At 70.0% G+C, this 44,741-nt stretch carries 35 protein-coding genes; 22 read left to right on the top strand and 13 right to left on the bottom strand.

Annotated elements, in window-relative coordinates; genetic code table 11:
* Window positions 1-2,317: Pls/PosA family non-ribosomal peptide synthetase (locus tag ACFV6V_RS00520; RefSeq protein ID WP_385556877.1), on the top strand; the 2,317-nt coding region annotated here is incomplete at its 5' end.
* 228 nt (window positions 2,318-2,545) lie between these two features.
* Window positions 2,546-2,722: a hypothetical protein gene (locus tag ACFV6V_RS00515; protein WP_385556874.1), complete on the top strand. Its 177-nt coding sequence runs from the start codon at window positions 2,546-2,548 to the stop codon at window positions 2,720-2,722.
* A 64-nt stretch (window positions 2,723-2,786) separates the two neighbouring features.
* On the opposite strand, the gene ACFV6V_RS00510 is transcribed toward ACFV6V_RS00515, so the two are convergent.
* From ACFV6V_RS00510 to ACFV6V_RS00500, 3 genes are all read right to left on the bottom strand, one after another.
* Complete coding sequence (locus tag ACFV6V_RS00510) at window positions 2,787-4,310, bottom strand: aldehyde dehydrogenase family protein (RefSeq protein ID WP_385556871.1); 1,524 nt, start codon at window positions 4,308-4,310, stop codon at window positions 2,787-2,789.
* 119 nt (window positions 4,311-4,429) lie between these two features.
* Window positions 4,430-5,683 (bottom strand): GAF domain-containing protein, encoded by a 1,254-nt coding sequence (locus tag ACFV6V_RS00505; protein ID WP_385556868.1) that lies wholly within the window; start codon window positions 5,681-5,683, stop codon window positions 4,430-4,432.
* A gap of 131 nt (window positions 5,684-5,814) precedes the next feature.
* Window positions 5,815-6,318: a metallophosphoesterase family protein gene (locus ACFV6V_RS00500; RefSeq protein ID WP_385556865.1), complete on the bottom strand. Its 504-nt coding sequence runs from the start codon at window positions 6,316-6,318 to the stop codon at window positions 5,815-5,817.
* 225 nt (window positions 6,319-6,543) lie between these two features.
* Here ACFV6V_RS00500 and ACFV6V_RS00495 point away from each other — a divergent pair, with 225 nt between their 5' ends.
* A complete protein-coding gene (locus ACFV6V_RS00495; RefSeq protein WP_385556862.1) occupies window positions 6,544-7,635 on the top strand; it encodes a fatty acid desaturase family protein in 1,092 nt (363 codons plus the stop codon).
* A gap of 105 nt (window positions 7,636-7,740) precedes the next feature.
* Window positions 7,741-7,923: a hypothetical protein gene (locus ACFV6V_RS00490; protein ID WP_385556859.1), complete on the top strand. Its 183-nt coding sequence runs from the start codon at window positions 7,741-7,743 to the stop codon at window positions 7,921-7,923.
* Window positions 7,924-7,973: 50 nt separating this feature from the next.
* Here ACFV6V_RS00490 and ACFV6V_RS00485 read toward each other — a convergent pair whose 3' ends face one another.
* The 3 genes from ACFV6V_RS00485 to ACFV6V_RS00475 all read right to left on the bottom strand — a co-directional run bounded on the left by ACFV6V_RS00485 (window position 7,974) and on the right by ACFV6V_RS00475 (window position 9,982).
* Window positions 7,974-8,834, bottom strand: a complete 861-nt coding sequence (locus tag ACFV6V_RS00485; RefSeq protein ID WP_385556856.1) for a hypothetical protein — start codon at window positions 8,832-8,834, stop codon at window positions 7,974-7,976.
* Window positions 8,835-8,936: 102 nt separating this feature from the next.
* Window positions 8,937-9,248, bottom strand: coding sequence for a hypothetical protein (locus ACFV6V_RS00480; RefSeq protein ID WP_385556853.1), 312 nt, complete (start codon window positions 9,246-9,248; stop codon window positions 8,937-8,939).
* A gap of 134 nt (window positions 9,249-9,382) precedes the next feature.
* Window positions 9,383-9,982 carry a class I SAM-dependent methyltransferase gene (locus ACFV6V_RS00475; protein ID WP_385556850.1) on the bottom strand — a complete coding sequence of 200 codons (600 nt, stop codon included), beginning with the start codon at window positions 9,980-9,982 and terminating at the stop codon, window positions 9,383-9,385.
* A 216-nt stretch (window positions 9,983-10,198) separates the two neighbouring features.
* Between ACFV6V_RS00475 and ACFV6V_RS00470 the strand changes: the two genes are divergently transcribed.
* The 7 genes from ACFV6V_RS00470 (at window position 10,199) to ACFV6V_RS00440 (ending at window position 17,727) form a co-directional block, all read left to right on the top strand.
* Complete coding sequence (locus ACFV6V_RS00470; RefSeq protein ID WP_385556847.1) at window positions 10,199-10,978, top strand: MHYT domain-containing protein; 780 nt, start codon at window positions 10,199-10,201, stop codon at window positions 10,976-10,978.
* Between the two features lie 67 nt (window positions 10,979-11,045).
* Complete coding sequence (locus tag ACFV6V_RS00465; RefSeq protein ID WP_385556845.1) at window positions 11,046-13,712, top strand: nitrate- and nitrite sensing domain-containing protein; 2,667 nt, start codon at window positions 11,046-11,048, stop codon at window positions 13,710-13,712.
* On the top strand, window positions 13,709-14,152 hold the full coding sequence (locus ACFV6V_RS00460) for a roadblock/LC7 domain-containing protein (RefSeq protein ID WP_385556842.1): 444 nt from the start codon (window positions 13,709-13,711) through the stop codon (window positions 14,150-14,152). Before ACFV6V_RS00465 ends, ACFV6V_RS00460 begins: the two co-directional genes overlap by 4 nt.
* 20 nt (window positions 14,153-14,172) lie before the next feature.
* Window positions 14,173-14,586: a DUF742 domain-containing protein gene (locus ACFV6V_RS00455; protein WP_385556840.1), complete on the top strand. Its 414-nt coding sequence runs from the start codon at window positions 14,173-14,175 to the stop codon at window positions 14,584-14,586.
* Window positions 14,587-14,686: 100 nt separating this feature from the next.
* Window positions 14,687-15,661, top strand: coding sequence for a nucleoside hydrolase (locus ACFV6V_RS00450; RefSeq protein ID WP_385556837.1), 975 nt, complete (start codon window positions 14,687-14,689; stop codon window positions 15,659-15,661).
* A 322-nt stretch (window positions 15,662-15,983) separates the two neighbouring features.
* Window positions 15,984-16,862, top strand: a complete 879-nt coding sequence (locus ACFV6V_RS00445; protein ID WP_385556834.1) for a pentapeptide repeat-containing protein — start codon at window positions 15,984-15,986, stop codon at window positions 16,860-16,862.
* 304 nt (window positions 16,863-17,166) lie between these two features.
* The gene (locus ACFV6V_RS00440; RefSeq protein WP_385556832.1) at window positions 17,167-17,727 is read left to right on the top strand and encodes a type 1 glutamine amidotransferase domain-containing protein; all 561 of its coding nucleotides are present in this window, start codon (window positions 17,167-17,169) and stop codon (window positions 17,725-17,727) included.
* A 61-nt stretch (window positions 17,728-17,788) separates the two neighbouring features.
* Here the strand turns inward: ACFV6V_RS00440 and ACFV6V_RS00435 are convergent, their stop codons facing one another.
* Together ACFV6V_RS00435 and ACFV6V_RS00430 are read right to left on the bottom strand one after the other, a co-directional pair.
* Window positions 17,789-19,642: a transketolase gene (locus ACFV6V_RS00435; RefSeq protein ID WP_385556829.1), complete on the bottom strand. Its 1,854-nt coding sequence runs from the start codon at window positions 19,640-19,642 to the stop codon at window positions 17,789-17,791.
* Window position 19,643: 1 nt separating this feature from the next.
* On the bottom strand, window positions 19,644-21,071 hold the full coding sequence (locus ACFV6V_RS00430; protein WP_385556826.1) for an NAD(P)/FAD-dependent oxidoreductase: 1,428 nt from the start codon (window positions 21,069-21,071) through the stop codon (window positions 19,644-19,646).
* A 332-nt stretch (window positions 21,072-21,403) separates the two neighbouring features.
* On the opposite strand from ACFV6V_RS00430, the gene ACFV6V_RS00425 reads away from it, so the two are divergent.
* The 3 genes from ACFV6V_RS00425 to ACFV6V_RS00415 all read left to right on the top strand — a co-directional run bounded on the left by ACFV6V_RS00425 (window position 21,404) and on the right by ACFV6V_RS00415 (window position 23,700).
* Window positions 21,404-22,012: an ATP/GTP-binding protein gene (locus tag ACFV6V_RS00425; protein WP_385556823.1), complete on the top strand. Its 609-nt coding sequence runs from the start codon at window positions 21,404-21,406 to the stop codon at window positions 22,010-22,012.
* Window positions 22,013-22,192: 180 nt separating this feature from the next.
* The gene (locus ACFV6V_RS00420) at window positions 22,193-22,606 is read left to right on the top strand and encodes a roadblock/LC7 domain-containing protein (RefSeq protein ID WP_385556820.1); all 414 of its coding nucleotides are present in this window, start codon (window positions 22,193-22,195) and stop codon (window positions 22,604-22,606) included.
* Between the two features lie 104 nt (window positions 22,607-22,710).
* The gene (locus ACFV6V_RS00415) at window positions 22,711-23,700 is read left to right on the top strand and encodes a DUF6397 family protein (protein WP_385556817.1); all 990 of its coding nucleotides are present in this window, start codon (window positions 22,711-22,713) and stop codon (window positions 23,698-23,700) included.
* Between the two features lie 248 nt (window positions 23,701-23,948).
* Here ACFV6V_RS00415 and ACFV6V_RS00410 read toward each other — a convergent pair whose 3' ends face one another.
* Window positions 23,949-25,031 carry a phosphatidylinositol-specific phospholipase C domain-containing protein gene (locus ACFV6V_RS00410; protein WP_385556814.1) on the bottom strand — a complete coding sequence of 361 codons (1,083 nt, stop codon included), beginning with the start codon at window positions 25,029-25,031 and terminating at the stop codon, window positions 23,949-23,951.
* A 261-nt stretch (window positions 25,032-25,292) separates the two neighbouring features.
* On the opposite strand from ACFV6V_RS00410, the gene ACFV6V_RS00405 reads away from it, so the two are divergent.
* The gene (locus ACFV6V_RS00405; protein WP_385556811.1) at window positions 25,293-26,858 is read left to right on the top strand and encodes an ATP-dependent DNA ligase; all 1,566 of its coding nucleotides are present in this window, start codon (window positions 25,293-25,295) and stop codon (window positions 26,856-26,858) included.
* Window positions 26,859-27,081: 223 nt separating this feature from the next.
* On the opposite strand, the gene ACFV6V_RS00400 is transcribed toward ACFV6V_RS00405, so the two are convergent.
* Window positions 27,082-27,606 carry an AAA family ATPase gene (locus ACFV6V_RS00400; protein WP_385557128.1) on the bottom strand — a complete coding sequence of 175 codons (525 nt, stop codon included), beginning with the start codon at window positions 27,604-27,606 and terminating at the stop codon, window positions 27,082-27,084.
* A 96-nt stretch (window positions 27,607-27,702) separates the two neighbouring features.
* Window positions 27,703-28,635 carry a lytic polysaccharide monooxygenase gene (locus ACFV6V_RS00395; RefSeq protein ID WP_385556808.1) on the bottom strand — a complete coding sequence of 311 codons (933 nt, stop codon included), beginning with the start codon at window positions 28,633-28,635 and terminating at the stop codon, window positions 27,703-27,705.
* 289 nt (window positions 28,636-28,924) lie between these two features.
* On the opposite strand from ACFV6V_RS00395, the gene ACFV6V_RS00390 reads away from it, so the two are divergent.
* On the top strand, window positions 28,925-30,835 hold the full coding sequence (locus ACFV6V_RS00390) for a VanW family protein (RefSeq protein WP_385556805.1): 1,911 nt from the start codon (window positions 28,925-28,927) through the stop codon (window positions 30,833-30,835).
* A 33-nt stretch (window positions 30,836-30,868) separates the two neighbouring features.
* Here the strand turns inward: ACFV6V_RS00390 and ACFV6V_RS00385 are convergent, their stop codons facing one another.
* On the bottom strand, window positions 30,869-31,570 hold the full coding sequence (locus ACFV6V_RS00385; protein WP_385556803.1) for a TetR/AcrR family transcriptional regulator: 702 nt from the start codon (window positions 31,568-31,570) through the stop codon (window positions 30,869-30,871).
* 126 nt (window positions 31,571-31,696) lie between these two features.
* On the opposite strand from ACFV6V_RS00385, the gene ACFV6V_RS00380 reads away from it, so the two are divergent.
* Window positions 31,697-32,935 (top strand): saccharopine dehydrogenase family protein, encoded by a 1,239-nt coding sequence (locus ACFV6V_RS00380; protein ID WP_385556800.1) that lies wholly within the window; start codon window positions 31,697-31,699, stop codon window positions 32,933-32,935.
* Window positions 32,936-33,054: 119 nt separating this feature from the next.
* The gene (locus ACFV6V_RS00375) at window positions 33,055-34,677 is read left to right on the top strand and encodes an FAD-binding oxidoreductase (RefSeq protein ID WP_385556797.1); all 1,623 of its coding nucleotides are present in this window, start codon (window positions 33,055-33,057) and stop codon (window positions 34,675-34,677) included.
* 26 nt (window positions 34,678-34,703) lie between these two features.
* Here ACFV6V_RS00375 and ACFV6V_RS00370 read toward each other — a convergent pair whose 3' ends face one another.
* A complete protein-coding gene (locus ACFV6V_RS00370; protein ID WP_385556795.1) occupies window positions 34,704-36,716 on the bottom strand; it encodes a transglycosylase domain-containing protein in 2,013 nt (670 codons plus the stop codon).
* A gap of 313 nt (window positions 36,717-37,029) precedes the next feature.
* Between ACFV6V_RS00370 and ACFV6V_RS00365 the strand changes: the two genes are divergently transcribed.
* The 4 genes from ACFV6V_RS00365 to ACFV6V_RS00350 all read left to right on the top strand — a co-directional run bounded on the left by ACFV6V_RS00365 (window position 37,030) and on the right by ACFV6V_RS00350 (window position 44,659).
* Window positions 37,030-38,253: a PP2C family protein-serine/threonine phosphatase gene (locus tag ACFV6V_RS00365; RefSeq protein WP_385556792.1), complete on the top strand. Its 1,224-nt coding sequence runs from the start codon at window positions 37,030-37,032 to the stop codon at window positions 38,251-38,253.
* Window positions 38,254-38,329: 76 nt separating this feature from the next.
* Window positions 38,330-40,792 (top strand): SpoIIE family protein phosphatase, encoded by a 2,463-nt coding sequence (locus ACFV6V_RS00360; protein ID WP_385556790.1) that lies wholly within the window; start codon window positions 38,330-38,332, stop codon window positions 40,790-40,792.
* Window positions 40,793-41,022: 230 nt separating this feature from the next.
* The gene (locus ACFV6V_RS00355; RefSeq protein WP_385556787.1) at window positions 41,023-42,684 is read left to right on the top strand and encodes a ricin-type beta-trefoil lectin domain protein; all 1,662 of its coding nucleotides are present in this window, start codon (window positions 41,023-41,025) and stop codon (window positions 42,682-42,684) included.
* 202 nt (window positions 42,685-42,886) lie between these two features.
* Window positions 42,887-44,659 (top strand): S8 family serine peptidase, encoded by a 1,773-nt coding sequence (locus ACFV6V_RS00350; protein ID WP_385556784.1) that lies wholly within the window; start codon window positions 42,887-42,889, stop codon window positions 44,657-44,659.
* Window positions 44,660-44,741 lie beyond the last annotated feature (82 nt).

Raw genomic sequence — 44,741 nt, 5'->3', positions numbered from 1 at the left:
GGACATCTACGCGCACTCGACGATCCAGGACCTGGCCGCTGCGTTCCCGGCCGCTGAGGCTTCTCCGGGCCGGCAGCACGCACCTGCGCAGAGTGCATCGACCGCCCCGTCCCAGTTCAGCCGGACACCGGATGAGCCGTTGACCAGCACACCGGAGGAGTCGCGGCTCGGGGCGCTGCCGTATGTGCTCTGCGGGGCGGCGCAGCTCTTCTTCTTCCTGCTCTTCTCGAGTGCGGGCGCTCTGGTCGCGATCGAGGGCTACACGTGGGTCACGGCCGGTTCCGGGACTGCCGGACTCTACGTCCGCGCGGTCCTGTTCAGCGTCGCGGTCTTCTTCGGCCTGTGCGCCGTTCCCGTCGTCGCCAAGTGGCTGCTCATCGGCCGCTTCACCCGCCGCCGGTTCCGGGTGTGGGGTCTTGGCTATCTGCGCTTCTGGTGCGTGAAGACCCTCATCCGCACCAGCCCGGCGCGACTGCTCGCCGGTTCACCTCTTTATGTGCTCTATCTGAGGGCCCTTGGCGCGCACATCGGGAAGGGCGTCACCGTTCTTTCGCGTGCCGTTCCGGTCTGCACCGACCTGCTCTCCATCGGTGACGGCACGGTCATCCGCAAGGATGTCTTCCTGTCCTGCTATCGGGCGCACGACGGCTGGATCGAGACGGGCCCGGTCACCCTCGGGGGAGGGGTGATCGTCCACGAGCAGACCGTGCTCGACATCGATACGTCGATGGGGGACTGCTCCCGGCTCGGCCATGCCTCCTCCCTCCACTCCGGGCAGGTGGTCCCGGCCGCCGAATCCTGGCACGGTTCCCCGGCGCAGCCGGCGACGACGGACTTCCCGACCGCGGAGCCTTCCCCGTGCGGCTTGCTGCGCAAGGCCCTCTACAGTCTGGGGCAGTTGGCGGCGATGCTGTTGGTGTACCTGCCGCTCACCGTGGCCGGTGTGAGCATCGCGCTGGCCCTGCTCCCGCAGTGGGGTGCGGTATTCAGTCCCGATACGCCAGCGGTCACGAACCCCGTGTTCTTCGTCGACGCGCTGCTCGCCTCCCTCGTGGCCTTCTTCGGTGCTCTGCTTGTGGGCCTTCTCCTGGTAGGCACTCTGCCCCGGCTGCTCAGCCTCACCATCAAGCCGAACAGAACCTATCCGCTGTACGGATTCCACTACGGAATCCAGCGGGCGATCCTGCGGCTGACCAACATCAGGTTCTTCACCACACTCTTCGGCGATAGTTCGGCGATCGTGCACTATCTGCGGCGCCTCGGATACGACCTGAGCCGTATCGAGCAGACCGGATCGAACTTCGGCACACTCGTCAAACACGACACCCCCTACCTCAGCACGGTCGGCAGCGGGACGTCGGTCGCCGACGGCCTGTCGATCATCAACGCGGACTTCTCCAGCACGTCCTTCCGCCTGTCCACGACGTCCATCGGCCCGCACAACTTCCTCGGCAACAACATCGCCTATCCCGCGGGCGGGCGCACGGGTGACAACTGCCTGCTCGCGACCAAGGTCATGGTCCCCGTCGACGGTCCCGTACGAGAAGGCGTGGGGCTGCTGGGCTCCCCCAGCTTCGAGATTCCACGCACCGTGCTGCGCGACACCCAGTTCGACCATCTGGCGACGGGCGAAGAGCTGCGGCGGCGTCTGGCGGCCAAGAACCGGCACAATGTGGTCACCGCGAGCCTGCACCTGCTGGCGCGTTGGTTCCACTTCTTCGTACTCTCCGTGATCGCCATGGCAGCCATCGACTTCTACCACTTCCACGGCCTGCCGGTACTCGCACTGGCGAGCCTGCTCACCATGGCGTTCACCATCGTCTTCTTCACCCTGATTGAGCGGGCCGTCACCCGTTTCCGCCCGCTGAAACCGCTGTACTGCTCGATCTACGACCCGTCCTTCTGGCGGCACGAACGCTTCTGGAAGCTGACGTCGCACCGCTACATGCAGGCATTCAACGGCACCCCGTTCAAAGCCGTGGTCTGGCGGCTGCTGGGCACCAAGGTCGGACGGCGGGTCTTCGACGACGGCTGCACGCTGATCGAGCGGACCCTCGTGTCCATTGGAGACGAGTGCACACTCAACGCCGCAAGCGTCATCCAGTCGCACTCCCAGGAAGACGGCGCCTTCAAGTCCGACCACGCCACGATCGGGCAGGGCGTGACCCTTGGCGTGGGTGCATTCGTCCACTACGGAACCGTTGTCGGCGACCGGGCCCAACTCGCCGCCGACACCTTCCTGATGAAGGGCGAGGAAGTACCAGCCCGAGCGCGGTGGGGCGGCAATCCGGCCACCGAACTGGCGCCCTCCTCGTGAATGACGAACGTGGAAATCGCGGCCTGGGCCTGGGAACACGGCATCGTCTCTTGAATCCAGTGGGTTCTGCGCCGTCAGGCCCACATCACTGAGGATTTCCCGTCAGCGCCGGTGGCGCGGTCCGGTCATCCGTGACGACAAGGTCGGCACCGGGGTGGCTTCGCTGCCCCAGTGACTCAGGTCGCGCTTCAGCGGCGCCGCCCCTGGACGCCTGGAGCAACGTCCACCGTGGTTCCCCTCAGGCCCTCCGCAGCCGCTGGTCCCTGCGCGACACCCGACACGATCCTGACCCTGACCCCCGACGAGGAGTACGGCGCCTATGACCGCTTCGCGGACCGCCTGGCGGCGGCCGCCATGACCGGCGACTTCATCGGCGAACGCGCCCTCTTCCGCAGCCAGTACTGAGACGAGGGCGCGATTCACCTTCGGCACCGGCATCCGACGTGGTCGGGTGCCCTCTGCTCACGGCCTAGAAGAAGCCCAGCTTCCTCGGTGAGTACGACACCAACAGGTTCTTCGTCTGCTGGTAGTGATCGAGCATCATCTTGTGCGTCTCACGCCCGATGCCCGACTGCTTGTAGCCGCCGAAGGCGGCATGGGCCGGATAGGCGTGGTAGCAGTTCGTCCAGACCCGGCCCGCCTGAATGGCACGTCCCGCCCGGTAGGCCTGGTTGATGTCCCGGGTCCATACGCCGGCGCCCAGCCCGTACCGCGTGTCGTTCGCCGCCGCGATGGCGTCGTCGAAGTCCGTGAAGGAGGCCACAGCGACCACCGGTCCGAAGATCTCCTCCTGGAAGACACGCATCCGGTTGTCACCCTCGAAGATCGTGGGCTGCACGTAGTAGCCGCCCGCGAGCTCCCCGTCGTACTCGATGCGCTGACCACCCGTCAGGATCTTCGCGCCTTCCTGCTGGCCGATGTCCAGATACGAAAGGATCTTCTGGAGCTGGTCGCCGGACGCCTGGGCGCCGATCATGGTGTCCGTGTCCAGGGGGTGGCCCGGCAGTATCGCCTCCGTACGGGCGATCGCCGCGTCGAGGAACTCGCCGTAGTGGCCCTGCTGGATCAGCGCCCGTGACGGGCAGGTGCACACTTCGCCCTGGTTGAGGGCGAACATGGTGAAACCCTCGAGCGCCTTGTCGCGCAACTCGTCGTCGGCGGCCCAGATGTCGTCGAAGAAGATGTTGGGCGACTTTCCGCCCAGCTCGAGCGTCACCGGCTTGATGTTCTCCGCGGCGTACTGCATGATCTGCCGCCCCGTCGTGGTCTCGCCGGTGAAGGCGACCTTGGCGATGCGCGGGCTGGACGCCAGGGGCTTTCCCGCCTCGACGCCGAAGCCGTTGACGATGTTGACGACTCCGGGTGGCAGCAGATCGGCGATCAGACCCATCAGGATGTGCACGGACGCCGGGGTCTGTTCCGCCGGCTTCAGCACGACGGTGTTGCCCGCGGCCAGCGCCGGGGCCAGTTTCCAGACCGCCATCAGGATCGGGAAGTTCCAGGGGATTATCTGCGCCACGACACCAAGCGGCTCGTGGAAGTGGTACGCGACCGTCGTGTCGTCGAGCTCGCTGAGTGAACCCTCCTGGGCGCGCAGCGCCCCCGCGAAATAGCGGAAGTGGTCGATGGCCAGCGGAATGTCGGCGGCCAGTGTTTCGCGTACCGGCTTTCCGTTCTCCCAGCTCTCCGCGACGGCGAGTTCCTCCAGATGGGCCTCCATCCGGTCGGCGATCCTCAGCAGGACGTTGGCCCTGGCCGTGGGCTCGGTGCGGCCCCAGGCCGGGGCGGCGGCGTGCGCCGCGTCCAGAGCACACTCGACGTCCTCCGCAGTGCCGCGGGCGATCTCGGTGAACGTCTGCCCGTTGACGGGGCTCGGGTTCTCGAAGTACTGGCCGCGTACCGGAGGCACGTACGCGCCGCCGATCCAGTGGTCGTAGCGGGCGGCGTAGCGGACGACGGAGCCCTGCGTGCCGGGTACCGCGAATCGAGTCATGAGTCCTCCCGGAGTCCACGCCGCCCGCCATCGAGCGGCGCTCGCGCCGAACCTAGGCGGCACCACGTTGCCGTCACGTTGCGACCACCGTGGAGGCCGGGGATGAGTCCGCTGATGCGTCAGGCGCCGTACTCCGCGTCCAGTGCCCGCGCCCGTGCCTGTGCCACCGGGCGCTGCGATGGTGGCAGCGCCGCCGCGAGCGCCCGCCAGACAGGGAGGTCGCCCTCACCCCAGGTGCTGTGTGCCCAGTCGGACAGCAGCCGGGGATCGGCCCGTGCGATCAGCGCCGTGCGTAGCTCGTCCACGAGGCAGCGGCGCAACCTTGCTATGCCGGGGGCGCTGGACCCCGGCAGCACGTGCCCCGCGTACACGCTCAATGCGGCGGCGACAGCGCCCGAGGCGAGATGCCGGGCCACCGTGCCGAAGTCCGATTCCGTCGCCATGGCGAGCCGGTAGGGCCGCGAGAGCAGCAGCCGCGGTCCGAGCAGTCCGCGCAGCCGCGAGAGTTCGGCACGCAGCGTCACCGGGCTGATGTGCTCGTCCTCGTACAGCTCGAGCAGCAGCTCGTCCCCGCTCAGGCCTTCGGGGTGGCGGGACAGGACGACGAGGATCTCGCTGTGGCGGCGGCTCAGCCGGAGCGTCCGGCCCTCCGCCACCAGCAGCGCCTCGTCCCGGCCCAAAGCAGTCAGCCGTATCTCATCGCCCACGGGCCGCGGTGCCACCAGAGCCAGGTGGGACTCCATGGCCCGCGCCACGGCACCCACGAAGGCCAGGCTGTGCGGATGGGCGAGCCGGTCACCGCCCGTGATGTCCACCGCGCCCAGCAGCTGTCCACTGCGCGGGTCGTGCACGGGCGCCGCAGCACAGGTCCAGTCGTGCACCGGTCTGCGGAAGTGCTCCGCGGCGAAGACCTGGACGGGACGGTCCACGGCGATCGCCGTCCCCGGTGCGTTCGTCCCGGCGATGGACTCGGACCACCGTGCGCCCTCCACGAAGTTCATCCCGCCGGCGAGGCGCCGAGCCCTGGGATGTCCCTCGACCCACAGCAGCCGTGCCTGGGCGTCGCACACCGCGACGAGGTGCTCGCCGTCCAGGGCGTAGCCCCCCATGAGTTCGCGGACGACCGGCATCACCCTCGACAGCGGATGTCCGTCGCGGTAGGCACCGAGCTCGTCATCGCCGAGCTCCACGCAGGCAGTGCCCTCCGGGGCCACCTGAGCCCGGGCGCACCGCCGCCATGACTCCGCCACCACCGGCCTCACGGTGCGCTCCACCCGGCCGGCGCTCGCGAAGCGTTCGTAGGCACGGCGGAGCTCGCCGAGTCGCCGCACGGGGTCCTTCCCCGCCGCCAGGGCCACCCAGGCATCGGACAACTCAGCCTCCCGGTAGGTGACTTCCTCCCGTGGCCATCGTGGCCCCCGGCCACGGAGCCGACAAGCATCGGAACCGGTCGTGCAACCGGCGGGACGTTGCCCGGACGGTCGTCCGGGCAACCACCCCACGGTCACGCACGGGGCGGCAGCCGGTGCAGCGTCACATCCGTCAGCGCCCCACCGGCGACCTCGACCGTCATGTACGTGCAGTACGGCTGCCGCCGGCGGTCCGTCGGAGAGCCCGGGTTCAGCAGCCGCAGCCCGTCTGCCGCGGTGGTGTCCCATGGGATGTGGCTGTGCCCGAAGACGAGTACGTCCAGATCCGGGAACCGCTCGGCGCACCGCCGCTCGCGTCCCTGCGCGGCACCCGTCTCGTGTACGACTCCGAAGCGCAGACCACCGAGGTCGGCGCGGGCTACCTCGGGCAACCGGGCACGTAGCGCAGGTCCGTCGTTGTTGCCGAACACCCCGATGACCCGATGCGCGTGCGCTTCGAACGCATCAAGGGTGGCCTCGTCCACCCAGTCACCCGCATGCACGACCGCATCGGCTCGCGCGATCTCCGCCAGCAAGAGTTCCGGCAGCACCCGGGCGCGCCGGGGCACATGGGTGTCAGATGTCAGCAGCAGCCGCATGGGTGTCCACTACCCCGCGTAGCCGTCCCCCCAGACATCTCCGGCCGAGGGCGAACACGCACGGCGCCTTCCCCGGCAGGCGCCAGGGTGGTGCTGGCCCCACCACGGGCCACCGGGCCATCCCCCGTTGCCTTCCGGATGGTCACCCCATGGTGGCGAAGGTCCTTGGATCCGTACGTTTCTCCAGGTCAGAGAAGTTTCATCGTCAAAAGACCGGAGAGCGAGATGTCCCAGGCCACCGTCATCGCAGACGTCGGCGCGCCGCACCCGGAGCCGGGCGGCAGGGCCACCGCCCGGGCGTCCGGCAGCGACTTCGCGCCGCTCCTGAGGGCCACGAAACAGCACGGCCTCCTTGATCGCCGCGCCGGCTGGTACGCGCGCACGATGGCATCGAACGGACTGGCGCTGGCCGTGGTCCTGACAGGCGTCGTTCTGATGGGCCCGTCCTGGTGGACGCTGCTGCTGGCCGTGCCGCTCGCGCTGTTCTCCGCGCGTGCCGCCTTCATCGCCCATGACGCCGGTCACGCACAGATATCTCCTCACCGGCGGACCAGCCGCATCATCCAGCTGATCCACGGAAACCTGCTGCTCGGCATGAGCCAGGACTGGTGGAACGACAAGCACAACCGCCACCACGCCAACCCCAACCATCTCGACAAGGACCCCGATGTCGCGCCGGACATCCTGGTCTTCAGCGAAGAACACGCAGGAGGACGCAGAGGGCTGCGGGGCTGGCTCACCCGCCACCAGGCAGCGCTGTTCTTCCCCCTGACCACCCTTGAGGGACTGGCTCTCAAGGTCTACGGCTTCCGGCACGTCTTCGGACGGTCGCCGGGGCGCCGGGCGTCCGCCCGGGGCCTGCTGGTCGAAGGCGGACTCCTCGTGGCACACGTCGCCGGGTACGCCGCCCTGCTGCTGACGGCCCTCACCCCACTCCAGGCCCTCGCCTTCGCTCTCCTGCACCAGATGCTGCTGGGCCTCCACCTGGGCATGGCCTTCGCACCCAACCACAAGGGCATGGAGATGCCCGACGGGACCCACGGCAGTGACTGGGGCCATGTACAGCGGCAGGTCCTGACCTCCCGCAACATACGGGGCGGCATCCTCACCGACTGGTTCCTGGGCGGGCTCAACTACCAGATCGAGCACCACCTCTTCCCGAGCATGCCGCGCCCCCATCTGAAACGCGTCCAGCCGCTGGTCCGGGCACACTGCCGCAGGCTCGGGCTGCCCTACACGGAAACGGGGCTGATCGACTCGTATCGCCAGGCCCTCGGCCATATGCATGCGGTGGGTGAGGAACTGCGCGCCGGTTAGCGCAGCCGCCGCCGCGGGAAGAACAGTCCTCCACAGGGGAACCGAGGACCGTGCGAAGGCGTTCTCTCAGCAGGTGCGGCCTCGGGGCCGCAAAGGAGGCATGACATGTCCACAGGTGCGAAGGTCGCCATCGGGGGAGTGGCCGTGGGCCTGCTCCTGATCCCGTTGATCGGGTTCTGGATGTCACTGCTGGTGATCGTCGGGGTGCCCGCCGTGGCCTACTTCGCGCTCGATCCCTCGCAGCGTCGCCGGCTCAGGAGGCTCAACCGCAGACAGATCGGCCGCTGACGCGCGGGGCGATTCAGGAAGAGCGTGTACGGCTCAGTGGGTGCGTGGGCTCACGAGGGGCGCACGGCCATCTTGTCCAGCGCCTCCAGCAGGCCGGGTAGCTCGGGGCCCCGGCCCACAGGCAGCACCTCGCCCGGCTCGTCGTCGAGGAGTACGAAGGCGATGTCGTCGGTGCGGGCCACGAGGGACCAGCCCGGTCCGTCGGCGCGGAGCATACGTGCGCCGTCCGGAGCGAAGGAGGACCGCACCCGTCCGATCGGCGGTGCCTCGTCCACATAGCTGTGCAGTTCCTTGAGCACCCGGCGAATGCCCTGGTGGGAAGGACCGGTCCCAGCGGTGCCCTTGCCGCCCGTGCCGGCCTCGCTGGTCGCCTCGGCGTTCTCGGTGTCCTTCTTCGGCTCGCCCGGCTGGACGAAGGTCACCTTCTCCGCCACCCGCTGGCGCCAGGTCGCCCACTGGACGGCGATCTCGTCCGCACCCATGCGGCGCTGGACAGATCCCCAGGTGTCCGTCGGGGGAGGAGTGAGACACGGCCGGCCCGCGTCCGCCTCAGCCGGGTCATGGGGAGCGGGGACACCCGGCGCGACAGTCACGACGGCCAGCGGCCAACCGGGCAGGACCTCGACCACGGTCCGGTCGCTGGGAGACAGGTCGTAGTCCATGCCGCAGTCCCAGGACGCGATGGCGACCGCCACCAGCGAGACATCGTCGACCACGACCGTCCAGCGAGCGCCCTCGGAGTCCTGGCCGAGGACAAGCCCGTACCCGTCGTCGTAGGGCTCGAGACCCAGCGACGCGCACGCCTCGGGGAAGTCGTCACCGAGCACACTCGGGAACTGCGCGGGCGTGAGCAGCAGGGCCGTGAGCACGTAGAGCGTGTCGTCGTCGGCGACCTCTTCCGTCGCGGCCACAGCACCCTCCCCTATCCGATCGTTCGTCGGCGCACCTTAACTAGGGGGTGGCCCTTCCGTCGAGTGTCTGAGGCAGGGAAACTGGCCGAACGAATGATCAGGTCAGGCCACGGGCAGCCCGAGCAGACTGCGAGCCACGGTCTGCGGTGACTCGTTCCGCTCGCGTGCGAGTGCGATGACCGCCCGGCAGGCCAGCTCGTTCACCCCGAAGGACAGGGCCTCGGGCGACACCCAGCCCGATGCCTCGTCGACCACCTGCTGATCGTCTTCGGCGCACGCAGACACGTAGGTCGCCGCCGCCTCGAATATGTTGTGCTGTCGCGCCCGTGCGGCGGGAGCCGGGGCTGCTTTCCGCCCGCCGCCCCGTTCGCCTGCGAGCACACTGCGGATCTTCTCCATCACCCTGGCGAACACCCCTGCCCCCTTCCCGACTCATTCACCCGTCTGTCCGATGGACACCGGTGCGAGGAGTCTGCCCAGATCCGGGCCTGAAGCCACATGATCCAGGCTTCGAGCCGCGCATGATCCGGGCTCGTGCGGGCATCGCTTCAGTCCTGGCGCACGGCCAGTGCCAAGAACCGCGCGTCCTCGTCGAGGTAGGAGCGCAGCCGCCAGCCCGCCCCGGCCAGCAGCCCGGCGAGCCGGGGCTCGGCCCGCAGATCGTCATCGGAGAGCTCCCTGCCCTGCCGCGCGGCCAGCGCGGCACGCCCCAGAGGATGGAACAGCGCCAGCCGTCCGCCCGGACGCACCACCCGCGCCAGTTCGCGCAGATCGGCCTCCGGCCGGGGCAGGTGGGCGATCAGCCCCGCGGCGAAGACCGCGTCGAGCGACTGCGCGCGCAGCGGCAGCCGGGCCACGTCGGTGAGCAGCAGCGCACCCGCCCTGCCCCGGCCCGCGTCGCTTGCCGCGGCCAGCATCTCCGGGGTGAGATCGGCCCCGATCACCGTGCCGTCGGGCCCGACCGCCTCCCGCAGCAGGGGCATGGCCCGCCCGGTACCGCAGCCCGCGTCCAGTACGGCGTCCCCCGGGCGCAGTTCGAGAGCGGCGACACCGACCGCGATAGCCGGACCGTCATCGGGGAAACGGGTGTCCCAGCGCGCTGCTCGCGTGCCGAAGAACTCCCGGACGTGTGTGTGGTCGTCGGCCATGGGGACATGATCCCGCACCGTGCGTTTCGCCGGCACGGCCGGCTGCGACAAGTCCGCCACCCCTCGGCCGCGGGGCTGGTCGGTCCGCCGACGGGGCGTTCTGTGCACCCGTTCGAGCTCGGTGCGATCGTTCAGAAACATCTCTCTGTCATATTCCAGCAGCTTTCGAAATGCGCCCCCGGACCGCGGCCCCACCCGGACTAGCGTCCCTGAGTCATGGGACACCTGGACCACGCCACCTTCGGCTGGCTTACACCGGTGCTGTCGTACCTCATGGCCTGCATCGGAGCGGCGCTCGGCCTGCGCTGCACGCTCCGGGCTCTCGAGACGACCGGCGGTTCCCGGCGCAACTGGCTCATCACCTCCGCGTCCGCCATCGGCAGCGGCATCTGGACCATGCACTTCGTCGCCATGCTCGGTTTCGGCGTGGTCGGCACCGACATCCGCTACGACGTGCCGCTGACCATCCTCGGCCTGGTGGTCGCCATGGCCGTGGTCGGCGCCGGGGTGTTCGCCGTCGCTCACGGCCGTGACCGTGTGCGTGCCCTGCTGCTCGGCGGCCTCACCACGGGACTTGGCATCGCCAGCATGCACTACCTCGGCATGGCCGCCCTGCGGCTGCACGGGACGGTGCGATACGACCCACTTCTGGTCGCCCTCTCCATCGCCGTCGCGGTGGTCGCAGCGACGGTCGCGCTCTGGGCCGCCCTCAACGTCACGGCACCCATCCCGGTCGCCGCCGCCTCCCTCGTGCTGGGCGCGGCCGTGACCAGCATGCACTACACCGGCATGCTCGCGGTCAGCGTGCACGTCGAACCCTCCCGCGAGGCCCTGCCCGGGGCCACGACGATGCAGTTCATCTTCCCCCTCGCCGTCGGCCTCGGGTCCTTTCTCTTCCTCACGGCTGCCTTCGTGGCCCTCTCTCCCACGGCACGCGAACGCGCCGCGTACGCCTCGGCGGGGCGTACCGCCGAACCAGCCGCCGCACCCCGCTGACTCCACAGACCCGTTGCTCTCCCGCCAGACACGCCGCACCCACCGTCCCCTCCGGAACGAGGAGGCCATGCGCACATCCCGCAGCACCCCCGGCGCAGGCACGCCACCACACACCGGCGCCGTCCACGGCGGGGCCGCCGTACCGCCCGTGCGCGGGCGCCGCGCCCACGCAGGACCGCCCGCGGACGAACCGTTCGAAGCGGCCATGGACCGGGAATCGGCCTGGGCGGCGCAGGGCGGCCGGCGCCATCGCGAGCGATGGCGCCCGCGCCCCCGGACCGTGCGTGCCAAGATCGTGTCCCTGCTGATGGTGCCGGTGGTCTCGCTCCTCGCCCTCTGGGGCTTCGCCACCGTCACCACCGCCCAGGACGTGGCCCGGCTCCGCCAGCTCCAGGACATCGAGGACCACGTCCGCCACCCCGTCGACCAGGTCGTGTCAGCGCTGCAGAACGAACGCCGCACCGCACTCCGCCAGATCGCGGCGCCCTCCCCGGAACGTGCCGCCGCCTTCCGGCAGCAGACCGGCACCACCGACACCTCCCTCGCGCTCCTCGCACTCGGCGACGACCACACCGTCGCCGACGCGGGTGACCTGCCGCCCGTCGTCGCCGAACGCCTTGACCTGCTCACCACCTCGAGCGCCGCCCTGCCCGGACTGCGCACCGCCGTACTCGGCCGCAAGGCCGACTGGGACCGTGCATTCGAGCAGTACACAGCGGTGATCAGCGCCGCCTTCGGCGTCCATGGCGCGCTCGCGGGCGGCGCCCGGAGCACGGCAGCGGGCGCGGAGGACCGCGTACTCAACGAGTTCGGCCGTGCCGCCGAAATGCTTGCCCGCGAAGACGCCCTGCTCTCCGCGGCCCAGGCACAGGGGACCTTCAGGGCCGAGCGCCGAAAGCTCTTCACCGGCGCCGTCGGGACGCGCCGTGCCCTCATCGAGTCCTCTGTCGGCGACCTGCCGGCTCCCGAGCGTGCCGCATGGGGCGCTCTCACCGCCCAGGGCGCGTATCAGGCGCTCCAATCGACCGAAGACACCACCGTCAACGCGCCATCGGACCGGCGCGCCGCCCAGACGGTGTCCGTCGAGGCTTGGGAATCGGCCAACAGCACCGTGCGCACGGCCATGCGCCAGATCGAGGAGCGAGCCAGGAGTGCCGCAGGCCCGGCCGACCCCATCGGCGACGCACTGCTCACCCCAGCCGGCGCAGCCGTGTTCTTCGGCCTCGCGGCAGTCGCCGCCGCGCTCGTCGTCTCGGCGCGCATCGGACGCGCCCTGGTCGTCGAGCTCGTCAGCCTCCGCAACACCGCCCTGGAGATCGCCAGGTACAGGCTGCCCCGTGCCATGCGCGTACTCCGCGCCGGCGAGAAGCTCGATGTCCGGGCGGAGGCTCCCGAGGGGCCACCTCCGCGTGACGAGGTCGCCGAGGTCGGCCAGGCGCTCTGGACCGTGCACCGGGCCGCGCTGGAAGCGGCCGTCGAACGGGCCGAGCTCAGCCGGGGCATCTCGGGTGTCTTCGTCAACCTCGCCCGTCGCAGCCAGGTCCTGGTCCACCGTCAGCTCAATCTGCTCGACAGTATGGAACGCCGCGCCGAGGATCCCGACGAGCTCAGCGACCTGTTCCGGCTCGACCACCTCACCACGCGCATGCGCCGTCATGCGGAGAGCCTGATCATCCTCTCCGGTTCCGCACCCGGACGTGCCTGGCGCACGCCTGTGCTCCTGACCAATGTCGTCCGCGCCGCCGTCTCGGAGGTGGAGGACTACGCACGCGTTGACGTGCGCCCGCTGCCGGAAGCCGCGGTCATCGGTACCGCCGTCGCGGACCTCACGCACCTCCTGGCCGAACTGGTCGAGAACGCGACACAGTTCTCACCGCCTCACACGCGGGTCCGCGTCAACGGCGAACCCGTCCCCAACGGCTACGCGATCGAAATCGAAGACCGCGGTCTCGGCATGGGAAAGGAGGCGCTCGCCGAGGCGAACCGGCGCGTCGAGGAGACCGAGGCACTGGACATCTTCGACAGCGACCGCCTGGGACTCTTCGTGGTCAGCAAGCTTTCGGTCCGCCACGACGTCAAGGTGCGACTACGGACCTCGCCCTTCGGGGGGACCACCGCCGTCGTGCTGGTCCCGAACGCGCTGCTCCAGAGCACGTCCCCGTCGGATGCGGATGGATCGGATGAAGGGGCTGCCGGTTCCGCGTACACGTTCGAAGCCGAAGCCCAAGCCGAAGCCGAAGCAGGAACCGGAGTCGGAGCCGAAGCGGGACCCGGGACCGAGGCGCCACCGCCCCCTGGCGTCATAGCGTTGCGGTCGCACAGCCGCACCCGCCCCGGACACGAGGCTGACGGGCCTCAGGCTCCGCCTTCGCCGGAACCGCGGCGGCCCGCGCCCTCTCCGGACACGGTGGCCGACGCGGCGGCTTCAGGCAGCCTCCCGCGACGTGTGAGGCAGTCCCATCTGGTCCCGCAGCTGCGGCCGGCCGGCGATCCGGACGCCACTGGCGCGGAAGCGACCCGGCCGGACGACCGCGCCGCGACCGCCGTACCCGAGTGCACTCCTGAGCAGGCCAGGGAGCGCATGTCCGCCTTCCGCGCAGGCTGGACCCGCGGTGGCGGCACCACCCAAAGCCGTGCTCACCGCCGCGACACCCGCGATACCACGCACCTCAGCGAACTCGGCGAACGTAAACGCAGCCAACTCAGTGAACTCAGCGAAGGAGACGACGCATGATCGACCACAGGAGGATCGCCCCGGAGCACACCTCCGGGGAACTCGACTGGCTGCTGGACGACCTGACGGCGCGGGTCAACGGGGTCCGGCACGCGGTCGTCCTGTCCGGAGACGGACTTGCCGTGGGTGCCTCCGACGGTCTCACGCGTGAGGACGCCGAGCACCTCGCTGCCGTCGCGTCCGGATTCCACAGTCTGGCCAAGGGAACGGGGCGCCACTTCCACGTCGGTTCCGTGCGCCAGACGATGGTCGAACTGGACCGCGGCTTCCTGTTCGTGGCCGCCGCGGGCGAAGGATCCTGCCTCGCCGTTCTCAGCAACGCGACCGCTGACATCGGACTCATCGCGTACGAGATGGCCCGTCTCGTCAAACAGGTGGGGGAGCATCTGCGGACGCCACCGCGCCTGTCCGCCACCCCGCCCCCGCCCACCGTCGGTTGACCGGGAGAGGCACCACCGTCATGAACGATGCCGGCGACGGCGGCCTGGCGGCGCAGCGCAGCCGTTGGTACGACGCCGAAGCGGGACCCCTGGTGCGTCCCTACGCCATGACCGGAGGACGGACGAAGCCCGGGGCCGGTGCCGAACGCTTCGACCTCATCGCGCTGGTGGACCTCATCCCCGACGCGCTGGCCCGGGCAGAGCAGTCCCTCATCGGCCCTGAACACCGGACGCTCCTCGGGCTGTGCTCGGACGAGACGCAGTCGGTCGCGGAGCTCGCCGCGAGCGCCGATCTGCCGGTGGGCGTCGTACGCGTCCTCTTGAGTGACCTGCTCGAAGCCCGCTTCGTCGCCGTCAGCCGGCCCGTCCCACCCGCGCAGCTCCCCGACGAAAGGATCCTCCGGGAGGTGATCGACGGCCTCAGAGCGCTGTGACAGCGAAGGGCACAGCGGCTGCCACGGCGGCACACCCCGGACGGTACGCGGCACACTGGTACGGCACCTCCACGACCGGACACTGCATCCGAGGAGCACCGTGCCTGTCCCGATCATCATCGACTGCGACCCAGGGCACGACGACGCGATCGCCATCCTGCTCGCGGCCGGCGATCCCGCGGTCGATCTGCTCGCCATCACGACGGTGGCCGGCAACCAGGTGGTCGAGAAGACCACCCTCAATGCCCGTCGTATCTGTACCGCCGCAGCCATCACCGATGTTCCGATTGCAGCGGGCTGTGCCCGTCCCCTCGTGGGGCCGCGCTACGTGGCGGACGACGTGCACGGAGAATCCGGGATGGACGGCCCGCGCTTCGGCGAGCCCACCGTGAGAGCCGTTCCCGAGCATGCCGTAGATCTGATGCGCCGCATCCTGACCGGGCACCCGGAGCCGGTCACCCTCATCCCGACCGCCCCGATGACCAACATCGCCCTGCTGCTCACCCGCTATCCCGAGGTGGCGGGGCACATCCGCGAGATCGTGCTCATGGGGGGTTCCACCGAACGGGGAAACCGCACCCCCGTCGCGGAGTTCAACGTGTACGCGGATCCCGAAGCCGCCGACATCGTCTTCCGCAGCGGCCTGCCCGTGACCATGTGCGGGCTCAACGTCACGCACCAGGCGCTGGCCACGCCGGATGTTCTCGCCCGGTTCGAAGCCCTCGGCTCCGAGCTCGGTGGGATCTGCGCGGAGCTGATGACGTACTTCGCCTCCACCTACCGCAGAATCTGGGGTTTCGACGCTCCGCCGCTCCACGACCCGGTCGCGGTGGCCAGGGTCATCGACCCCGCGATCGTCCGCTGCGCCGAGGCGAGCGTGGCCGTCGAACTGCGGGGACAGTACACGCGCGGGGCGACCGTCGTGGACCTGCACCGGTACCTGGACCGGCCCGTCAACGCCCAGGTGGCGCTCAGCCTCGACCAAGAGCAGTTCTGGGACCGGATCGTCACGGCCGTCGACACACTCGGCAAGAGGGCGGTCCGGACCGACCGGCCCTGGCACGCCGGCCCCTGACCTGACCTGACGTGCTCGTGCCCGCTCACCCAGCCGCCTTCCGACGGGTCACCGGTCGACAACGGTGCCGAGCGCCGACTCGCGGCGAGGCCGCCGAGCGGTGCGAAGGCCTTGGGCGGTGCGGCGCGTCACCGTGTAGTCGGCTGGTCGCTTTCGGCTTCCTGCGCGGATCCCGGTACGGGGGCCGCTGCGGCCATGCAGGGGTACCCCCGGAGGCGGGCGCCCACAATCGCGTGGCGGGCGCCCTCGGTGACCCGCGAAGATGGCCGAGTGAGCCGGGCAGCCGGTCGAAGGCAACCGCAGAAGAATGAGGTACCACGGCGTGTCTGACATACGCAGGACGCCCGACACACCCGACACACCCGACACCCCCGACGCGCCGGCCACCGTGGCGGAGAGCTCGGAGCTTCGGGCCGACTGCGGCAGCTGCTTCGGTCTGTGCTGCGTCGCCCTGCCGTTCTCGGCATCGGCCGACTTCGCGGTCGACAAACCAGCCGGACAGCCCTGCACCCACCTCGGCGATGACTTCCGGTGCGGCATCCACCAGCAGCTGCGGCCACGCGGATTCCCGGGTTGCACGGTCTACGACTGCTTCGGAGCCGGTCAGAAGGTCTCCCAGGTCACGTTCGGCGGGGTGAGCTGGCGGCAGGAGCCGGACACGGCACGCCGCATGTTCGCGGTCTTCCCGGTGATGCGCCAGCTCCACGAGCTGCTCCGCCACCTCGCCGAGGCCATGGCACTGCCCGCTGCCCATACCCTCCACGCCGAGATCAGCCGTCTTTACGACGAGATCGACGCGCTGACGCACAGGGAACCCGCCGCACTACTGGACGTCGAGGTTCCGGCGCTCCGCGCCCGGGTCGGCGATCAGCTGATGCGCGCGAGTGCGCTGGTACGGGCCGAGGCAAGGCCCGGTCGCAAGAAGAACCGGCGCGGGGCCGATCTCTTCGGCGCCCGGCTTGGCGGTGCCGACCTACGGGGAGCCGATCTGCGGGGCGCCTGCCTGATCGCCGCCGACCTCAGCGCTGCCGACCTGCGCGCAGCGGACCTCCTCGGCGCCGATCTCCGCGACGCGGATCTGCGCGGTGCGGACCTGACCGGCAGCATCTTCGTCACGCAGCCGCAGCTCCGGCAGGCCAAGGGGGACACCAGGACACGACTCCCGCGCGGGCTGGTCCGCCCCGCCCACTGGCCCGCGTAGCCCGCCTGCTCCCGCCCGGTCAACGCTGCTTTCGCCCATATGCGCATAAGCGTGCGCTACGCGGGTACGTGCGTGCCGAGTGCCGCGTGAGCCAGGGCTCGCCCCATCGCGACGCCCGGGACAGCTGTTCCTCCGGCGTCGTCCGGGCGAGTTGCCGAGTCTGCTGAGCAGGCCCACGACGAGACGATCCGACGCCCCTGCGATCCCTCGCTGACACGGCACGAGTCAGGCCGCGTCCCGCAGCTTGTTCCGACCACCCGGCGGGCCGGCGTCGCGAGCGGGGTGTGGAGGAGTGCCGAACACCATGAACATCGCTTTCCTCATGGCGCCGGAAGGCGTCGAGCAGATCGAGCTCACCGAACCCTGGCAGGCCGTGGCGGGCATCGGCGGTACACCCCTGCTGCTCTCCACGAAGCCGGGCCGTATCCAGGCGTTCCATCATCTCGACAAGGCGGACACGTTCCCGGTGGATCTGCTGGTCCCCGGTGGTTCCGCACTGGACTTCGACGGGCTGGTGCTGCCCGGCGGCGTCGCCAACCCCGACGCCCTGCGGATGGACGCGGGAGCCGTGGCGTTCATCCGGGCGTTCTTCGAGGAGGGCAAACCGGTCGCCGCGATCTGCCACGCCCCGTGGACCCTCGTCGAGGCGGATGTCGTCCGGGGCAGGACCCTCACGTCGTGGCCCAGCCTGCGTACCGATATCCGCAATGCGGGCGGCATCTGGGTCGACGAACAGGTGAAGGTATGCCGGGAGGGGCTGAGCACACTGATCACCAGCCGTAAGCCGGACGATCTGGCGGCGTTCTGCTCGGCGTTCACGGCGGAGTTCACGAGGGCGTCGGCCGGCGCCGGCGTCGGCCGCTGAGTTCGGCGACCGCTGACGGGCGGCACCGGCTCCCTCATCGCGGTCATCGCGGTCATCGCGCTCATCGCACCATGACTCGTTCCACCAGCAGCTTCACCGCTGCCGCGATGGACTCCGCGTCGATTCCCGCCGCATGCGCCTGCTCCTCGGCCGAGGCGCTCGCAGGCATGTTGCGTACGGCGAGGCGAGCCAGCCTGGGCATGGGCCGGCCGTCCGCGAAGGCCTCCGCGACGGCATCACCGATGCCTCCCTCAGGGTGGTGGTCCTCGACCGTGAGCAGGCATCCCGTGGCCCCGGCCGCGTCGTTGAGGGTGTCCACGTCCACGGGCTTGACCGAGTACAGATCGATGACCCGGACGGGTATCCCGTCAGCCGCCAGAGCCTGGGCGGCGGACATGGCCTGGTGAACGGTCGTGCCCGCCGCGACGATCGTCGCGCGATCCTCGTCGCTGCTGCGCAGCACTTTGCAGCCCCCGATGGGGAACTCCTCGCCGGGCCCGTAGACGACCGGGGTTTCGGAGCGTGTCGTACGCAGATAGCGCACCCCTTGCAGGTCGGCCATCGCCGCCACCAAACGAGCCGTCTGATTGGCGTCGCAGGGGTAGAGCACCGTCGAGCCGTGCACGGCGCGGAACATGGCCAGATCCTCGAGCCCCATCTGGGAGGGGCCGTCCTGACCGATCGTCGCTCCCGCGTGCGAACCGATGACATTGATTCCGGCCCGGCTCACGGACGCCATCCGCACGAAGTCGTGTGCGCGGGTCAGGAACGCGGCGAAACTCGATGCGAACGGCACCCAGCCGCGTGCTTGCAGTCCTACCGCCGCCGCGATGAGCTGCTGCTCGGCGATGTAGCACTCGAAGTAGCGGTCGGGGTGCTCCTTCTTGAAGTACTCCGTCCGCGTCGAGTCGCTTACCTCGGCGTCCAGCGCGACGACGTCATCACGCGCCGCACCGAGCGCCGCCAGCGCGCGGCCGTACGCCGTGCGGGTGGCCTCGTCGGAACCCACGTCGAAGCGGGGCAGAGCCGGCGGGGAGCTGGTTTGCGCCTTCCGGTCCGCGTGTCCCTGCGCCGCGGGCGGCGGAGATACCGCGACCCGGATGAACCGCGGCCCGCCCAGTTCCTCGATCGCGGCATCGGCGTCCGGAAGCGGCTTGCCGTGCTTGCCCTCCTCGTCCTCCACCGCGGCCACCCCACGCCCCTTGCGTGTTGCGGCGATGACCGCCGTGGGGCGCCCGTCGGTGCCGGCCGCCTCAGTGAAGGCCTTGTCGATGGCCTCGACGTCGTGCCCGTCGATCTCGATCGTGTGCCAGCCGAAGGCCCGCAGCCGGCGTGCGTAGGCGTCGAGATCATGGCCGTGGCGGGTGGGTCCGCGCTGGCCGAGCCGGTTGACGTCGATGACCAGTGTGAGATTGTCCAGCCCTTCGAAGGCGGCGTGCTCGACGGCTTCCCAGACCGACCCCTCCGCCATCTCGCTGTCTCCTGACAGCACCCAGACCCGGTACGGGACCTCGTCGAGGCGGGCACCGGCGAGCGCCATGCCGACCCCGATCGGCAACCCCTGGCCGAGTGACCCGGTGGCCACGTCCACCCAGGGCAAACGCGGGGTGGGATGACCCTCGAGGCGGCTGCCGAGCCGGCGGAACGTGAGGAGTTCCTCGTCGTCGATCGCCCCGGCGGCCTTGTACAGGGCGTAGAGCAACGGCGAGGCATGGCCTTTGGAGAGGATGAGCCGGTCGTTGGCGGGATGGCCGGGGGCGTCGAAGTCGTAACGCAGATGACGGGCGATGAGCACGGCGGCCAGGTCGGCCGCCGACATCGACGAGGTGGGGTGTCCCGAGCCCGCGGCATCTGCGGCCCGCACCGCGTCCACCCTCAACTGCTGTCCCAGTTCGTACAGTTCTTCGTGCCGCATGTCACTCCTTTGAAGCGCCGGGGAACCGCGCGAGCTCGGGTGAGGCCGAATCCAGTGGGACCGACCAGGAGCGGACCAGGCCGAGCTGCACGCCCTGGCGTGCGAGAACCATGTCCAGCAGCCAGTCGGCCGCGACCCGCACCCGGTTGCCCGGCATGGCGGCGAGGTGGTAGCCACGGGTGACCGCACCCGCCGCGGGGCCGGACAGCGGGATGCCCATCGGATTGGCCGCCGCCTGCGCTCCTCCCAGGTCCACGGCGAAGCCCATGTCGTGGTGCTTGTACGGTCGTGCCTCGCCGTAACCCAGGGATGCGGCCACGTTGTTGGCCGCGACGATGCCCTGCCGCGTGGCGTGCTGCGCGGTCATCGGCGTCAGAGGGAATCCGCCGTCACCGGCGTCCGGAGAGTCGGGACGGGTCAGATCGGGCACGGCCGCCGCGTCTCCGCATGCGAAGACTCCCGGGTAGTGGGGTACGTCCAGACGCGGTGTGACGCACAGCCGGCCGCGTTCGACCGGCAGGCCGATGTCGGCGACGAGAGGATCGGGACGAACCCCCACACACCAGATGAGGGTCTTGGTCGCGACGAACTCGCCGCTGTCCAGCCTTACCCCGTCCGCGGTGGCTTCCTTGACGGAGGTCCCCGTGTGTACCTCGACTCCGCGCTTGCGTAGCACCCGGTCCGCGGTCGTGGACAGTCGGCGGTCGAGCTCCGGCAGAACGCGAGGCGCGATGTCGAGCAGCAGCCATCGGGGCGGTGCGCCGCGCGATGCCTCGCTGGTGCTCGTGGACATCCGAGACCGCTGTGACCGGGCGGTCTGCGCGCGGAGTTCGCCGGTGAACACCGAGCCCTGGGCGGCGACCTCGGTGCCCGTGTATCCCGCGCCGACCACCACGAACGTGTTGCGTGCCGAGGCGATGTCCGGGTCAGTCTCGGCCGTCGCGAGTTCGGTCTGCCTGATGATGTGGTCCCGCAGATACAGGGCCTCGGGCATACCGCGGAAGCCGTGGGCGTACGAGCTGACTCCCGGGACCGGCAGAAGTTTGTTCACGCTGCCGACGGCGAGAACGAGCCGGTCGTACGCCAGCTCACCCTGACTGCCCTCCGGGTCCGTGTAGAGGACCCGGCGGCCGTCCGCGTCGACGTGGGTCGCCTCGCCGAGCACCAGTCGCACCCCTGGGAGGGTGTGCACCAGTGACACCGTGACCCTTCTTGGTTCGAGGACTCCCGCTGCCACCTGGGGGAGGAGCGGCAGATAGAGGAAGTAGTCCGTCGGATTGAGCAGGACGATCTCCACCGGTTTTCTGGCGAGGATCCGGGAGAGCGTCCTGGCGGTGCGATGGCCCGCGAAACCGGCTCCCACGATGACGACCCGGGGTACCGCGCTCCGGGGCACCGGCTGGTCAGGGGGCTGGGGCTGAGGCTGCACGACGAATCGCCTCCCACGTGAAGGGGGTAGGGGTGTGCGAGGGGCGCGACAAACCGGCTGCCCGCCCATGGGCCCTCCAAACCAGGGTCCCTCGGACGATCTGTCGCGGCCATGCGAATTGTGAATTCACCAGAGCAGCTAATAGGTCAGGAACGATCACATCGCGTAAAAAATGATCGCGACCCCCGGTGTGCCCCGCCGGATTGCCATACTGCTCATGCCACACAGAACAGATGTACTGGTGTCGGACCCCTGCTGGCTTCACTGTCCGAAGACGGGCATTGACCTGCGGATTTCATCCGGCGCCCGGCATCCGACGAGAGAAGTGATGCATGGCCTCCGAGCTCTCTGGCGGCATGGGTGGGGATTCCGCCGCTCTCGCGCTGAAAATACTGGTCGCCGGCGGATTCGGGGCCGGCAAGACGACCCTGGTGGGGGCGGTCAGTGAAATACGTCCGCTGCGCACCGAGGAACAGCTCAGCGTGGCCGGTCAGGCCATCGACGACACCGGCGGGGTCGACAGGAAGACCACGACGACCGTGGCCATGGACTTCGGCCGTATCACCATCCGGTCGGGCCTTGCCCTGTATCTCTTCGGCACGCCGGGCCAGGACCGCTTCTGGTTCCTGTGGGACGAGCTCGCCCAGGGCGCGCTCGGGGCCGTTGTGCTCGCCGACACGCGGCGCCTGGCGGACAGCTTTCCCGCCGTGGACTACTTCGAGCACCGGGCCATCCCTTTCGTCGTCGCCGTCAACTGCTTCCCCGGGGCGCGTACTTACGGCGCACACGAGGTCTCCCGCGCCCTTGATCTCGACCGTGGGACTCCGGTCGTGTTGTGCGACGCGCGCGACCGCGACTCCGGCAAGGAGGTGCTCGTACGTCTCGTCGAGTACGCCGGGCGCATGCACACGGCCCGACTGCTCAGCGCCGTGAGTTCGTGAGAACGAGCCACTGGAGGGCACCCGGAATCCCCCGCCAACCGGTGCGTGGTCGCAGTCGGCGTCCGTGGCGCCCCGGATGAGTCCTTTCGCCCCGGATGAGTCCTTGCCCTTACGGGGTCGGTGCGTAAGGCTTACGCGAAGCACGGGGACACGGGGTTACCTGGACGGGGAGGACCGGACATGGCGCTGGACAAGGGGCTCGACTGGCTGCTGGACGACCTGACCAAGCGCGTCGACCACATACGGCACGCGCTGGTGCTCTCCAACGACGGCCTGGTCACGGGGGCGAGCACCGGTCTCTTGCGGGAGGACGCGGAGCATCTCGCCGCCGTCTCGTCGGGGCTGCACAGCCTCGCACGGGGTTCGGGCAGACACTTCCGCGCGGGCAACGCCCGGCAGACCATGGTCGAGTTCGATGACGCGATGCTCTTCGTCACCGCCGCGGGCGAGGGCAGCTGCCTGTGCGTGCTGAGTGAGGCCGAGGCCGACGTCGGTCAGGTCGCCTATGAGATGACCCTGATGGTGAGCCGAGTGGGGGAGCACCTCGCGGTGTCCGCACGCCAGCCCGGCCGGATGACTCTTTCCGAGTTCTGACCCGGCATCCAGGAGTTATCCACAGGCTCAGCGAGAAAGTGCTCTCCGGACTACCGTCGTGACTGTGAGTGTTCGTCACGTACGGCGAGTATGGGGAGTTCGACATGTTCGAGACCGGCACCGGCACGACCACATCCCTCGCGTTCGGGCAGGCGGCCGTCGCGCTGAAGCTCAAGCACCGCGAGCTCGCCCTTGGCGTGCGGCTCGGGTACATCCGCTGCACACCGGGGAGGGAGGCGGGAAGCGATCTGGTGCCGCTGGACGAGGTTGATCGGCTGCGGGCGCTGGAGGGATTTCCCGGGGCGCTGCGCGAGCGCGTCCGCACGGTCGCGACAGCCGAGGCATGTCGGCTTGTCTCCACCACCCGGGACCGCTTCACCAAGCTCGCCCGCACCGGCCACTTCACACCGGTCGGGTTCTATCTCAACCGCTACCACACCGTGGTCTGGCTCTACCTCGCCACGGAAGTCAGGGAGTTCGCGGAGGGCAACCCGGATCTGCTCAGGGGACGTCTGCCAGCAGCTCTGCGGGCCCGGCTCGACGACGGGGAGGACTCGCGGGCCCGCAATTGGCGGGGACGGTACGTCGGGATGCTGCTGCGCCAGGCCCCGGATGCCTGGGCGCGTACGGCGGCGATCGCGTCCGTGCTCGACCCGGCCGTGGTCGCCGAGGTGGTGGACGACCCGTATGAGCGAGCGCATGTGGAGCGGCTCCGTCCCGATCCACCGGACGGGCCCCCGGACGTGTTCACCGCCCGCGCCATCAGAAGCGGGCTGCTGCTGGCGGACGACCCCGATGAGATCGTGTGGCACCGGATGAGCCTGGCCCTCTCGTTGGACGAGGCGCGGGCATGGCGCCCGGCTCCTCGTCCGGGCAGCGAGCGAGTGCCGGGGCTGTGGCCGGGGCCGTCCCACGACGCGCTGCCCGCCCCGCCGGTCGCGGTCCCCGGCGCGGCACCCCTGATCGGCGGCCCTGCGCATGCACGTGCGCGACCTCGGGGTGACGGTGAGCGAAGGCCGAGGCCACGGCAGGCGGCCCGGCGACTTCTCGCGCGGCTGAGCCCGCGCAAGAAGTCACCGACCGGCGCAGGGTGACGGCTAGGCCGTGTTGGAGAACTGGCGTCGTCCGCCCGAAGGGCGGGGCTCGCGGCGTCCGGTGCGTGCCATCGCAAGGCGGTGGGGGTTCCCCCGCCGGAGGCAGCGGGAGGTCGTCCTCGTACCGGGCGTACTCGGACGATTCGACAACGCAGCGAGTGTGCGTGCCAGGCGTCGCGAGCCAGGCGGGAGTTCTCCCACACGCCTAGGTTCTGTCCGGTCACGGCACAAGAGCCACGGGACTGCCCTCAGCGTCCCGGGGAGACGGTGGTGCCCGCTGTCCCGCGGGGCACGACGGTGCTGAGCACGGAGGGGAGCGGATACCAGTCCGCGGAGACCACACTGGCGTGCTTAACCGCCAGCAGGGTCACCCGGTCACGGGCCTGTGCCTCGGTGGGGTTCGTCCCGTCGATGGCGGGAGCCACGCCGGCCGCGCCGGTCATGATGACCAGATAGTGGTTCTGGTCGTACCAGGCGGTGTCGATCGATCCGGCGGCGAAGGTGGAGGCATCGCCGTCGAACACGACGAACCAGGGGCGGATGGAGGTGTCCGAGTAGCGGCTGCGCGGGTCGCCCGCCTGGGCGTCGAGCACGGCGGGGAATGCGGCTGCCTCTCTCAGGCGCCCCGCGGCGGCCAGTCCACGCAGATACTCGGCGTACTCACGGTCGGTCCACAGGGTGTCGAAGGGGTTGCCCTTCTCCACCGTTCCCGGGATCAGCTCGACGAGGAACTTCCCTGCCATGTCCGAGCGGGCGGGCCAGCCCTGGGCGCGTACGGCGGAGTCCAGATCGGTGTGTGTGCCCGTCAGATCGGCCGGCCGGAAAAGCGCGTCGCCGAGCCGCGCCGTCAGCAGGGCGTCCAGCGCCGCGGGCCCCCGGCCGTACTTGTTCTGGAAACCGTCCTTCAGCTCCATCTTGAGCACGACGGGACGGTGGCCGGGGTTGGCGTTGTGCCAGGCTCGGATGTCGGAGAGGCAGCCGCCGAGATCCTGGTTGCGCGACTTGGCCCGCAGCTCGGACGGGGTCGCCGCGTTCACGCAGTTGTTGTCGTTTCCGAGGGGGTTGCTGTGGGAGACACGCCAGGACTTGCCGAACACATTGGTCCACACGTCCAGTTCGAGCATTCCGGCACCCGAGTCGAGAGCGTCAGCGAAGTACGGGTACTTCGCCTTCTCATACGCGTTGTGGACGCCGACCGAGGTCGTGGACGAGTACGACGGTCCAGCTGCGGCATCATGCGCCGTGGCCGGCTGGGCCCCCGTCGACGCGAACACGATCCCGGTCAGCGCCGTGGCGATCGCGGGCACAGCCGTACGCGAGAGCTTCCTCATGGTCCCCTGCCTGCTGTGTGTCGGGAGTAGAGCAAATCGAGCGCAGATTAGGGGAGTTGAGTGACAGATGGGAGGTGTTCAGACGTCCTTTGGGAATTCCTCGGTGATCCAGGCCGGGTGCATGCCGCCAACGAAGAAGCTGATCCTGTTTCCCGACGGAGGATCCCCTGGGCGTGGCCACGGTGAGTAGCCTGTCGTGCAGGGATGACATGTGCGGCCATGCGGCGTGCGGATCCCGGGATGAGGGGGCACCATGGCGGCATGCTGCTGGCCCGTCTCGCGGAGGCGTCACGGCAGATCGCTGCCGAGCCGTCCCGCACCGCCAAGATCGCCTCGCTCGCGTCACTGTTCTCCGACGCGCGGCCGGAGGAAGCCGCCCTGGTGATCTCCTACCTCGCGGGCAGGCTGCCGCAAGGGCGGCTTGGTGTGGGCTGGAGTGTGCTCAAGGACCGGGTGCCGCCATCCGGTCAACCGGCTCTGACCGTCGAAGCGGCCGACGCCGCCTTCACCGCACTCGCCGAGGTCTCCGGAGCCGGTGCCCAGGCGGAGCGCAAGCGCCTCGTCCGGGAGCTGATGGGTGCGGCGACCGCGTCCGAACAGGAGTTTCTGCTCCGTTTGCTGACCGGTGAGGTCCGCCAAGGCGCGCTGGACGCGATCGCACTGGAGGGCGTGGCCAAAGCCGCGGGTGCCTCCGCGGCCGATGTGCGGCGCGCGGTCATGCTGGAGGGCTCGCTTGCCCGGGTGGCGGGAGCGCTGCTCGCCGAAGGCTCTGAAGTCCTTGCCTCCTTCCGGCTGCGTGTGGGGAACCCGGTACAGCCGATGCTCGCTCACACCGCCTCGTCCGTCGCCGACGCGGTCCGTGCCGTGGGAGCGTGCGGTGTGGAGGAGAAGCTGGACGGGGTGCGCATCCAGGTGCACCGTTCCGGTGGCGATATCCGTGTCTACACACGCTCCCTCGACGACATCACCGGCCGTCTCCCCGATGTCGTCGCCTCCGTGTCCGCACTGCCGGGAGACCGGTTCATCCTGGACGGCGAAGTGATCGCCCTCGGTTCCGACGGCAGGCCGCTTCCCTTCCAGGAGATCGCCTCGCGCGTGGGCTCCCGTGCGGACGTGGCCGCCGCGACCGCCGCCGTGCCGCTCTCGCCCGTCTTCTTCGACCTCCTCGCCATCCGGGGCGGTGGCGCGGATGGCGCCGGTGATCTGCTCGGCCTGCCCGGCCGTGAGCGCCATGCGGCCCTCGCCCGCCTGGTGCCCGAGTCCATGCGGGTGCGTCGCTGTGTCGTGGAGGACCCCGATTCGGAGGTGCAACTACGGACAGCCGAAGCCTTCCTCGCGGCGACCCTTGACCGGGGCCATGAAGGTGTCATGGTGAAGGCGCTGGACGCCCCCTATGTCGCAGGACGCCGGGGCCGCTCATGGCTGAAGGTGAAGCCCGTACACACGCTCGATCTCGTCGTCCTGGCCGTCGAGTGGGGCCACGGGCGCCGCACCGGGCTCCTGTCCAACCTCCACCTCGGCGCCCGCACCGCCGATGGCACCTTCGTCATGCTCGGCAAGACCTTCAAGGGCCTGACGGACGCGATGCTGCGCTGGCAGACGGACCGACTGAGTGAACTCGCGGTCTCCGACGACGGCTTCACCGTACGCGTCCGGCCCGGGCTCGTCGTCGAGATCGCCTACGACGGCCTCCAGCGCTCCACCCGCTATCCCGCGGGCGTGGCTCTGCGGTTCGCACGCGTGGTCCGGCACCGCCCGGACAAGAGCGCCGCGGACGCGGACACCATCGAGAATGTGCTTGCCTCTGCCGCGGGCGGGGCGCCCTGACGCTCAGCTCGTCCGACCTACCGAGCGCGGGTCTGACGGTCATGCGTATGAACGTCCGGCTCAGGGGGTTCCGGTGTGGCTGTCGGCTCGTCACCGTCCGATGGCTCAAATGACTTGGCCGCCCGGAGCCCGCGACGACTCCGCCGCGTCGCTCCTTGGGACGTGTCTGTCACCAGCGCGCTCATGACCTCCCCGCAGAAGTGTCCCGGGCGGGGCTGGACAGTCACGTGAAAGACGGCCACCGATCGGCGGCCCACGCATGCCAGTCCGGCCAGCCCGGAGGGCGACCGTCAATGTCATGCCCGTCGAGTTCTGCGGCGTCCGGTTCCTCGAACAGGGAGCGCGCATGCAGGAGGTCCGCCTCGCTGATCGGGAAGGTCTGGTCCGGAGTGGTCGACTGGCGATCGGCGATCCGAGCGCGTTGGGTCTCGTGGTCCACCGGCACATACACGAGGCGGTAGGACGCGCCTGCAGAGTGCACCAACCAGCGGATCGCGGACCTCTCGTGACGAGACCAGCACCCGAAATCCAGGACCACGTTGGTTCCCAGCCTCAGTGCCTCCAACGCGAGTGAGAGCAGCCGTCCTTCCAGGACATCGCGCATCCCGTCCGCCTCCGCTTCACCGAACAGCGGAATCATCCACTCATCAGGCGTCAGCCGAAGCGCGTTGTGCTGCTTGGCCAGATGCCGAGCCGTTGTGGTCTTTCCGGCCCCCGGCAGGCCGACTGTCAGAAACAACGTGGTCACACCCAGATCGTTCACGGGAAGCATGTGGAGGACAACTGCTTTCTGCCGAGATCACCGGGCCGCGTCGAATCTCGGGAATCGAAGGAGCGGCCACCCCTAACGCCGCCGGCGCAGCGCGTAGGCGCCGCCCGCGACAGAGGCGAGGGCAAGAGCGGCGACTCCCGCCACCACCGGGATGGAAAGGCCGTCGGCATCAGCGGCAGAGGCCGTGGGACTGGTGGCATTGGCCCGGGCAGGGTCTGCCGCCGGCGCGCTCCCCGGTGGAGTAGCCGGTGAGGATGCCGGTGGAGACGCGGACGGGGACGCCGGTGGAGATGCCGACGGGGGCACCGGTGGGGACGCCGACGGCGCCGGGGACGCCGGCACACGCGCGGCGGCTGCCGGACGGGCGGGGGAGAGAACGATGTCCGAGCAGGAGTAGTAAGTGTCGGGTGTGTCGGTGTTCTGCCAGACGGTGTAGAGCAGGTGGCGCCCCTCCCGTCCTCCCGGCAGCGTGCCCCGAATCCGGTACGCACCATCGCGGAGCTCCGGATCGGTGACCGAGGCGACCGGCTCCCGCTCGAGATCGTCCCAGGTCAGCGGGGCGCCCGGGTCGTATCCCTCCTTGGTCAGATACACCCGGAACGTGCCACGGTGCGGAATCGTCGACGCGTACGTGAGGCTGAACCGCGCGCCCGCCTTGAGCGCGGTGGCGGGCCAGTCGTCCCGGGCGAGGTCCAGGCCCTTGTACAGGGCGATGCCCGCACTGCAGAGCTGTCCGTCGGGGATCATCTGACGGTCGCGGCCCGCGACACCGGCCACACGCAGGTTGTCCCATTTCTCGAAGGCCGTGCTCCCGCCCGCCCGGACCGCCGCGGCGCATGCCGCGGACTGTGCCTGACCGCCGCGGGGACCGCAGGCGACCGCCCGGCTGCCCGGATCCGTCGGGGCGCCGTGCGCCCCGGCCGGTGCCGCGCAGAGGGTGACGAGAACGGTCGAAGCGCTACCGATGAGCGCGGCCAGTGCGACGGCGCTGCGACGAACGAACATGCTCGGAGATTCCTCCCGGGGCAGGGGCGGCGGCAGCGGAGACTGCCACGCCTTCCCATACGGCTCGAGGGGCGCCCGGCGTTCAAATGGCGTTCAGCGGAAGCCCGTGCCACGTCGGGCCGCCCCCATCTCCCTTCGTGACATCCCTCACCACCCTCGTGACTTCAGTCACAAGGTGAATCGGTTTCGCCCGTTTTGGTGAAGTATGGAGATTCGATTTCATGTGGTTTGGGTCGTTTAAGTGGCCCCTAGAGGGCCCCTCCGGTCGGCGGGTGCCGCAGGGAGAGATATGGGAGAGGCACTCCGCAAGGCGGGCATCCGGCGGATCGCTCTGCCCGTCGCAGGAGGAGTCGTCGTGACCGGGCTGGGCCTCTACGCGGCCGGCCTCGCGGCCGCGGACATACCCGACGGCACCCGGGTGCGTGGCATCGACATCGGTGGCATGAGCCGAGCGGACGCCCAGCGCACCCTTGACCGCACACTCGGCTCGGACTTCGCCGAGCCCGTCGCGCTGACGATCGGTGACCGCACGGAGCAGGCGGCCCCCGGCGCACTCGGAATGTCCCTGGACACGGCCGCGATCATCGACCGCGCCGCCGAACCGGCATCGGACCCCGTCACCGTGATCCGCAGGCTCGTCGCATCGCCCGAGCGGGACATCGAGCCGGTCGTGCGCATCGACGAGAAGGCGGCCCGCGCCGCGATCGACCGCATCGGCGGGACCGCCGAGCGGCAGGCCCGTGACGGAGCCATCAGCTTCGAGAACGGCACGGCGCGCGCCACCGCACCCGTCACCGGAGCCACGCTGGACCGGGCCCAGGCGCTCGCCGCCGTCCGGGAAGCCTCCCTGCGTCCCGCGACCGCCGTCAAGGAGATCGTCCTGCCGGTCAAGCGGACGCAGCCCAGGATCGGAGCGAACGAGACGGAGCGGGCCATGCGCGCGATCGCGCGGCCCGCGATGTCCGCCCCCGTCACGCTCACGCTCGGCGACCAGCGGATCACCATCAGCCCCGCCACGCTGGGCAGGCACCTCGTGATGAAGCCGGTCGGTACCGGCACCACCGGCAAGGGCATCAGTCTCACCCCGTCCCTCGACGTGCACGGCCTCATCACCGACCCTGCCGTCTCCGAGCCGCTGCGCCAGGCCTCCCAGGGGCCACGCGACGCGCAGTTCCGCCTCGACGCCCACGACCGCGTCGTGGTGGCTCAAGAGGCCCGCGTAGGACGGCCCGTCACCGAGAAGGCATTCGGTGACGCCGTTCTGCCCCTGCTCACCCGTTCCGGCAAGGCCCGCACCGGGGAGATCGCGGCGCGCGCCATCCAGCCGCGGCTGACCTCCGCATCGGCCCGCCAGCTCGGGATCACGGAGAAGGTCTCCTCGTTCACCGTGCGCTTCCCGGCGGCTCCGTACCGCATCACCAATATCGCCCGTGCCGTGGAGCGCATCGACGGCTCGCTCGTCCTGCCCGGCAAGGAGTGGAGCTTCAACCGGACCGTCGGCGAGCGGACCAAGGAGAACGGATTCGTCGACGGGATCATGATCAATGACGGCCAGTACGTGAAGTCACCGGGTGGCGGTGTCTCCGCCGTCGCTACGACCATGTACAACGCCATGTTCTTCGCCGGCGTCAAGCCACTGGAACACGGCGCACACTCGTTCTACATCGAGCGCTATCCGGAAGGCCGCGAGGCCACGGTCGCCTGGGGCACGCTCGACCTGCGCTGGAGCAATGACTCGGGCCGCGCCCTCTACATCCAGGCCACGTCCACCGACACCTCGGTCACCATCACCTTCCTCGGCACCAAGAAGTACGACGAGATACGCGCGACCAAGGGTCCGCGCACCCACATCAAGCCCCCGGCAATCCGCAAGGGCAGTGGTCCCACGTGCGAGGTCCAGACCCCGCTCGAAGGCTTCGACGTCTCCGTCGGACGTGTCTTCGTCCAGGACGGCCGTGAGGTGAAGCGGGAGGACTACGAGACCCACTACACGCCGCGTGACAAGGTCAACTGTGCCCCGGAGAAGCCGGCCGGCACCCAGACCCCGGCCGGCACGCAAAGCCCGGCCGCCACGAAGACCCCGGACTCCACGAAGACCCCGGCGTCCACGACCACCTCGGACCAGCCCGACGTGCAGACCCCGGACCAGCCCGACCCGCTGCACACCGAAACCCCTGCCGCAAGCACCGGCACCAGCTGAGCCGCACCGCTGTGCGCGACGCGCCGGTACACGTCAGCGCGCGGCGAGCTGCGCGGCCGCGCTCTCGATCAGCATGTCCAGAGCGGCGGGATACGCGCTGACGTTCATCTCCGCGACCAGGTAGGGCGCCGCGGGCGCTATATGCGGATGCGTGCTCGCGGGCAGCCGGGCGTAAGTCGCCCGCCATACGGCCTCGTCCGCGCGCCGGGCTGCCTCGGGCAGTGCGAGAGCGGCGGCGTCCAGTGCCGCGAAGGCCAGTGTCTGGTCGATGAAGCAGTGGTAGACGCGCACCGCGTCGGGCGTGGGGAATCCCGCCCGGTGCAGCACACCCAGGATGACCTCGTCCGAGGCGATCTCGTGCGCCCTGCCCGAGACCCGGCTCGCCGTCAGAACCGCGGCCTGAGGGTGCGCCAGATACGCGGCGTGGATCCGCAGTCCGAGCGCCCGCAGATCCGCCCGCCAGTCGTGCGTCGGTGACCACCCCCGCAGCGCCCGCCCGATGAGCGCGTCACCGACCGCCAGGGTCAGTTCGTCCATTCCGCGGAAGTACCGGTAGAGGGTGCTGGGGTCCGCGCCCAGCGCCGCCCCCAGCCTCCGCGCGGTGAGGCCCTCGCCGCCGTGCTCACGCAGCATCCGCAGAGCCGTGTCCACGATCAGCTGCTCGGAGAGCACCACGCCGCCCTTGGTAGGACGCCGGCGGCGGCGCAGATGCTCCGGCACCACCTTCTTCGGCATCGTCCAGCCCCATACTCTCGGTCATCCTTATGCCAACGCCATTGACCGTACCAACGGCTCCTGCGTTTCATCCAGGCACGGGGCAGTGCCTCGTGCAGACTTCGGGCTGAGGGAAAGGACCTGGCTATGCGCGTATTGCTGATCGGTGCCGGTGGGGTGGGGACGGCCTTCACCCGGATCGCCGCCCGTCGAGAGTTCTTCGAGCGGATGGTCGTCGCCGACTACGACGAGTCACGGGCAGCGGCGGCGGTGGAAACCCTCGCCACGGCGGGGGAGGGCGCCCGGGCGGACGAGCGCTTCGCCGCCGCACGCGTCGACGCGTCGGACGAAGCCGCCGTCACCGCACTGCTCGAACGCGAACGCTGTGACGTGCTGGTCAACGCCACCGACCCCCGCTTCGTCATGCCGCTGTACCGGGCGGCACTCGCCGCCGGTGCCCACTACCTGGACATGGCGATGTCCCTGTCCCGGCCCCACCCGGAGCGCCCGTACGAGGAGTGCGGGGTCAAGCTCGGCGACGAGCAGTTCGCCCTGGCGGACGAGTGGGAGAAGTCGGGGCGGCTGGCTCTCGTGGGCATGGGCGTCGAGCCGGGCCTCTCCGATGTCTTCGCCCGCTACGCGGCCGATGAACTCTTCGACACCCTCGAGGAGGTCGGCGTGCGTGACGGGGCCAACCTCACTGTGGAGGGCTATGACTTCGCGCCCTCGTTCAGTATCTGGACCACGATCGAGGAGTGCCTCAACCCTCCGGTGATCTACGAGAAGGGCCGCGGCTGGTTCACCACGCCTCCGTTCAGCGAGCCTGAGGTGTTCGAGTTCCCCGAGGGCATCGGTCCGGTGGAGTGCGTCAACGTCGAGCACGAGGAAGTGCTGCTGATCCCCCGCTGGGTGGAGGCCGACCGCGTCACCTTCAAGTACGGGCTCGGCGAGGACTTCATCAACACCCTGAAGGTCCTGCACCAGGTCGGCCTCGACCGTACGGACCCCGTGACGGTGCGGTCGTCCGACGGACCGGTGCAGGTCTCGCCCCGTGACGTGGTCGCGGCGGGACTGCCCGACCCGGCCAAGCTCGGGGACAGGATGCGCGGGAAGACCTGTGCGGGCACTTGGGCCAAGGGGACCAAGGACGGCAAGCCACGGGAGGTCTACCTCTACCACGTCGTCGACAACGAGTGGTCCATGAAGGAGTACGGCTCCCAGGCCGTGGTCTGGCAGACGGCCGTCAACCCGGTGGTCGCCCTGGAGCTCGTCGCCACGGGAGCCTGGACGGGCAAGGGCGTGCTCGGTCCCGAGGCCTTCGCCCCCAAGCCCTTCCTCGACCTGCTCACCGCCTACGGCTCTCCCTGGGGCCTGCGCGAAGACTGAGGGCTCCGCAGCTCCCCGCTGTGTCACCGCTTCGAGACAAGTACCGCTGTACGGGAACCCACCCGCACCTTCCCACCATCCTCCCCACCGGATGCCAACCGAAGGCGAGGGGCGGGGCGATGGGCACGACGTCGGGGCGGGAAACCGGGACGGAAGCGGCACAGCGGGGAGCGGACGGCAAACGGCTGACGCGTCGGGTGCTTCTGGGCGCGGGGGCCGTCGCCGGGGTGGGCGTGGCGGCCGGCACCTGGACGGCGGGGGCGTCCCCGCTCGGGACGACCACCACCACGGCGGCCCGTGCGCCCAGGCCCCCGCGTGCCGGTGACTGGACAGCACTCGCCCGTGGCCTCGACGGCACGCTCATCAGGCCCGGCGCCCGCGACTACGACACCGCCCGCACCCTGTTCAACCCGCGCTTCGACGGGATCCGACCGGCCGGAGTCGCCTACTGTGCACGGCCGGAGGATGTGCGCAGCTGTCTCGAGTTCGCCCGCCGGCACGAGGTGCCCGTGGCGGTGCGCAGCGGAGGCCACTCGTACGCGGGCTGGTCGTCCGGGCCCGGTCTGATCGTCGACGTGCAGAAGCTGGCATCCGTCAGGCTCTCCGGCGGTACCGCGACCGTCGGCGCAGGCGCCAAACTCATCGACGTCTACGACCGGTTGACCGCGCACGGCCGTACCGTGCCCGCGGGGTCCTGCCCCACCGTGGGTGTCTCCGGGCTGGCGCTGGGCGGTGGCATAGGCGTGGTCAGCCGCGCCTACGGTCTCACGAGCGACAGCATCACCGGTGCCCGGATCGTCACCGCCGACGGCAGGATCCGCGATGTGGACGCCAGCCGTGACCCCGACCTGTTCTGGGCCCTGCGCGGTGGCGGCAACGCCCAGTTCGGCGTCGTCACCGAACTCAGGATGCGCACCCACGCGGCACCCACCTGCACGACCTTCTTCCTGAGCTGGCCCTGGGCGCGTGCCGAGGCAGTGGTACGCGCATGGCAGCGCTGGGCGCCCACGGCGCCCGACGAGATCTGGGCGAACCTTCATCTGTCCGCGCCCGTCGGCGGACGGCCGGGCTCGGTCCGGGTCGGCGGACTGAGCCTCGGCAGCCGCGGCGACCTGGAGAACCGCATCGACCGCCTTGCCGACGCCATCGGCGCGTCCGCGTCCTCGGTGTCCGTACGCACCCGCCCGTTCATGGACGCGATGAAGGTCATGGGCGGTGTCTCGGGCCTGACCATCCCCCAGTCCCACCAGCAGGGCACCCTGCCCGGCCGGAATCCGCTGGGCCGCGTGGCGCGCGAGTCGTACGCGGCCCGCTCGGACTTCTACACCCGGAGCATTCCCGCCGACGGCATCAAGGCACTGATCACCCGGGTGGAGCGGCTTGCCGCGCTCAGCGGGGGCGGCGCGGGCAGCATCGCGCTCGACGCCCTGGGCGGCGCCGTCGGGCGGGTCCGGGCAACGGACACGGCGTTCGTCCACCGCAACGCGCTGTTCCTCGCCCAGTACATCGTCTCCTGGCCCGACCGGGCCTCCGCGACCACCGTGGCCCGTCATCAGGCCTGGCTCGACGGCACCCACGCGGCGATGCGGCCCTGGGCGAGCGGCCAGGCCTACCAGAACTACACCGACCCCAAGCTGAAGGACTGGCGGCGGGCCTACTTCGGGGTGAACGCCGACCGGCTGGCCCGGGTGAAGAAGGCGTACGACCCGGGGCGGCTCTTCCGGAATCCCCAGTCCTTCTGACCCCGCGCCCGTCCCGTGTGCCCGTCTCAGCCCGATGACGGCGCCGGCACGGATGACGACGCCCCGGTCTTCGCCGAGTAGTCCGACCAGATACGGGCGGGGAACACGGACCCGCGCTCCGAGTCCTCCCCGCCCGTGCCCTCCAGCGGCAGCAGCGGCTTGCCCGGCGGTGACCGGAACATGGTCACCGCCGTGGACAGCCGGTCGGTGTACCCCGCGAACCAGGCCGCCCGCTGTGTCTCCTCGCCGCCGGTGGAGACCGCCGCGAAACCGCCCAGCGCGTTCGGCGCGGACGACGCCGCGGTCGTACGCGCCGAGTCGCGCAGCACCGAAGTGACATCGAGCGCCACCACGGCGTCCATCACCCGCCGCGCAGGCGGCTGCTGAAGGCCCTCCACCGGTGCGCCACCGTGCAGCACCTTGGTCACCGAGTACGGCTCGTACCGCAGACCGCCACCGGCGAACGTCGCATACGAGTTGGCGACGCGGATCGCGCTCGGAGAGGAAGTGCCGAGCGCGAACTCACTGTTCCGGGGCGCCATGCTGCTCCGGAGCATCCCCGCGCCCACCGCCATGTCCTCGACCCGCTTCAGGCCCGTGTCGGATCCGAGCTGCCGGAAAGGCGTGTCGGCCGACGATGCCATGGCCTCCCGCAGGGTCGGGAACCGCTCGATCGCAGCCAGCGGAGCAGGCAAGGTCTGCCGGCCGCCGTCCACCGGCAGCAGACGCGATGAGAGCCGTCCGGCCGCGTCGTAGAAACTCTCGGTTGACACGGACCGCACGGCGCCGTCACCGCCCCGCACACCGTGCTGCAACGCGGTCGCCAGGACGAACGGCTTGAACACCGCGCCCGCGGGAACCCCCGCTGTGTCCGCGTTGTTGGTGAAGTGACGGGTCGCGTCCTCGCCCCCGTAGACCGCGACGATCGCCCCGTCGCCGGGCCGTACGGACGCAGCGCCGACCTCCACGAACCTGTCCTCAGCACGGGACTCGGGATCCAGGCCGCTCGCGAGGATCCCTTCCACGGAGCGTTCCAGCTCGCGCACCGCGCTCTTGTCGAACGTGGTGTGAACACGGTAGCCACCGCGGTCGAGGTCGGCGTCCGTGAGCCCGGTCTGCTTCTTGACATACCGCTTCGCGAGGTCGACGAGATAGCCGGTCTGGCCGCTGAGGCTGTTGTCCAGGGACTGCTTGCGCGGTTCCGGGAACGACGTGTATCCGGCGCGTTCCTGCGGCGACAGCATACCCAGCTCGACCTCACGGTCCAGGATCCACGACCAACGCTCCACCGCCCGACGCCTGTTGCCTTCACCGAGCGCTGGATCGTAGGCGTTTCCGCCCTTCAGCAGCGTGGCCAGGAAAGCACCCTGACTGGGGTTCACCTCGGCGACCCCCACCCCGTAGTACGCCCTCGCGGCGGCCTGGATGCCGTACGCGCCGCGACCGAACCAGCTGGTGTTGAGGTAGCCCTGGAGGATCTCGTCCTTGGACTTCCGGCTGTCCAGCTTCAGCGCGATGCAGAACTCCTGCGCCTTGCGGGACAGCGTCTGCTCCTGCGACAGATAGGTGTTCTTCACATACTGCTGGGTGATGGTGGACCCGCCCTGGGTCTCCTGGCCCCGGGCCATGTTGACGGCCGCACGGGCCAGCCCGGTAAGGGAGACACCGGAGTCGGTGTAGAAGCCCGCGTTCTCGGCGGCGATGGCGGCGTTGCGGACCGGCACGGGCACGGTGGCCAGCGGCACGTTCTGCCGGTTGACGGAGCCCACGGTCACCATCGGGCTGCCGTCGGCCCAGTAGTAGACATTGGCCTGCTGGCTGGCGGCGGCGTTCTCGCTGGGTACGTCGACGTACACGTAGACACCGGCGAACAGACCCAGAAGCCCCCCGGCGAGGCTCAGGAACACCCCGAGGGACAGCCGCCACGACGGGACCCAGCGGCGGACACCGCCTCTGCCGGATCGGGGGTAGTCGATCCGACGCGGGCGCCCGATGCCCTGCCTGCGGCGTGAGCGTGGCGCAGTGATCACTTCGCGCATGGTGCGGCTGCTCCTCAGGGTCTTGCGCCTTCCGGAGCCTTGCGCCTCCGGAAGGCCCTGCTCCTCCGATCAGGCTCCGCGCGCATCCGGCAGGAGCCGCGCGGGTCTTGCCGAGCAGTACGAAGATCACGGGCGGCGCGTTGTCCTTCTCGGCTGTGAGGGAGTTCACACCGGTGCGTGGTCGTCGTGTCCCACCCGGAGCGGTCCCTCCCGGGCCGCCGCTGCGCGCGCGCCGGAAGCCTCGTAGATTGATCGGAGAGCCAGAGACACGGGGCCATGGTCCGTATGTCCGGAAGGGCAGGCGCGTGATGGCATGACTATCGACTACGCAGCGCTGTTCGCCGCCACGCCGAGCCCGTATCTGGTGCTGGACACGGACTTCGTCATCGTCGACGTCAATCGCGCCTACCTGCTCGCCACCTTCCGGACACGGAAGGATCTGATCGGGCAGTACGTCTTCGACGCCTTCCCGGACAACCCCGCCGCCCCGGACGTCGACGGGGTGGCCAATGTGGAGGCTTCGCTGCACCGAGTCGTGGACACCCGGGCGCCGGACTCGATGGCCCTCCAGAGGTACGACATCCCCCTCGTGGACGAGCCGGGCCGGTTCGAGGAGCGCTGGTGGTCCACGATCAACACACCGGTCCTGGACGCGCACGGCGCCACCGTCTGGATCATCCACCGGGTCGAGGACGTCACCGCTTTCATCCGCTCCCGCAACTCGGGAGCCAATCCGAGCGAGCGGGAAGAGGAGATGGAAGCCGAGCTCTACGCGCGGGCGCGAGAGCTCCAGCGGCTCAACGACGAACTCCGCGACGCCCACGCCCGCGAACGCCAGGTCGCGCTCACCCTGCAAGAGGCCATGCTCCACGCACCCGACCTCGTCAAACACCAGGACATCGCGGTGCGCTATCTGCCGGCCATCGGCTCCCTCAACGTCTGCGGCGACTGGTACGACGTCGCCGACCTCAACGAGGAACGATTCGCCGTGGCGGTCGGCGACGTCGTGGGCCACGGTCTGGAAGCCGCAACCATCATGGGCATGCTCCGCAGCGCCCTGAGTGCGGCGACCCGGGCCGTCGCCGGCCCCGCCCAGGCCCTGGAAGTGCTGGGGCTGTACGCCCGCTCCGTGGAGGGCGCCCTGGCAGCCACTGCGGCCCAAGTGGTCATCGACACCCGTAGCCGGCTGATCACGTACAGCAGCGCCGGACATCCGCCGCCCGTGCTGCTGCACCGCGGCGGCGACTACCAGCTCCTGGACCAGGCGACCGATCCGCCGCTGGGCGCCCGTCCCGCACATGTGCCCCGGCCACAGACGAGCTGTTCCTACAGCCCCGACGCCACACTGGTCCTCTACACCGACGGACTCATCGAGCGCCGCGGCGAGGACATCGACTCGGGTCTCGCCAGGCTCACCGACGCCCTCGCCCGGTATCACCGGCTCGGCGCGGAGCGGCTCGCCGACGCGGTGCTGGCGCGTCTCGGGGTCAGTGGCGGGGCCCGCGACGACATCGCGCTCGTCGTGGTCCGGCTGTGAACGCGTTGCGGGCGCCTGGCTGCGGGCGGATTCTGGACATGATGAATCAGGCCGGTGGGGCGTCGTGAGCGCACGGATGGCAGCCGAGAACGGCGATTTCCGTGGCCCCCTGGACGTCACCAGGGCCGCCACGGTGGTGCTCGACAGCCGGGGCCTCGTCATCGGCTGGAGCCCCGCCGCGCAGAACCTGCTCGGCTACCGTCCCGAGGACGTCGTGGGCCGCTCCCTGGAGGCGTTTCTGACCCCCGTTGCGGCGCCTCCCAACCGGGAGCCCGCCACCTCGCCCCAGTACGGCTCCGCCGCACCCGCCGGCCCATGGCCCGACGAAGGGGACGTGTGCCTGGCCGTCCACCGGGACGGCCACCGCCTTCAGCTGGTCACCGTGGTGTCCCCGCTGACCGGCACGGTGGGGGAGGGGCAGGTCCTGGTGGCGGCGGAGCGCGGCGGACTCCGGCTCTGGGAGTCCCGCTTCGCCCTGCTGCACGGCCTGGCCACGCAGTCGCCCGTCGGGCTCGCCATCCATGACACCGACCTCCATCTGACCTGGTGCAACGCCGCGTACGAGGAGGAGATCGGACTGCCGTTCGCCGCCTTCCGTGGCAAGCGGGGCTCCGATCTGTACCCCGAGGGAAGATTCATCTCGCCGGGCTATCCGGAGCGGCTCGACGACGTCCTGCGCCATGTGCTCGAGACCGGTGAGGCGCTGCTCGACCTGCACTTCCGCGGTGAGCAACCCAGCGACCCCGGCGTCGAGCACCTCTGGTCCTGCTCCTACTACCGGCTGCAGGACCCCGACGGGCATGTGTTCGGAGTCTGCGAGGACGCTTTCGACATCTCGGAACGCTACGAGGCCCAGCGGCAGTTGAATCTGCTCGTGGAAGCGAGCCGTCATGTAGGGACGACGCTCGACGTCGTCGCCACGACCGAGGAGCTTGCCGAGGTGGCGGTCCCGGAGTTCGCCGGCCGCGTCGACGTGGACATAGCCGCCCCCGTGCTGGAGGGCGAGGCACCGGGGACGCTCGGTCCGGACACGGTGCTGATCCGCACCGCCGGCCGCCGTGTCGAGCCCGGCACCGACGGCACCCCGGAGGCCGTGGTCTCGCAGTCCCGGCCCTGCCGGCCGGTGACCTACGCCCCGGACTCGCCGCAGCAGCGCAGCCTCGCGTCCGGAGGGCTGGTGCGCGAAGAGGACACCCTGGTGGTGCCACTGCGGATCGGCGGCAACCCGCTGGGCCTGGTCTCCTTCGTCCGCGGCGACGGGGCGGGCGTCTTCGACAGCGGCGCGGTGGCGCTGGCGGACGAGCTGGTCGCCAGGGCGGCGGTGTCCATCGACAACGCCCGCCGCTTCACCCGTGAACGATCGGCGGCGCTCGCCCTTCAGCGTCAGCTCCTGCCCCGGCATCTGCCGTCGAACTCGGCGGTGGATCTGGCCTATCGCTATCTGCCGACGGACGATGTGACCGGTGTGGGCGGCGACTGGTTCGATGTCATCCCGCTCTCCGGCACCCGTGTCGGACTGGTCGTCGGCGATGTGGTGGGCCACGGGGTCCACGCCGCGGCCACCATGGGCAGGCTGCGTACGACGGTCCGGGCACTCGCGCCGCTCGACCTGCCCCCCGACGAGCTGCTCACCCGGCTCGACGACCTGGTGGTCCAGGCCGCCGAGGACCGCTCCGGCACCGCCACCGAATCCGCCCCGTCCACCACGTCGGTCGGGTTCACCGACAGCGAGGACGTGGCCACCGGTGCCACGTGTGTGTACGTGGTCTACGATCCGGCGTCCAGGCACTGCGCCATGGCCCGCGCGGGCCATCCACCGCCCGCCGTCGTGCACCCCGACGGGCAGGTCACCATCCTGGATCTGCCCGTCGGCCCGCCGCTGGGTCTTGGCGGACTGCCGTTCGACTGCTTCGACGTCGAGCTGCCCGTGGGCAGTCTGCTGGCGCTCTTCACCGACGGCCTGGTCGAGTCGCGTGACCGGGATGTCGACGAAGGACTCGCCACCCTGAAACACGCACTCGCCGACAGCAGGGGGTCACTGGACGACATCTGCGACCGGGTGGTCACGGCACTCCTGCCGGAGGGCACGACCAGCGACGACTCGGCCCTGCTGCTGGTGCGCACCCGCGAGCTCGACTGCCGCAGGGTCGCCACCTGGGATCTCCCGGCCGAGCCCGTGTCGGTCGGTCGCGCCCGGGAATCGGCCGCGGAGCGTCTGCGGACCTGGGGGCTCGATGAGCTCGTGTTCCCCACCGAGCTGATCGTCAGCGAGCTGCTCACCAATGCCGTCCGGCACGCCGCAGGCCCGCTGCACCTGCGACTGATCCATGACCGCGCGCTGGTGTGCGAAGTCGCCGACGCCGCACACACCTCCCCCCATCTGCGCCACAGCGCGGACGACGACGAGGGCGGGCGCGGCCTGTTCATCGTCGCCCAGCTCGTTCAGCGCTGGGGCACCCGCTACGGACCGTCCGGCAAGACCATATGGACGGAACAGGCTCTGCCTCGACCGGATGGAACAACGACCGCGCCCGACTGACGCCCGGCTGCGGCCAGTTCACACCCGGCTCGGACGGCGCCAAGGACGGAAACCCGGCCCGACTGCTGATGTTTGGCACGACTTACCTTCGGAAACACCTTTCCACGCGCACACCGCAGCCCCCACCATGGGCACTTGTTCCCATAGGTAACAAACCGGAGGCGTTCCGGTGGCGGACAGACCGGTGCCTGAGGGCCGTCCGCCGTGCGTAGCGAATGAGGAGTCACAGGGTGTCAGAGCTCCACCGCGCGGATCCGGATGCCGCGCACGAGAAGCAGGTGCACACCGGTCTCACGGACTCCGAGCTCACCGAACGGATCCGCGCCGGCGCCCCGGCCGCGCAACCGGCGGCCCTGGAGCTCAAGCGCCGCCATCTGCCCGCGGTGCTCGCCTACACCCGCCTGTGCACAAGCAACCAGACCGCCGCCAACCAACTGGCAGTGCGGGCCTTCGATCTCGCCGTCCAGGAAGCCCTCCGGGGCATCGAGCCGAGCGGGACCTGGCGCCACCATCTGCTGATGCTGGTGCAGCGGACCGGCCGCGCCTGGGGAGCCGGAAGCCGCCGTGACCGTCTCGAACCCGACTTCCTCACCTGGATCGAGGCCGGTGCCGAGGCCTCGTCCGCCATGTGTGTGGGCTTCCACCGGCTACCGGAGCTCATGCGTGGCGTCCTCTGGTACGCGATCGTGGACGACGAGGCCGACGCCACCGTCGGGGGCTTCCTCGGCATCCCCACGGACACGGTCCGCGGACTGCGGCCCAAGGCGCGGGACGCCCTGCGCCGGGCATGGATCCAGGCCCAGCTGGAGCGCGGCGACCCGAGGTGTCTGGGGTACCGCCGTATCATCGATGCCGCCACGGGCCCCGAAGACCGCCGCTACAGCCAGGATCTGACGGTCCATCTGGAACAGTGTCCCGGCTGCACGGGGCTGGTCGCCGCGCTGACCAGGATGGCCGACGAGCCCCGGGTCGTGTGCGCGGAGGGTCTCATCGGGTGGGGTGGGGCCTCCTACACCGCACACGTACCGGCGCCCGGACTGTTCGACGCCGTTGTGGCGGGGCGCGGTGGGGGGGACGGGACGGGGCGCGTAGCCCCGTTCGCCGGCGCGAATCCGGCAGGCGGAGTGAAGCGGCTCCGAGCCACGCTGCGCATCCCGTCCCGGTCCGTCGCCATCGCCGCGGCGGTGGCGGTCTCCGGCGGCGCCGTCACGGTCAGCACACTCCTCGCGACGGCATCCGACGACACCGCGGCGGTGCAGACCGGCACCGGGGAACCGCCCGTCCGGCAGGCCGGACCCACCGCCAGTACACCGCTCCTCCCGCCCACCCCATCGCCCTCCACAACACCCTCGAAGCAGCCCTCGCGCCAGCCGCCGACTCCGTCCGCATCGGCCGCTCCGCCCAAGCCCTCGGCGCCGACCGCCGCCCCCTCCAGCCCGGTGGCTCCCCGGATTCCACGCATCGTCCCGGGCGGTGGCCGCACCCAAGTGGTCAACGAGGCCACCGGGTTGTGCCTGGACATCGAGGACGGCGTGATGGTCAATCGCACCGACGTGGTCACCGCCCCCTGCTCGGGAGCCGCCACTCAGCAGTGGAGCCTTGAGCCCAGTGGACTGCTGCGCAGCGCTGCGGATCCCGCCTTCTGCCTGGACTCGCGCGGCGACACCGACCGCGGGGCCGGCATCTGGACGTGTGCGTCGGTCAGCGGCGGGAGCGGGGTGAATCTGCTCTTCACCATCGATGCCGCGGGGATCCTGCACCCCTGGATCGCCCCGGGTTTCGCATTGGAACCCGAGTCGGACGAAGTGGGCAGCGAGCTCGGCTTCGAACGAACCAATCCCACCGACGACACGGACCGCGACCAACGCTGGACCGGCGGGCGAATCCGATGAACAGTAAAGGGATATGACGGCACGTCAGATGTGAACATCGCCCGCAACGGGTGGATCGGAAGTCGCCAACCGCTCGAGGGTGAAAGCGACTTGTGTGATCAAACTCTTCCCATATGGGGCTGCGGTCTGGCATCTTTCGTCCACCACTTCCCACATCATGGCCCGGCGGTGTCACAGCACCACCGGGCTTTCGGAGGATGCTTTGCCTACCCCCATATCCCGCCAGCTCAGACGCACGGTCGTGGCCATCGCCGCGCTCGGGGCGGCAGCGGCGTTCGTGACTCCCGTCGCGGCAGCCCAGGCGGCCCCCAGTGCCGCCCCTGCCACAGCCACCGCGTCCTGGGCCGCGGGCACCAGGGCCTACCTGGTCATCACCGCGCCCGGTGACACCTCCGCCGTACGCACCGCGGTCACCGGTAACGGCGGCACGGTGTTCGCCCACTACGACGCCATCGGCGTGATCGTGGCGCACTCCACCTCCACCTCCTTCGCCGCCACCATGCGCGGCGTCAGCGGCGTCCAGAAGGTCGGTGCCACCCGCACCTCCGACATCCCCGCCGACGCCTACAACCCCGCGCTGCCTGCCACGCCCACGCAGGCCACCACGACCCTGACCGAGTCCAACCGCTGGGACATGACCCAGATCAACGCGGACAAGGCCTGGGCCGTCACCACCGGCTCCGCCACCGTCAAGGTCGGAGTGCTCGACACCGGCGTCGACGACCTGCACCAGGACATCGCGCCCAACTTCAACGCGGCCGACTCGGTGTCCTGCGCCTACGGCAAGGCGGACACCCGGTTCGGGGCCTGGCGCGACGTCGACCAGCACGGCACACATGTCGCGGGCACCATCGCGGCAGCCAAGAACGGCAAGGGCGTCATCGGTGTCGCCCCGGGCGTGAAGATCTCCTCCGTCCGGATCGCCGAGCCCAGCTCCACCCTGTTCTTCGCCGAGAACACCGTCTGTGGCTTCATGTGGGCCGGTGACCACGGCTTCAAGGTCACCAACAACAGCTACTACACCGACCCGTGGCAGTTCAACTGCCCGGACAACGTGGACCAGGCGGCGATCATCGAGGGCGTCAGGCGCGCCCAGGAGTACGCGGAGGGCAAGGGCTCCCTCCAGGTCGCGGCGGCGGGCAACTCCAACTACGACCTCGCCAACAAGACCACCGACTCCGAGAGCCCCAACGACTCGACCCCGGTGACCCGCACGATCACCAACGCCTGCATCGACATCCCCACCGAGCTTCCGGGTGTGGTGACCGTCTCGGCCATGGGCAAGGGCAACGTCAAGGCCTCGTACTCCAACTTCGGCCGCGACGTCATCGATGTCGCCGCCCCGGGCGGCGACGGTGCGTCCGGTGTCTACTCGACGCTTCCGGGCGGCAAGTACGGCAACCTCAGCGGCACTTCGATGGCGTCCCCGCACGTGGCCGGTGTCGCCGCGCTGCTCGCGAGCACCAACCCCACCGCCACCCCGGCCGACCTGCGCACCAAGCTGGCCTCCCAGGCCACCGACACCGCCTGCCCGTCCGACAGCAGGTGCACGGGCACGACCACCAGGAACGGGTTCTTCGGTGAGGGCCAGGTCGACGCGCTCAAGGCCGTCGGTACCACCCCTCCGCCCGGCAAGTACTTCGAGAACACCACGGACGTCGCGATCGCCGACAACAGCACGGTCGAGTCCTCGATCACCGTCAGCGGTGTGAGCGGGAACGCTCCGGCGACCCTCAAGGTGGGCGTGGACATCAAGCACACCTACCGCGGTGACCTTGTGCTCTCGCTCGTGGCCCCCGACGGCACCGTCTACACGCTCGAGGACTTCGCCAACAACGACAGCACCGACAACGTGGCCAAGACCTACGAGGTCGACGCGTCGTCGGAGACCGCGTCCGGCACCTGGAAGCTGCGCGTCCGTGACGTGGCCTCCCAGGACACCGGGAAGATCGACGCCTGGAACCTGACCCTCTAGGGACCCGGGACCTCCAGGCACCCGGGATCCTCCGGGACCCCCGGGTCAGCGCTGCCGGGGTGCGGCCGACCGCCGCACCCGG

It is taken from the genome of Streptomyces sp. NPDC059828 (assembly GCF_042731955.1).
Taxonomy (GTDB): Bacteria; Actinomycetota; Actinomycetes; order Streptomycetales; family Streptomycetaceae; genus Streptomyces.
Note: the sequence above shows the minus strand (reverse complement) of the source record. Positions and strands in the feature narration are given on the sequence as shown.

Bases quoted from the DNA above. Each gene is read 5' to 3' on its own strand.
- ACFV6V_RS00390 (WP_385556805.1), top strand. From the start codon at position 28,925: ATGGGAGAGGCACTCCGCAAGGCGGGCATCCGGCGGATCGCTCTGCCC.
- ACFV6V_RS00405 (WP_385556811.1), top strand. From the start codon at position 25,293: ATGCTGCTGGCCCGTCTCGCGGAGGCGTCACGGCAGATCGCTGCCGAG.
- ACFV6V_RS00490 (WP_385556859.1), top strand. From the start codon at position 7,741: ATGTCCACAGGTGCGAAGGTCGCCATCGGGGGAGTGGCCGTGGGCCTG.
- ACFV6V_RS00415 (WP_385556817.1), top strand. From the start codon at position 22,711: ATGTTCGAGACCGGCACCGGCACGACCACATCCCTCGCGTTCGGGCAG.
- ACFV6V_RS00380 (WP_385556800.1), top strand. From the start codon at position 31,697: ATGCGCGTATTGCTGATCGGTGCCGGTGGGGTGGGGACGGCCTTCACC.
- ACFV6V_RS00385 (WP_385556803.1), bottom strand. From the start codon at position 31,570: ATGCCGAAGAAGGTGGTGCCGGAGCATCTGCGCCGCCGCCGGCGTCCT.
- ACFV6V_RS00365 (WP_385556792.1), top strand. From the start codon at position 37,030: ATGACTATCGACTACGCAGCGCTGTTCGCCGCCACGCCGAGCCCGTAT.
- ACFV6V_RS00425 (WP_385556823.1), top strand. From the start codon at position 21,404: ATGGCCTCCGAGCTCTCTGGCGGCATGGGTGGGGATTCCGCCGCTCTC.
- ACFV6V_RS00470 (WP_385556847.1), top strand. From the start codon at position 10,199: ATGGGACACCTGGACCACGCCACCTTCGGCTGGCTTACACCGGTGCTG.
- ACFV6V_RS00455 (WP_385556840.1), top strand. From the start codon at position 14,173: ATGAACGATGCCGGCGACGGCGGCCTGGCGGCGCAGCGCAGCCGTTGG.
- ACFV6V_RS00500 (WP_385556865.1), bottom strand. From the start codon at position 6,318: ATGCGGCTGCTGCTGACATCTGACACCCATGTGCCCCGGCGCGCCCGG.
- ACFV6V_RS00360 (WP_385556790.1), top strand. From the start codon at position 38,330: ATGGCAGCCGAGAACGGCGATTTCCGTGGCCCCCTGGACGTCACCAGG.
- ACFV6V_RS00370 (WP_385556795.1), bottom strand. From the start codon at position 36,716: ATGCGCGAAGTGATCACTGCGCCACGCTCACGCCGCAGGCAGGGCATC.
- ACFV6V_RS00460 (WP_385556842.1), top strand. From the start codon at position 13,709: ATGATCGACCACAGGAGGATCGCCCCGGAGCACACCTCCGGGGAACTC.
- ACFV6V_RS00375 (WP_385556797.1), top strand. From the start codon at position 33,055: ATGGGCACGACGTCGGGGCGGGAAACCGGGACGGAAGCGGCACAGCGG.
- ACFV6V_RS00465 (WP_385556845.1), top strand. From the start codon at position 11,046: ATGCGCACATCCCGCAGCACCCCCGGCGCAGGCACGCCACCACACACC.
- ACFV6V_RS00475 (WP_385556850.1), bottom strand. From the start codon at position 9,982: ATGGCCGACGACCACACACACGTCCGGGAGTTCTTCGGCACGCGAGCA.
- ACFV6V_RS00435 (WP_385556829.1), bottom strand. From the start codon at position 19,642: ATGCGGCACGAAGAACTGTACGAACTGGGACAGCAGTTGAGGGTGGAC.
- ACFV6V_RS00495 (WP_385556862.1), top strand. From the start codon at position 6,544: ATGTCCCAGGCCACCGTCATCGCAGACGTCGGCGCGCCGCACCCGGAG.
- ACFV6V_RS00410 (WP_385556814.1), bottom strand. From the start codon at position 25,031: ATGAGGAAGCTCTCGCGTACGGCTGTGCCCGCGATCGCCACGGCGCTG.
- ACFV6V_RS00440 (WP_385556832.1), top strand. From the start codon at position 17,167: ATGAACATCGCTTTCCTCATGGCGCCGGAAGGCGTCGAGCAGATCGAG.
- ACFV6V_RS00510 (WP_385556871.1), bottom strand. From the start codon at position 4,310: ATGACTCGATTCGCGGTACCCGGCACGCAGGGCTCCGTCGTCCGCTAC.
- ACFV6V_RS00395 (WP_385556808.1), bottom strand. From the start codon at position 28,635: ATGTTCGTTCGTCGCAGCGCCGTCGCACTGGCCGCGCTCATCGGTAGC.
- ACFV6V_RS00420 (WP_385556820.1), top strand. From the start codon at position 22,193: ATGGCGCTGGACAAGGGGCTCGACTGGCTGCTGGACGACCTGACCAAG.